Genomic DNA, 57,671 nt, shown 5'->3' on the forward strand with positions numbered 1-57,671 from the left:
ACCGGAGGGCTAAAGCTCTCTTTTGAGATAATTTGAAGGGAGTCTTTTTACCTTAATTACTTGTTTAACAAATTTTGAGGCACAGAAAGGGATTCTACAGGAAGTAGACAGAGTTTACTTTACACTTCCCTTCGGTCACTCTGTCTACACTTACTCCATTCAGGGCCAACAGCACCAATGACTCTGCTTTATCTATATTAGTGTCAATAATGCTGTCAAAATAGGTACAATTCAACTCAAAGGCTAAATGGTAAAGTTCTTTTAATAAATCTCGTTTGTCTTGTGGCTTACTTTTTTGAAAAATTGGCTTGTCGTTCAATACCAATAATAGCGAGTTAATAACATCGACCTTGATCTCTGTCTCATGCTTAAGGGTGTTCCATGCCTGGTCAGGCTCTTTGATATCAAATTTTCGAAACAATTCCAGCCGTTCATGTTCATTCAGCAGGTTGAGCACCTGGGCAATATTTGGAATATCTCTTCTAAACAAAGAGGATATTTTCTCAACCAATATGTCGAACGTACCTTTAGACATCAATCAATGCTTTGTTCCAGATGTTTTCACAAAACGTATCAATATCATTGTTAAATGACCAGATAATTCCCTTAATGGTCGAACCCTCGAAATTCTCCTTCCCAAACAGTTCATAATCGTTAATGTCACCATTAGCGATTATATCATTGTTATTACGAATTAAAAATGGGAAAAAGATAATGTTACTAAGAACAAACTCCCGGTCATCTTCGCTTATCAAAATATTCAACAAAAACTCGACTACCTTTGAGAATACTTTATCGTCTTTGTCTTTCAACTTATCACAATACCTTAGAACCTCCTTGGTCAGCCGCCTATTTTCAAGATCGTATGCTTTTTTAATGTCGCCCAACAATCGCGGTGACTCCGTACAAGGGATTTCGCTCTTTGAAGCTTTCACCTCACATACAACAAATTTCATGGCATCCCCATTAAATTGAATACCGGTTACATCTATACCTGGTGTGTGTTTTTCTATTTGCACAGGATCTACAAGTATTTTTTTATCCGCTTCCTCGTAAAAAACACAACTATAATTATCCTCAAGTAAAAGCTGAGAAAGAAATTCGGTAACAAATGACCTGCGGATAATGCCTTGATAGGATTTTTTTTGGGATCGCAAGTTTCTATGATGCTTGCCTTTAATTTTTCAAAAAATTCCGCATCAACATTTGGAACTTTGAGCATTTCGGCATATTTGTCCAAATCGTTAAAAACTTTTAATTTTCTTGATTTTGGATACCAGGTATTCCTCAAAATTGTTCCGATCATCTGTTTCCTCACTATCTACTTCATATACGGTTACCTCAAAGTCTTTGATCTTTTTTTGTAGTCTTTTATGAAATTCAGGCATCCGGTAGCTTGTTAAAATTTTCCGTAAAAAAACAGACCTCAAATTATGGTTATTATTATTGTTCCATAGTCAAATTTTTCAGCCTAACGTGTTGTCAGCCCTACTAAGCAACAGCTAAAAAATCCAGGCCAATAATAATCAATAGATAAATTTTTTCCTAAAATAATTATATGTCAAAAAAATTTCCGAAGAATACAATACTCAATGATACTGGAAAAAACTGTTAATCCGGGAAATGGTAATTTTCTTTTCTCCCTCCATTCATGCATAACTTTGTGCTTGACTAAAAGAACACAATCAGCGAGCAATTCATATGTAAGCGTATATCTAGCTCCCCTGCCTTTTGATCCAGGGGATCGACTGTAAGTCTTTAAGCGTTAAAAAAAATACCACCGCAAAATCATAACAGATACAAAGCAACTCTAAAGCGCATGTCCTGCGTTACACCACAAATGATCGCAACGCTTTGAGTGGATAATAGCAATAGACGCTGCGCCCGTGTTCTGATCATCCGCAAACTGCCGGAGAATGCCAGACGATGGCGTTTAGGAGTGGAATATAAAATGACTAAAAATGTAAGCTCGAAATAATAGGAAGAACCATAGGCCGGGGGACAGTTGATAGCTGGCCTGTCAGCTTAGCTTACCGAATGCTACTGCTTCTCACGTTACAATAGCCGTTCTAAAGGCTACACGAGCCAGAACTTCGTTCCTGTTTCCCCAGGGCTTCACCCTATTAAAGTGCCTGGGTAGGGTCAGATGGTGGAACATCTGGTTTCTTACAGGTATATAACCTGTGAAACATATATATAGGCGACTTCATGTCGCGAGTACGCTTGGTGGTGTGAGAGGTGCACTCCGTCAGTTACCGCTGGCGGAGCCATCTACTCGATTAGCGAGCTTTAGTATTCAATTTTGGCACTAATTAGGGCATTTACCTTATTCGGCCAGCTAGACGGTTGAAATTCGTTCTTAAGACTCACATTTTCCCATTTCCCATCAAAGTTACGTCTATAGGTAATAGCAGGTTGATCCTTGACAGCCGGAGTTAACGCAATGGACAAGTGGGAATCGAAGTTTGAAAAGTCCTTTAACATAATGCCTTCGTCTGATTTTGACCCCAAGAAATCAATACCGATAAAAACACCATTTGAAAGAAATGGAATTTTATATTCTTTTAAATCAACATTCAGTGTTTTCTGGTTTTCATTAACTTCAACTATCAGGTTCTGCTTCAATATGTCAGTACCTGGTAAACCCTCATTATTACACTCGTAAATTCTAACTCTAATTAAAGATTTCTGACGATTAGATTTAATACGTGGCTGCCCAAGTATGTAGGTGATTTCAGTAATGGTGCCAACAACATTATGTGGATTATTTATCTTAAGTGCATAGAAAGGCTTAAGTCCACTGTAATAACAACAGATTGAACCATTTCTTATTCCCATTACTTCCTTACTTCGTCTTGTTTTTTTTGAAGAAACTATAACTTCGTTCAACATGGTTATCTCTGGCTCAAGAAAGATGTTTTGAGATTTAAATAAGATTATTTCTTTGGTTTTAAATCCAATAGCAGAAATACTTATCTTAACTGTATCATATTTTTGATTTAGAACAAAAAAACCTGAATTGTTGGTGAAAGTACCACGAGGTGTTCCTGCAACTGCAACATGAGCATATGGAACTGGTGAGTTGTCTTGAGAATTTAACACATACCCTTTCAAATCAGAAACCTGCTGACCAATAACCACTCTTGGAAAAATTAGGATGACCATTCTAATAATGGTCATCCATGGAAACTTTATTAACATGCTACAGTTATATCTCTCTGTCTTTCACTTACGCCAATCCAAAAAATAGTTTTTCTCTCAGTGATTACTTGATGAATACAACCATCAGAATCTACATATGAATACCCATCACTTATAGTCTCCCAGCCCCAAAATGGTCGTGCATCGGCTGTTGTAACAACCCCAAATGTAAATTAAATGTTAGGCTGAGAGCCAAGATCATTAGATTCTTTTTCATTCTTTTTTTCTTTTAAAATTATCCTTAGTTAAAAAGCACTAAGGTTTGGGAACTATTCCCATCAACGATTATCAATTTCTGCATTTGCCTACTCATCCGGGTTCTTGTTTCTTCATGAGAATGACATTACCCTTTTAGGGTCTCCTTCTTTTTTTAAACCTTCGTTTTCTGCTAAATGCTCCATCAATGCTCGCTAACGACTAGCTATGATGAGTTGGGATTAAAATGCACTAAAATCGCGTCTCGCACATAGCCATGCCTTTTTTCAAATTTATTACTTATGGCGGACTTTCCAATCCCCACGAAAATATCCCGACCAATAAAACCCCATTCATTCATAGCATATGTTACCAGCTTTATTCCGTTATAGGTTTTACATATTCAAGAAGTGATGATCTTCCTTGCATATCTCTGACTGTGAGTTGTATTATCGTTCCATGCGCATCTTCTAAGTCAATGGGTTCATTTATCTTGAAAGTTGTTGGCTGTTGTTGACCTCCATTAATAGCAATGTTATCTGCATAGAGGTATGTTCTAAAGGATGTATCGAGAATTGGGTTTAATCGACCTGTTAGATCTGGTATGTGACAAGTGCTTTCACAAATTATAGAGCCAATATTTTCTGAAGAATGAACCTTAAGTTCTACGTCTTCACTAGGATCAATCTTCTCTACAACAAATGCGGGAAAGTTCGAATGTGCAAAATATAACTTGTAGTTCCGCCTAACATTTATAGTGAATTTAAATACGCCTTCATTTGTAGAAACTGGTCTGAGATAAGTGTTATTATCTGAGATTAGGAGAAGAGAAGAGCCAGCAATATTCTCATCATTTTCATCTGATAATCTCACTTGAAATGTTGAAGGCTCAACTTTAGGTACCTTGACTAGGGTTGATAGGCTTTTTCTAACATTTTCGCTGGGTATTGTCCGTCCACTTGCAACAAGTTTTTTAAATATTATTTCAGTAAAATCATTAGGTTCTTTATCTGTCAAGGAGATATATCCAATTGTTGGAAGTAATCCTGGTATCTCAGTTTCATCAAAACGAGCTGGCAAAATAAATTCCTGATATTCTTGGAACGCTCGGTTCTGCATTGCCTGCCGTTCATGATTAGTCCAAAGTTTCTTGTTGTAGTGTTCCGAAACAAACATTATGGTATATCTAGCTTTGTTTTGATAGATATCGCTCAGATAATCATACAAGTTTTTGCCCCAAAGGTTAGCTTCTTCAAACTTGTCATAGAAAACACTAACTCCTTTAGATTTTAAGATATTAGCAACGTCATCAACATACTGTCGGTCTTCGCCAGCAAAGGATAGTGCTATATCAAATTCTACTTGTCTCTCCATCAGGTTATTGCTGGTAACACCAGAATATGATGCATGAAGTGCATCATATATTCTTTATAACGTTTAATTTTTATCTCAAAATAGTAAATTTTCAAAATACATTGAAATTATTCATAGTTAAGGTATGAGCAGATCCCTAAAAATTTTACAAATTAGTTGCTTATCCCTCACCGCGAATACCTGATCACCTGGCTGATCAATTCTACCATCCTTTGCAAACCCTTAAAAATACGCAGATAATCCCCCACAATATGTTGCTTAAAAAATGCGTCGGGTTTGCGGCGGTAGCCGGCTTTGAAGGAGCTGGCATTTTGGTCTTTGAGGCCATTTAGCTCTTTGTCAATTTCAATGCGCTTGCCATCCCTGGAGGCTATCATGGCAAATCGGGAATTTTTGTCGTGCGGGTAGACCTTTTCTATCTCACTCGGTTCAACCGTGAAGTATTGCATCAAGGCTAGCATTTCCTTGAATAAATGCTCCTTATCGTATGCCGGGATTTCCTCATATTTGAAGGCATCTAATGCCCTGGTATGGGTAAAGTCATTTTCGTTTAGGAGATCGATTTTGCGGAGAAAGAGATCACACCGCAAAACTCTGGACATACGCTTGATGATAAAAAAATCAGGGTTGTCGATTTTTTTGAGCATCTGCGATTGCTAAGCAAATTATTTTTCTACTAATAAATTTAGTAAATAGAAAAGCTTATCCAGGTTTTGTTCGTCAGATGGACAGAAAAAACAGACAGAAGGTAGGCTCAGAACGATAGAAAGAACCACAGGTTGTTGATAGCTGGCCTGTCGGGGGACAGGCCAGGGGATGAGGGTCTTTTGCCTTTTCACAATAATTTATAAATACTTTTCAATCTTGGCAGACGCATGCTTTAACAATATCTGAAACCATAAATCCACCAATACTTCTGAACTTATTGGATTTTGCAGATCGTAATGAATTCTCTTCTCTCTATTTCTAAATAAAATGGGAATCTCGTTGTGTCTGATTTGTCCATAGGTAAATGGTTCAGCCCACCCTTTAATATAAGGTGCTCCACCTCCATTACAGAGGTCTCTTTACTACTACGAGTTTATTCGCCAACCATAGGATAGACTAATTCCCAAGCATTAATTGCAAGAATGACGCAGACTTCATAAGGATAAGGAAATACTGGTTTATTATGGACTTGACATAATTTTAGCTACTACACTCATTTATTCAAGGGAATATTTAATCATAAAGTCATTTGTAAAAATGTTAAATACTACTAAAAGTCATTTGTAAAAATGTATATTTGGAATGTATAATGAATGTTGATGAAAAGAAGCAGATTACAAAAGTTGTATTCCTGGAAAAATAAATCATACAGGAAACCACTTATTATTAGCGGTGCCCGCCAGGTGGGAAAAACCCGGATTATGCAGGAATTTGGTAAAACAGCCTTTGATAAGCTGGCTTATATCAATTTTGAAAGCTCAAAACGACTTCAAAACATGTTTGTTGACGACGTTAGTATTCCGAGAATTCTCACCGCATTACAGCTCGAAACAGGGGTAAAGATCGATAAGGACACGTTAATTGTTTTTGATGAAATTTAAGGGGTTATAAATTTTTAAGGAACTTTAATAACATTAGATAGGTCTTCGAAGGGACTATGCCAAGTATAATTATTACCTATTAGAAAGACAGACAGGTGTGCCTTGAAAATGAATATTTTGAGACCACTAATTATTTCAGCCGGATTATAAGCTATTTATCTGATTAAATCAAGAAGGGTTGCCCAATCGGCAACCCTTCTGAACCAGTAAAAGTGAACTAAATTTAAAAACCTGAGAATAGTGTTAGATAAGCTGTTCAGATTTTAGTGCGTTAACAATAAACGATTACGTTAACCCATTTGCAAATTTTGTATCAAACTTTTACGGTTCTAAAAAATACTGTTAGCATGTTTTAACCACTTGGCTTGTGATTCAATCCGGATTGACCACAATGGTGAGCGAATCAGTATACCCCACTTCTTTCACGCCATTGGAGACTATTAATGAAACCGCGAATTTACCTTCATTAGTAAAGGTATGAACCGGTTCTTTTTCAGTAGAGGGCATTGAACCATCACCAAAATCCCATAAGTAGCTGGTGCTATGAAGAGAGTAGTTGTAAAACTGTATGGGTTCATCCAAGAAGTAAATGTCGTCTTCATTACCCTGATGCACCTTAAAGAAGCTTCGCATGGCCAGTTCTTTTTCAAGATCATCATCACAAGCCTGATGCGTGCAAACCACTAAACCCAACCACAAAATTAAGCTATATTTAAATACTCTATTTTTCATTTTTCTAATGTTAAGCGTTCATTAATGTTTAGAATCCATACCCCTCATTCTGGATCAGGCTACCACCGGATAAATCGATTTCTGCCTGTGGAATAGGACGCACCAGGTGAAATTCCCTGAGGGTATTGTGGAATTTGACATCTTTATTATAGGCCATCGCCCTTTCGATTAACTTTCCGGTTCTTTTTAAATCATTCCATCTTTCTGTTTCCCCGGCCAATTCCCGGGCACTTTCTTCTAAAATAAAATCGATAGATAATTGATTGACATTGATCTCCATGGCTGATTTATGGGTTTCGGAAATGGCAGCCCGGCGACGCACGGTATTGATATATTCCAATGCTTTGGCTGTATTATTTGCCTTAAAATGGGCTTCGGCGCCAAGCAGATAAGTTCCGGCCAGCCGGAATACGTAAGTGTCACGGGTGCCGTCATTGTCGCCATAGGGCGTAAAATCGTCAAATTTCTTGAAAAAGGGATAGGCATTGTCATTGTATTCGTCCGGGTTTACCACAAGATAAGAAACGGCAGCTTTCTGATCATCGGTCCATGGCACTCTCGGATAATGGGTGATGGTATCGCCCGTAGAGACTTTTGTCCCGTCAACAATAGCAAAAAGGGTATAGTGAAATGACACCTCATTACGGGAGTCTTCCGCATCGAACTCATCAAACAGTGAAAAAAAATAAGGTGTCGGGTTGGTAAATCCGGCCGGCCTGGAGTAAACAGAAGCCACCCTGGCATACCCATCCATGCCATCCAGCGAGTATTTGGCAATCTGGTGTTTGTTATTTCCTTTTCCATTGGCTGCCACCTGATCTGTATATTGAATGGAGAAAATTATTTCATCATTCATTTGATTGTCGCTGTTAAATACTTCTTCATAGGTATCGAGGAGCCGGTATTGATTGGATTGAATGACAAAATCGGCGAGTTCTGCAGCCCTAATAAAATCTGATGGGCTTCCATAAGAAAGATACCCTCTGGTAAGATACACCTTGCACAACAAGTGTTGGGCCATGCCTTTGGTTGCCCTTCCGAACTGATTTCTGCTCACCGGTAAAATCTCAATGGATTCCTCGAGGTCGTCAATGATTTGTTGATAAATGACCTGGTCACTTTCACGCACATAATCAACCTTATCGGTCCTTACTTCTTCCAGCACCAGCGGCACATCCCCGAACTGCTGGATCAATTTAAAATACATGAGTGCACGAATGGTTTTTGCCTCCGCCACACTACCACTTCTTACCTCCTCCGAAAGGTCAATATCGGAAGATCTGGAAATCACCGTATTACAGTTTTGAATCACTTTATAATACGCCTCCCAGGCTATTTTAACCTGATTTTCCCGTACGGAGAGATTTTTGTACATGTTCAGGGGAAAAAATGAGGCAATAAAGATATCTGTTCCAAGAAAATCGGTAGGGTATGTTTTGTAGGCATCTCTTAGGTCCATATAAATGGAAGCAATGACCCGTTCAAAGCTATCTTCGTCAAGAAAGTAATTATTACTGTCGGTACCGGATAAGTTTTCTTCCTCCAGGAAGCTTTCGCATGAGAAAGCCGCACAAAGCAAGCATAATCCCATGAATATTTTAAAATTTTTTTTTGTTTTCATCATCAAAGCTTTTAAGAATCAAAATGTTACATCAACCCCTAACTGATAAGATCTTCTCATAAAACCATAGCCCCAGGTATTCCTGTGTGCATTTTCGGGATCCCAGCCTTCATATTCGGTAATCACAAAAGGATTATCTGCGGTGGCATATACCCTGAATTTGCTCATGCCCAGCTTTTCCAGCAATGATTTATGTAAATTGTAACCCAATGTAATGTACCCGATTTTTATAAAGTCAATGTCGGTTCTGTAATTGGTTAGGTTGTTAAAATCACCCCAGCCTGGTAAAGCATATTCGGCATCAGGGTTTTCCGGTGTCCAGTAATCGGCATTTAACCCGTTAAAGCGCGCCGGATAAGGTCCGTGAATCGCAGCGTCGAATACAAACTTATTATGAAATTCGCTACGGAGCATTTCTGTTTTTCTGGTATAGGCAAAAACCGACAAATCGAAATTCTTGTATTTGAACCTGTTTGTAATGCCACCATGCCACGCAGGGTCAGGAGATCCTAAAACCACGCGGTCATTGTCCACATCAATTTGTCCGTCCATATTCTGATCTACCACTTTTACCTGTCCCGGATTCTGATTATACTCTTTGGCTTCTGCTGCTTCCGATTCCTGCCATATTCCAGCCATTTCGTAATCATAGTAAACGGATACCGGTTGCCCGATAAACCATCTGTTACCGATGTCATCTTCTCCGTCACCAAACAATTCGAGCAGTTTGTTGCGGTTTCGCGAATAGGTAACTGTCGCAGACCAGGTAAAATTCTGGGTTTGCACCGGATACACATTCAAGCTTAGTTCTACTCCTTTGTTTTCCACTTTCCCTATGTTCGACCGGGCGTACTGAAAACCAGAGACTCTCGGTATTTGCCGATTTAAAATGACTCCTTCCACTTTTTTGTTATACATTTCAAAGCTACCGGAGATCCGGTTATTGAAAATACCGAAGTCGACCCCAAAGTTCACTTCCCTTCCAACCTCCCAGGTCAATTCACTGTTACTGATAGAAGCTATTTGTGACGTGGCAACTATCTCGTCACCAAAGGCAAAAACATTGTTATCGATCCTCGCCCCTGAACTGTAGGGAGAAACATTGTCATTGCCGGTTTCACCATAACTAATTCTTAGCTTAAAGTCAGACAGGAAAGGAAGGTTTTCTTTTACCACCTGTTCTTCACTGGCTCTCCAGGCAAAAGCCGCGGAGGGAAAAAAGTACCATTTATTGTCTTTTGCCAATTTTGATGAACCATCATAACGTCCGGAGGCAGTCAGTAAATATCTCCCTTTATAGTTGTATTGAATTCTGGTTGCATATGATGCCAAAGACTCCTGTCTGAATACAGATCTGATTTCCCGGTATTCCAGCCCGGTTCCTAAGTTATAAAATAAAGACCGGTCATCTTCAAAATTCCTGACCTGGGTTTTCCCTTCATCTTGCCTTCTGTACCATAGTGAAGCAATCAGGGTGGCAGATAAATTGTGATGTTCAGCAATTTGCGTATGATAATCAATCACATTATCAAAGGAATATTGTAAACGGTTAAAAGAATTATAGTAACCTCTTGTCCTGTCTGCCTGCCCTCTTGAACTTTTTGTATCGCGTCCTCTGTACTCTCCGTATCTGCTGAACTCTGTTTCAGGAGCAAAACTTACCTTATAACTTAAGCCTTTGAGCGGTGTTATTTGTAAATAAAGATTGCCAAAAGCCCTGGTCGCCCGTTTTTCCCGGGTTATATTGTCAGCTTCGAAAAGCGGATTAGAGATTTGCTGCTCTCTTTCCATGGGCCAAAATTTTAATTCACCATTTTCATCATAGGGATTGGCAGTTGGCCTGAGACGGTAGGCACTTCTCATCGCTTCATAGCTATCCTCATCTCTTATTGTATAGGATGAATAGATTTTAAAGCCTATTTTAAAAAGGTCATTGAGTCTTTTATCTACACTAGCTCTCAGGTTGTATCTTTCGTATTTTTCATCTCCGACAATCCCTTCATCCGATGTGTAAGCCCCGCCAAAACTATAATTCATGCCGTTATCACCTCCTGAAAAAGATAAGGAGTGGTTGGTCTGAAAACCATAATCGTCCACCAGTAAATCCACCCAGTCAGTAAAATTCCTGGCGCGGATGTTTTCCATTTCATCGGGCCCGAAAATCATATCCATGGTCCAATCTTCACGGCTCGATCCCCTGGCGGCATCAAAGGCAAATTGTATAAATTCCTCACCGTTCATCATGTCAGGTAGATTGGTGGCCTCACTTAAACTCGCAAACCCTTTGTATTCAATTTTTGCCCTCCCTGGCATCCCACTTTTGGTGGAAACAATCACTACGCCATTGGCACCCCTCGAGCCATAAATGGCAGTGGCCGATGCGTCTTTCAATACATCGATCTTTTCAATATCGGCCGGGTTCAAATCATCTATGTTATCAACAAAAATTCCATCGACCACAAACAAGGGCTGAGGTGCCGCCTGATTTTCGTCGTCAAAGTTATACACAGTATTCACCCCGCGGATTTGAATATCAACCCCTCCGCCCGGCTTATTGTTTGAGCGTATGATATCGACTCCTGCCATCTTGCCCTGCATCACTGCCATTGCAGCATAATTGGGTGTCTCTGCAATCATTTCAGCATCCATGGACTGAACAGCACCGGTTAAATCCGATTTTTTCGCAGTACCATACCCAATGACTACTACCTCTTCCAGGGAGGTAACGTCAGGCATCATTACCACATCGATTACGGACTTATTTCCTACCACAAGTTCTTCTGTCAGGTAACCCAGGAAACTAAATACTAAAATCGATTCCGAACCGGGCACTTCTATAACAAATCGTCCGTTTGAATCAGTAATGGTTCCAATAGTTGTTTCCTTGATCATTACAGCCACTCCGGGAAGTCCCTCACCGAGTTCATCTTTTACAACACCTGTTATACGTATCGAATTTTCATCACTTTGTGGGGGTTGAATATCCTGACCCTGACCCTTCAGGGAAAAGAAAGTCATTAAAACTACTAAGCCTATCAAAAAGTACCCCCTCAGGATGAGTAGTTTTTCCTTGTTAAACCTGTAATTTTTTCTCATAGTTTTGTATGTTAAAAGGTTAGAATTGAACCAGAAAAAAGGAGCGAAAACCGGTTGCTCCTTTGTTAAAATGATGTTCCATATGTGATTAATTTTAGGTGGATCATGGTATACCCGATCCTTACCGAAAGGGATATGAAATTAGACATCAAACCAAACTTAAAAGGCGGCTATTAAAAAAAAGTTAATTTTTGATTAATATGGGTTTGAGATTTTATTTAATTTGCAATTAACTGCCATTTTTTCAAATAAGTTTTAAAAAATGGCTTGAAAAAATACTTTATTCCCGATCCTGTCATTTATATAAATTTTATGTTGGTTGCTTTCCGTTATGACTTGAAAACAAAGGTTTTTACAAAAATAAATTGCTGGCAGAGGCCATAAATACTGTAAGGAACAAGTTTCTATCCGATGTGAAAATGAAAGTACTTCCACTGCTTATCATATGCGCAACATGTCACGCTCTCATAGCTCAGGAGACATCTCTTTCAGGGCTTTACTTTTATTCCCACGAGGTGGTGAAAGACAAACGAACCTCGCTGAATCTGACTGCAAACAAAGCTTTCGACTTCCGGGAGGGCTTTACATTAGAATTTGAGGCCAACTTTAGAAAAGGCGACGGTCACTATGGGTATGTATTCCGCATGTACGGTGACCAAAAAAACCATATAGACCTCGTTTCCAATCTTGCTTCCGAATCCATTAACTTCTGGTTGATACTGAAAGACCGTACGCTTATTTCGTACCGGTGGGAAGACATTCCGGACGGAGGATTTGATAAATGGATGAAGATTAAGTTCCACATTGACCCGCACGATTCAAGGATCTCCCTGTCTTTAAACAATAATAAAAAAGTGGTATCATTCGATAGTCCGCCGGATCTATCCGATCTCAACATCGTTTTTGGGGCTTGCAACGATGCCCCGTTCTTAAATTCGGATGTTTCACCGATGACCTTAAAAAACATCCGGCTGTATAACAGTAAAAAAAAGCTGTACCGGCATTGGAAATTATCCAAACATGGTCGGAAAAATGTATATGACGAGGTTGTTAATGCTCCCGCAGCAGTATTGAATCCATCCTGGCTGATTGACAGGCACATTCAGTGGAGTCACCGGCAAAAAATTCAATTTAAGAACCTGGCAGGCGTAACTCAAAATAAGGCTACAGGCCAGGTTTTCTTTGTCGGGGATCAGGCTGCGTACATCTATTCATCCGGTTCCGGTAAGTTTGATACCATTAAGTATTTAGATGGGGCACCCCTTTATTGTAAAAACAACCAGGTTTTTTATAACCACTATACAAATGAACTGTGGTCTTATGATTTTAATAAAGATTATATAAACAAATTTGATTTTGTAACCCGGAAGTGGTCCCAACCTGATGATGATTGCTTCGAGCCAGATTTTTGGCACCATATCAGATTTTTTTCACCACTGGATTCTTCCCTGATCACTTTTGGTGGATATGGCCATTACAAATACAAAAGCATATTAAATCGTTTTGATCCGCAAACAGGAGCGTGGAATAAGCTTGATCTAAGCAAAAAAATTCCCCCCAGATATCTCAGTAGTTCTGGCTTTCTTAACAGCAACGAAATTTTGATTTTCAGTGGATACGGAAGTAAATCGGGTAGACAAGAACTCTCACCGGAATATTACTATGATCTGTACGCGGTTGATCTTGAAGACCTGTCTGTCGACAGCCTCTGGTCTGCAGAGAATAACTCAGGCTTTGTTCCTTGTTGTAATCTGCTATTCGATCAGGCGTCCAGTAGTTTTCTCACTTTACTGTATAACAGCGCCCATTTTGAAACCTCTTTAAAGCTTGCGGTTTTCACGCTCGATTCCCCTGAAAAACAAATTTTAGCGGGTGCTATACCCTATCGATTTCTCGACACAAAATCCTGGTGTAATTTGTTTTTGAACAAAAAGGATTCCGAGTTATTGACGATTACTGTCCATGACTCAGAAATGAACATTTATGCGATGGCCTACCCGCCTTTATTGCCTGAACAGATTTATCAGAAAGAGGCCCGCTTCCATGGGCTGTCAAAGCTTTGGATTTATCTTTCTTATTTCTTACTCTTTATGGCCATAGTATTTGTTGTTTTCAGGGTTAGAAAAAATAAAGTAAATAATGCGCTGCCTGCCGAGCAGGCCCATCCTGTTTCTTATACCCCTGTGTCTTTTGGGCAACCGGTACCTAAGCAAAAAATTTCATCCATTTATTTATTCGGTGGTTTTCAGGCTTTTGATAAAACAGGCAAAGATATCACCGCCCATTTTACGCCTACTTTGAAAGAATTGTTTATGCTTATACTCTTGTATTCTTTGAAAAATGGAAAAGGTGTGTCTTTGCAAACGCTCAATGAAACACTGTGGTTCGATAAGCCGGAAGACAGCGCCAGAAATAATCGAAATGTCAACCTTAGTAAATTACGCTCCTTGCTTGATGAAGTAGGGCATATCGAATTATTTAAAGAAAGCATCTTTTGGAAAATTACACTGAGCGAAAAAGTGTATTGTGACTATATTGAAATGTTACACCTCCTGGAAAGATCTCAGTCGCAAGGCATATTGCATGAAAATGAAATCCACAGACTTCTGGCTGTTGCCTCTTCCGGCAAGTTGCTTCCCGATATTGAAAATACATGGCTGGATTCCTATAAAAGTGACTTTTCAAATTTACTGATTGATACTTTAACCTTGTTGGCAGAACAAATAAACGCACGTGAATTTGATCCTAATCTATCGTGTAAGATTGCCGAATGCATGCTTAAATATGATATAGTGAATGAAGAGGCTATTGCTATTAAATGCTCAGCCCTTTACAATTCGGGAAAAAAGGGGTTTGCCAAACAGGCCTATGATGCATTTTGCCGCGAATATAAGAATTTAATGGAGGTTGAATTTTCGATTTCTTTTAAGGAATTATTGAAAGGATGAAACTGAAGGCTGAAAGGTGAATTTTTTTATGACAGCCAACCGGGCCAAAACCTGGTTTTTCAATGCCATAAGAAAAGATTTTTGTCCGGCCATTTAGAACCGCTGGACACCTATATAACTGACCCTGGTAAAGTAAGACATCAAAGACCATTGGGAAAAACCCGAATTGGCCAACTGCGATTCCCCCAGGGAAAGGTTGTGATAGGTCACTGAATTGGCGGCGAGGTTTCTTGCATTTCCCGAGAACCATCGCACGGTGTTTTCATACAATTCGTATCCTCCCAAAACCGACAAGCTATGCTGCGATCCGAACTGTTTGCTATAGTTTAACATGGTAGTCAACTGCCAGTCAAACACATCATTATATCTTCGGATAGCACCTGTGGAAATATCCAGAAAGTCATTTTCAAACAAAGCAAATTCATTGGCGCTTTTGTTAAACCCTCCGATTACGTCAAATGACAGGTGGCCGGTGATATCATATTTGATATTGCTATTCAAAGACAGTGTTTGCCGGCGGTCATCCTGCATGCTTTCGGTCGCATACATGTAGGGGTTCTTCAGGAGCGATCCATAGGTGTCATCCCGGTTGTAGGTGCCATCGGGATTGAATATTGGCTCGGTGGGTGACCAGATGATGCTGTTCCAGATGGGAGCTTCCTTGCTTCCTCCGAAAGCCAGTTGTGCATTCTTTCGGTTGTCCTGCACAGCGTTTACGTTAAAATCGAGTGAAAGGCGGTCGCTGAGCTCGGTGTTGAAGTTGGCGCGCAGGGTGTATTTTTGTCTGCCGGTATTGATGAGTATCCCTTCCTCATCCAGCACGTTACCCGCTATGTAATAGCGTATATTTTTTGCGCCTCCCGAAATCGATACCTGGTGATTCCGGATCGACCCGGTTTGCATTATTTCATCCTGCCAGTCGGTTCCTGCCCCTTTGCCTGAAAGCTTCGATTTCATCTTCGCTAAAGACACTTTGGTCGAAGTAATCATTGATCCAGCCGGCATACTCGTCGGGATTCATGAGGTCGTACTCGTTTTCCAATTGCGTGAAACTGACATTGGAAAAAGCGTTGATCCTGGTTTCTCCTGCGGTGCCGCTTTTGGTGGTAATCAAAATCACGCCATTGGCCCCCCTGGAACCATAGATAGCCGTAGCAGAGGCATCTTTTAAGATGTCGATAGTTTCTATGTCGTTAACATTGACGTTGTTGAAGTCTGATACAAACCCATCTACCACATATAACGGTTCGTTGCCTCCTGAGATGGAGTTTGCCCCCCTTATCCTGATTTTAGGCGCTTGCCCGGGCGAACCCGATGTGTTGGAGATAACCACGCCAGGAACCCTTCCCTGCAAGACCTGGGCAAAGTTAAAAACAGGATGGCCCTCCAAATCTTCCGGTCCTACCGAGGCCTGGGCCCCTGTCAGGTCGCTCTTTTTTTGCATGCCATAGCCAATGACCACGAGATCATCAAGGGTGGTCACGTCGGGAAGCAGCGCTATGTCAATAACTGTGCGGCCTGCGATATCCACCTCTTCCGTCATGTAGCCAATATAAGAAAATACCAGGTTTGTGGCATCATCAGGCACATTCAGCCGGTAGTCGCCATCGGCATCGGTGGTGGTACCTATCGTGGTTCCTTTCACGAAAACATTGGTGCCAGGCAGCGGTTGGCCCTGTTCATCGCTTACTTTGCCCGAAATGGTCAGGTAAACATCATCGATTTCCAGGATTTTTGAGGTTCGTTTTTTCCGGCGCTCCCGGTCGGTCATCACCGAAATATTATTATTGATTTGCCTGAATTTCAGTCCGGCCTCCCGGGCAACATAGCGCAACACCGTTGCCATCGGCTGCTTTTCAAAATCCAGATCGATTTTGGTTTTTAGCCTGGACAAAGTTCTGTCATATCCGAAAATGAAATCTGTTTGTTTTTCCAGTTCCCGTATCACTTCAAGAGGGGTAGCTTGTTTGAGTTGCACTGACACAAGCACCTTTTCCAGGTGCTGCCCGCTTAAATGATAAGCCAGCAGCGTCTGCATGCTCACCAGGCTAAAAAGGAAAATATAACAGGCTTGCTTTGATGCTATCATTAATAGTTTAAGTACTTTAGAATTCATATTTTTGTAAGGCGTTTAGTTGATACATGTTCGATCAGTTAAGCGGGGCAGCCTGCTGTACCTGCTAAAGTCTTGCGGGCTGCCTACTTTGATTTTTCCTATCTCATAGGAAAAAACCCGGTGTGTGTTCAGTTTTTTCTCATAAGCCTCTTTTTATGGGTCACAGGTTCCTGTGATCAGAATTTTGTTTTTTCCCTGAAAACGGTAATCGATGTCTTTTTTGATAAATTTGATGCTTTCCAGAATATTGACGAGATTTTCGTTGTTGAACCTGTTGCTGATATAACAGGCTCCGCTTGCCTCGTTTTCAAAGACAATTTCCATGTTAAACCACCGCTCCAGTATTTTCATGGCTTCGCTGAGGGGTATATCATCAAAGATGATCGTTCCATCTTTCCAGGCCAGAAAATGTTCCAGTGAGACGGTATGTGTTGCCACACTGCCGGTTGAACGGTCGTAGACGGCCTGTTCGGAGGGGTGCAAGACGCCCGCTGAAGCATCTCGCAAAGTGGGGGCTTCTACCTGTACCTTACCTGTGGCAACGGTTACCTCTATATGCTCTTTTTCGGGATAGGCCCGGATGTTGAATGATGTTCCCAGCACAGTGGTGGTCAGATCGCCGGTTTCGATGATAAACGGCTTTGCAGGGTTGTGCCTTACTTCAAAAAATGCTTCTCCCGACAGGGAAACCTTTCTCACCTCTTCCTCAAACTTTTCGGGAAAAGTGAGGGTGCTTCCGGAGTTCAGCTTAATGGCAGAGCCATCACTGAGCACAATGTTTGTCTTCTGGCCAAAATCTGTGGATTTGGTGACATAGACCATTTCCCGGCCTGAAGAAAAATGGAGTAAGGCGAGGTAGCTCAACAATCCTATTCCCACAGCAATTGCCACTGATGCTGCCACTTTAAGCCAGGGACCCCGCTTTCCGGCTGCCTGCCGGTGCGCTTTTAATTCTTTTTGGCGGATATCTTTTTTGATATCGGACAGCAAAGTATTTTCATACTCATCAGGATTCTGCTCATCCCAAGTGATCCAATGACTTTTTTTTGTGTAGAAATCAAACAAGGCATCGAGCTGCTCCTTTTCCTGTTTTGAGCACTGATTTTTCAAATATTTAGCGAGCAGTTCTTTAAATTCCCGTTGGTCCATACTATGCCTTTTACATACATAGATGAACAACCCTGGCCTACCCCTGGCCGGTTTTCATTTTATTTTTAAAAAATGGTGAAAATTATTATCGCTAACAGGTCTGTCATGGAGAGGCGCAGGTATTTACAGGCATTGGTAATGTGATACTCCACCGTTTTTACCGAGATATTGAGCCTGGCGGCGACCTCCTGGTTTGAGAGGTTTTCGACCCTGCTGAGCCTGAAGACCTCCCTTGCTTTTCCGGGCATTCCGGTTAAGCCTTTTTCAAAGAGCGCCTGGGCCTCGTGGAAATTTACCTTCTCCTCGGTGTCATTGGCGGCGTTTAAATGGTTAAAGGTATTCAGTACTCTTTGTGCGAGTTTATTCCTGCGTTGAAGCTCAAAACATTTGTGTTTGGTCATCTGATACAAATAGGCAGGCGGATTTTTGACAGACAGCCTGTGGCGCTTCAGCCAGAGCTGGGTAAAAATTTCCTGGGTGGTATCCCTTGCCATTTCAGTGTTGTCAAGAATCGAAAGGGCCGACCGGAAAAGGGCGTTCCAGTGCCGTCTGAACAATTCGTCAAACGCAAATTCATTATTTTCCTTCACTAAAAGAAAAAGCTCTTCATCCTGCAGGCTCCTGAAATCGATGTTTTGCACGTTAAATGGCAATTGGTAAATCTTATTCCCAAAAATGAAAAACAGCAAAAGCAGATTCCAGCAATAAGCGTTAAGGAATTATTAATTTTTGGCTCAACAAATGTCAAGTCGGCCGGCCTCTGCCCATATAACGAACAGAGACCGGAGAATAGATCAATTACGAAAATATTAACCCGGTGAAGCGATAGCGACCATACCGGGTGGGTGCCCGACGTTTTAAAAGCTTTGTTTAGCCTATTTTTTTGTGGTTTTAAAGGAGTTAAATGACTTGTATGTTTTTCGTGATCTTAACTTATGGAAATATGTTGTCATGTATGCATCGAATACCCTAACCAGAAAAATAGGCCGCTCTCTACTCTGTCCCTGCAGGCGCTGCTGTTACCTCAAAGGCTCTGGGGAGAATAAATTTTCCATCTCCGGAATTTGCCCACGGGGTTGAAATGTGTACTTCTGTAAAATTTTGTGCATAATCCCCCACCGGGAAATCCTCAGGCACCCTGAGTGTGATAGATCCCGCCAGGAGGCCTTCTGTAACAGACACGATCACAAACGGGGGAAGCGCTGTTTTTTCGGCATTTGCAGGCGCTGCAGTGAACAATTGCACTTCTGTAATATCATCCCTTATGAATAGCCCACTGATTTCAAATTCCTCTCCTTGTGCTGCTGTTACCTTATCGGGCCACGAGAGTTCTGGCTGAGGGTGTTTGAGCCAGACACTATCGTCCCGGATAGTTCGCTCTCCGGTTATGAAGGTAGAACTGTAATACCCCCGTTCTAAATCTTCAGGAATTTTGAATTGTAACTGTGAAGGCGTGGTTGAAATTAACTCTAACCGCGTTTCCTTTTTCGTTTTCAGGTGAGTAACGTATATCCTATTTCTGGCAGTGTCTGTGATAAAAAAATCACCTCCTATGTGAAAGATGTTTACAAATCCGATACCTAAATCCTCAGCGCCTTCATATACCTCTATATACCTTATATCGTTTTCGCCCGAAAAAACTATTCCTCCCTTTAAATCGGTATCATAATAGGGTTTCGGCTGATTAAAGACTACTTTCAGAACGTATTGCCTTTCGCTTTGGTCCTCTGCGGTTACGGTGAAGTTAGTACCCGTGACGAAGGGTACAGTTTCGCCGGATGCCGGAGCCACGGAAGCGCCTTCCGGAACAAGGATGGTAGGTGATATGGTGGCTGGAGGTTGTTTAACCAAATAAGGCCAGTACACGATCAGGATATCCTCTTTGATGGCAGCTTTCAGCACTGATTCAGCGCCGAGTTCTTCCACCTGAAAGGCAATGATATGGTTAAGCCCGGAGATATCGACAGTAACGGTATCCCCCGGGATATCCACAAAGCGGTCTACGACTTCGTCTTCACAGGAGGTTATAAGCGCCGCTGCCGCGGTTAACAGGATTAAAGTAAGTAAAGATATGATTTTCCCGAAAGCGTTTTTTTCTATTTTCATTATGATTTATTTAGATTAGTTTTTGTTTCCAGGCAACAGGTTATGCTGTTACCCGATCTACTGGCATGGTTTGCCGCATTAGGATTCTTTGAAGTATACAGGATATTTCATGCGGGTTTTTAACGTGTAGGCGCGCATTTCCAGCCAATACAGCCCTTCCGGAAACTTTCCTTGTGGAGGTGGCAGGAAATGTAGCAGGTCGCTTTGGCCAGTTTGCTCAGCAGTGGTGCTTGGTTGAATTTCCCATTCGTTCTCGTTCGCATCAATTACAAACAGTTTAGTAATTGATATATTCGTGATAAAGTGCTCGCCTGTAATAACTAGGCTCTGAAAAGATGAGAACGAGATTATGGTCGTATCTTCACTAGTGGATAGTTCGTTCAGGATAATCTCCGGTTGCTGCACCACCGGGTTCAATGTGTATTGTATATCGGCTTCACCGGGTGCAGACACGGTATATATGAAAGGCTCTTCACCGAAGACCGGCACCAATTCTTCATCATCAGGCGATATAGAGGCGCCTTCAGGCAGAGTGATCGCGGGATCAATTACTTTCAGTGCGTAGTAGTGGGGGAGGTAAACCGTGATGGTGCGGGTGCTATTGTCGATGGCGCTGTAGATGGTTGTCGGTGAATTTTCTACTGTGTATTCCAAAATACGGGCATTAGGAAGTGAGGACACAATGACCGTATCTAAGACGTTTTCGCCTTTGCGTTCGATCAGGTTTTCGACCTCGTCCGAACAAGCTCCAAACAGGGATATTACAGTAATTAAAATGATATAAGTAAATAGTTTTTACTTCATTTTTTAATGGTATTAATAGATATTTTTCTTTTTTAATCAATGCTGTTTTTGCTCATTTAAACCAATACGCATAAAGCGCTGTTTACCCGATGTAAAAAAGTACCGGAAAGCGGTAAAGCATATCAGGATCTAATCTCAAATTCTGTACTTCCTGCTGGGACTAACACATATTCAAAGGTGAAATACATGTGCGGGGTATTGCGGAACCACTCTTCAGGGGTAAAGGCATCTTTGTAGCAACTGATCATTTTTATTTTGGCAAAGTTTCCTTTGGCGGTGCGTACTATTACAGTACGGGTATCCTGCAAGGCGTACGCTACATGACTTTTTTCATAACTGCCATCTCCCATGATGTCTCCCCCAAAATCGTATAAGTACCAGCCTGTTCCCGAACCAAAAGTACCAGCGTCATCGGTACCTATTTTATCACGCTCAGTCATGAATTGTTCCTGAGGGGGAATAGCTGTTACGTCGTCGAAATTTTTTGCCAGTATACAAATCCCGCCAATACCATTGGCACCGTGGCCATAGTTACCTTCATCATCACCATTGTTACCTGATAGAAAGCTGTTGTATATATGACCAAAGGCCAGGTCCCATTTATTGGATTGTCGATAAATATCTGCTCTCCAGGTAGAGTCTTCCAGACTAAAAAAAAGTGGCCTTCTGGGCTTAGCAGGACTGGCATCCGGGTCGTTGGTGGTGGCTTCTAAATTTTCGATACGTATCAGTTGGTAAAAAAGATCCCCTTCTTCATAGTCAGGTTCTTCCGGCCCCGGCTCTTCCGTATGGGGATCATCGGTTACAGGAACCGGATCATCTTCTTCGGAGCACCTGGCTATACCTGTAAAAGCGAAAAATGCGATCAGAAAATTGTATTTCCAGTTATAATGCATCTTTTTCATTATTGGCTGTATTAATTGTTAACTATTGAATGATGATATGGCCTGAGCATTTGATATTATTTTGTGTTTTTGGTCAAAAACCATTGAGAAACAGGCAAAGGGCTCATCCGCTGCCCGATTCCAGGATACGTATACCAGAAAGTGCAGTAAGTGTATTGAATACCGGTTCACCCTTGCGTTCATCAGATTTTCCACTTCATCTGTACAGGCTCCTAAAAAGATTACTAATAGTGATTGAAGCTATATAAGGCAATAGATTTTGCTTCATTACTAACCGTATTAATAAAAATTGATTTTCATGCACTTTAAAGCGCTGTTTACCTGGTACCAAAAACAGTTCCGGAAAGAGGTAAGGCATATCAGGATCTAATCTCAAACTCTGTACGGCCACCATTACGTATTCAAAGGAGAAAGGTGAAATACAGGCGTATTATCGCGTATAAATCTCATTTGGTTTATTACCTTATTCAATGGCCCTATTGAGGGGCTGTAACCGAAATAGGTGCAAAAGCAAAAGGAAAGATAACTTTTCTATCATCTGAGTTAGCCCAAGGAGTAGTAGCGTGGAGATCTCCAAAATGATCACCTACCGGAAAATCGTCAGGCACCCTGAGTGTAATGGATGTCAAAGTATAGTCGACTATCTCAAATGCAGGAGCCGGTTCCAGTATTGCGGTCTCTAAATTATAAATGAACATTTGCATTTTTTCTATATCCCTGATCCCTAATCCTTCCATTTGAAAAGTAGCCCCTTGTTCAACAGTTACCTGATCAACAAAGAATGCTGGTTGTCCATATTTGATCCAAACGCTGTCGTCTTTAATTGAATGGATACCCGATACAAGAGTGGTACTATAATATCCTTTTTCAATATCTGACGGAATTTTAACCCGTATTTCATCAATTCTAATTTTGGTTATTTCTAACTGAGTTTCTTTTTGGTTCTCCAGGTTTGTAATGTACATCTTTGTTTGTGTAGTATCGGGAATGAAGAAGTCACCGAGTAATAACAATATATTTTCCTGTCTGTCAAATATTTCAATAAATCTTAAGTCATTACTTTGAACAATATTTAATCCATACCAAGGCTCCGGTTGATACAAGACTACCTTTAGAATATATTGCCTTTCGCTTTCGTCTTCTGCTGTTACCTTGTAAGTTGTGCCTGTTTCGAATGGCACACTTTCTCCTGACGGAGGTTCAATGGAAGCGTTTTCCGGAATGATGATTGTGGGAGATATATTGGCAGGGACAGGCTTATAGGTAGGCCAGTATACAATCAGGCTGTCCTCCTTGATAGCGGCTTTCAGCACCGTATCCGCACTAAATTCTCCCACTTCAAAAGTAATAATCTGATTCAGACCAGATATGGTAATGGTATCTCCCGGGATATCGACAAAGCGATCGATCACTTCATCTTCACAGGAGGTAATAAATCCTACTGCTCCTAGGAGCAATAGGCTGGTGATCAGAGATATATGTCTTTTCCTGGCTTTGTTTGTCATTTTCATTTTCTACTTTTAGGTAAATTTTCTATGTTTCTAGCTCGTTTGCTGAATACTTTTTCAATTATTCATTTTGTTGTCTTAAGCCTGGGAAGGACATTCATCGAAAAACCCGGCTGCCTCCCTTGTATCAGGCAATATACTGGTATCTCAGATGTCTTTTACAAGGCTTTCCTGTAATCGAATATCACCTGAGAAGTAAAGAAATCCGGTTGCCCGTCTCCATTGGAGTCAGGCCCATCTATAGAATTTAAGGCGTCTACACGAATAGCGTATGCCTCTGTGGCTCCGGCAGGGTTTGTATTTGAACTACCTCTCCAAACCACAACAGCACGAATAACATTCGGAGTATTGGGGTCCAGAGCATAATTATAATAACCCACTCCAAAATCATTGGTCCCTCCACCAGGTCCAGGAACAAAGATTGATCCGTCAAGTCCCACAACGTTAGTAGGTGGTGTAGCAAACGCGCTGCTACCGCTCTGAGGTCCACATATCCCACTAGGAGATGTACCCGGATTACTAGCTTCAGTCGTGAATGTCATGGTTGACCAACTATTGTTATATTGTGACAGCGGAATCGTACCTATGAACCACCCACCGGTCAGTGGACGGATAAAGGAATTAAACTGCCCTTCAAATCCCAGGGTAGGTGCCGTACCACAAAGCTGGTAGGTTAACCTTCCTGCGGGGCAATACTGTCCTGCAGCTGGGCCAGCCAGCGGAATTGTTCCATTCAATGTTACATTATTATTGCCAGTACAACTGAGGGTACCGGTCGATTCTCCAATGACTTCCAGGTCAAAACTTCCATCTTCTATACTTGGAGAAGGGTTAATCTCTTCCCGCTCTTCACAGGAAGTAATAGCCATGAATCCAATCAGGAATAGCAAGGCCATCAACTTATTGAATATATTGATTTCTTTCATTTTTGTTGGTTTTAAATGTTTAATTAAGTTAGATTGATTTTGCCTTTAAGAAGGCAGTCCGGGTTATGTTTTGGTCTTTTTCATTTTACAGTAACTGGCTCATTCATGTACCTGAACTCCTGTTGCCTGTAAAGGATTAATTTCTTTTTAAGTATATAGGATATTTCATGCGTGTTGTCAAAGCATAGGCACGCATTTCAACCCAATAAATCCCTTCAGTGAAGTCACTTGTCGGTGCAGGGTAATTGATAAAATTGCTCCTCCAGATAAGTTCCTGACCAGCAGCAACTCCAAATGGCCATTCATTTTCATCCTCATCAATTAAATAAGTGCTGGTGATATTCAAATTCGGTATGAAATTCGCCCCTGTAATTGTTATACCGTTGGAACTTGGAAACAGGTAAACTGTTGTATCTTCGGCTGTAGATAATTCATCCATGATGATCTCAGGCTGTTGGATGATGGGAAGCACTGTGTAATGTGCATCTTCCCGATCTGGCGTTGATACTGTATATACGAAAGGCTCTTCACTAAAAACAGGCACCAACTCATCATCATCGGGAGATATGGTGGTGCCTTCAGGAAGGGATATCAATGGGTCTATAACTCTCAATAAGTAGTAATGAGGCAGGTATACCGTAATGGTCCGTTCGTTGTCATCGATGGAACTGTATATAACCTCAGGGGTATTTTCCACGCTGTATTCCAGGATACGTTTATTGGGAAGTACAGTAAGTGTATCAAACACCGGGTCAGCCTTGCGTTCGATCAGGTTTTCCACTTCATCTGTACAGGCTCCTAAAAAAGTCACCATTGTGAGTAAAGCTATGTAAGGCAATAGTTTTCGTTTCATTTTTAATTGTATTAATAAATATTGATCTTCCTATTCAATGTCGTTTTTGTGCATTTAAACCTGCACTTTAAAGAACTGTTTATCAGGTATCAAAAATGGTTCTGGAGAGTGGTAAGGCATTTTAGGATCTAATCTCAAATTTTGTACTGCCGGCGGGAACCAGCACATATTCAAAGGTGAAATACATGTGCGGTGTATCGCGGAACCACTCTTCGGGTGTAAAGGCATCTTTATAGCAACTGATCATTCTTATCTTGGCAAAGTTTCCCTTCGCTGTGCGTACTATTACCGTACGTGTATCCTGCAGGGCATAAGCCACATGTTGTTTTTCATAACTGCCATCCCCCATGATAGTGCCTCCGAAATCGTACAAGTACCAACCTATTCCATTTCCAAAATCTCCGGAATCATCGGTACCTATCTGATCTCTGACGGTGTTGAACTGTTCTGGCGGAGGAATGGCTGTTACATCGTCGAAATTTTGTTCCAGTATACAAATGCCTCCAATACCATTGGCACCATAGCCGTGGTTGTTTCTGTCATCACCGTTGTTACCAGAAAGGAAGCTGTTGTATAAATTACCAAAGGCGAGATCCCATCTATTGGTTTTTTGATACAGTTCAGGTACTAATGTCGAATCTTCCAGACTAAAAAAGAATGCCGGCCTGGGTGTAGTAGGGTTAGCATCCTGTTCTGAGGAACCATCAGTAGCTAAGTTTTCTATCCGTATCAGTTGGTAAAAAAGATCTCCCTCTTCCTCATCTGGTTCTTCTGCATCAGGCTCTTCAGTATTGGGATCTTCGATGGCTGGAAGCGGATCATCCTCTTCGGAGCATCCGGTTGTCACCATTAAGCCAAAAATGGCAATCACAAGAATGTATATCCAATTATAATTAGTTGCTTTCATTTCTTGTTTCATTTGTTGTCAGCTATTATTTCACCTGTTATCTGTTAATCATGGAGTATTTCATCTCTGTGGTCAAATACCTTCGCGAAACAAGCAAAAGTCTCATTGGCTGCCCGGATTACGGTGGCCTTTTGCGCTTCTCCGGTGACTTGTTCGTCCATGGCTTTTGTGAAAGCCGTCCACTTTTTTTCAGTATGCTCGCCGTAACCGGAAAAGAAAGAGACTCCCCTGGTGATACCTTGTTTTTCCAGTATTTTGACAATAATCTGTCCTCCCATAACAGAACCTTCCATCACATACAGGGCACCCAGGGCTTCAAGATGATTATGAATATCCGGAACAACGGTACCGGGCAGGCTGCCGTTTTCATAGCCAATGGTTTCCAGGTCTCTTTTAAGGTAGGTTGCATTGCGCCTTTCGTTATAATAAGGTATCGACGATTCGTCGATAAACGGGCCCAGGGCTTTTTCCAGGTGGCTGAAATAAGCATAGAAATAACTCAGGAAATCTGCATAATCCTGTTCGTTGCGAATGGCTTTTAGTTGGCGAATCACTTTTTTCTCCAGATCGAGGTGTGCTTTTTTTGTTGCCTTTTTAATGGTTATACTAATCATCGTTTTGTTATTCAGTGTTATAAAAATCTATTGTCGGGTTGCAAGGTTCCGGCTGCCGTCACTTTGCAGGTAGTATCGAAAAGTAAAGTAGGGCGCAGGCGTATTTACCGTCGGATTGTCAGGACTATCGAGGTACAGCGACTGCATTTCTATTTTTGCATAGCGGCCGTCTGCCGTCCGGACAACAATCGTAACCCCGGTAATGGCCGACATGACATGGCTGTCCAGGCTGTAGAAATACCAGCCTTTATCCCCGGGAGGAAAATCCTCCCATCCGGCCGCTGCTTGTTCTGCCATGAAAGCGTCAAATTCTTCGTTTGAGGGCGCCTGGTCTACCTCGTCAAACAAGGCGTCTATAACGATCATTTTGCCCAGACCCTGGCCACCAAAGCCGGGACTATCTTCCATACTGCCGTTATTAATAGTGATATAGGAGTTATAAATGCTAGTAAAAGCGATATCCCAGTCATTGCTTTTTTTCCTTTCATCCGGCAGCTCCTTCAGTATGTCTTCATCATCATAAGGATTGATGATCTTATGGTTTTCCAGATTAAAAAACACGGGTACATGTCCGGAACTAAAAGTGTTACCGACAGAACCGGGCAGGTTCCGGATGTGAATTACCCCGCTGGCTTCATCTATACTGGTATAGTCATCAATCGGTGTTAATTCTACCTCCCGGGGCTGTATATCTTCATCTTCTGAACAAGCTGTAAAAACTGTCATCCACACCGGCAGTAAAAGGATCAGGCCTAAATGCCGACAAGCACTGGTTGGCCGGTGGTTTTTTATCATCTTGGCTTCATTATTCATTTTATGGTTTTTATTCATTCTGACGATTGTTTAATACACCGAATCTCCAGGACAATGCCACCAGAAATTGTCTTCCGGGCAGGTTAGGGATCAGGTGATTGTTGTAATCGGTTATATTGTCACAGATTAACTGTACACTTAATTGTTTTTGGAAAAACTGCTTTTCCACAGTAGCGTTAAGTAATGTATAGCCTTCGACAAACAGGTCATACGGGTCGATGAAATTATTGGGGAAGTTGCGATCGCCCAGTCCGTACCTGCCACGGTAATTGGCCCTGAGGCTGGCACTCATCCATAAGGGTTTATATTCATAAAACAGCTTGGCGTTGGCCATGTGACGTGACCGGTTAGACAGGTTGAAGTAGTCTGAAGGTGTTGCGGTCCGGCTCCGGCCTTCCCGTGTGCGCACCTGCTTGTTTTCTGCTTTGATTTCATCGATAACTCCCTTGTCTTTGGCAAAAAGTAATTGGTACCCTGCTGAAAACCCCAGATCATCCGATAATTTCCAATGTATGTTGGTTTCCAATCCCTGGGTAAAAGCCTCTTCGATATTGCGGTAAGAAAATACCTGGGAGCCATTTTGTTTCATCGCCACCAATTCCTCAAAAATCATGTTGCGTATATTGTTATGAAAAACATTGGCTTCCAATGAAAATGCCGGAGAGGGCGTAAGTACAAAGCCGGCATTGAATGAAGCGGAATGTTCGGCCTCGAGATTGCCGATTTCTTCGGAGATAGGATATACAGCGTTAATTTCGCCTGCTTCCTGCATACGGTCCATTTCACTTTCAAACACAGCTGCCCCCAGCACAGTATAACCCGCCCCCGGATTGGTAAATGACAAGTACAATTGTTGAAAACTGGGTGCTTTGAAGCCGGTTCCTGCTGTGCCTTTTAGCGTAAGCCAATCATTGACCGTGTAGCGTATACCCATCCGGGGACTGATTTGCCAGCCGTAAATATTGTGAACATCATACCGCATTCCAGCCAGTAAGCCAAGCTTTTCTACAGGGGTGTAATCAGCTTGAAGGTAAGCAAAACCATTGTTCATTTGCCTTTGATCGCCATAGCGGGAGGCCTGAAGGATTTCACTGTTGCCACCGATACCTGTCGTTAATTTCAGGTTGGCGGCCATGTCATGATTGGCAAAGGACTCAAAACGGTGAAAGGATTGAACAAAGTTGTTTTGGTTGATGATTTCCCCGCTTGGGAAATCCACATTGGTTGTTGTAGCGTTGTACCGGGTGAAATAATATTGGGTATTCAGTGCTGTTTTTTTCCCAAGGGTGTTTTGTAACATGCCAGTGACTATCAGATCCCGTTCTATGTTGGTATCTTCGCGTTGTCCTAACCGGTCGAGGTCGTACCGGTTGCGCTGGTTGCGGGAAGCATAACGTACTGATGTTGTCAGGGAACCGGAAGTAAAGACATGATAGTTGAGTTTTCCCTGCAAAGAATAGCTATGAAAAGGAGGGAGGGTGTTGCCAGGAGTTGTGGGGTCGGCATCGAAGCCGTCAGTGCTGTAATAGTTGGCTGAGACAGATGCGGATACCTGGTTTCCTGGTAACGTCGTGCCACCGTCCAGGGTGGCATCCCATGTATTGTAGGTGCCATACCGTAGTGAAGCTATGCCTTTTGTTCCCCGGCTATGCTGTCCTTTGGTGACAATGTTCACAACTCCTGCCAGCGCATCACTGCCATACATAGCTGAGGAAGTACCTTTAATAATCTCAATCCTCTCGATATTGGCCACTGTAATACGTGAGAGATCCAGTATTCCCACTGCGTTTCGACCAATTAGTGGCTGACCATCAATCATTATCATGGTGTATGAGGCATCAAATCCCTGTACTTGCAAACCAAGTGCATTGGAGGCCCCGCTAGGGTCGGTCGTAAGTGCCAGCCCTGTTTGCTCCTGTAGTACTTCATTTAACCTTCGGCTGCCCATCATTTCCAACTGCTTTCCTTCAATGAGCATCACAGGCATTGGTAGATCCTTAATAGGTACACTGGTCCTTGTAGCAGTGGAAACAACCGCTCTGTCAGCGGTAACCACCACTTCTTTCATTTTCAGAGCACTTTCCCGCAGTGCAATGGAAATCATCAGTGTTTGGCCCGGCACAACTTTAATGACCTTACTGGCAGTTTCATACCCTATGGCAGATACGATAAGGGTCCATGTTCCTGCAGCAGGTATCTTCATTTCAAAAGTTCCGTCTTCGTCGGTGGCTGTTCCATGGCCTGCTTCTTCCAGTTTTACGGTGGCATAGGGAATTGGACGCTTATCTTGCGCCACCATCACTGTTCCTTTTACTTGTCCCCCGGCAGCCAGGAGCAAAACCCTGCTTCCGGCTACGGAGATACTGCTCAATTTGCTTCCCAGCAGGTCTGAAAGTACATGTTTCAACGGGATTTTATTGTAGTCGACGGTTACTTTACGGTTACTGTCGAGCAATGTATTGCTATAAGAAAATGAACAACCGGCTTGAATGGCAATGGCGTTTAACACCTCATTGATTGGAAGGTTTTCAACCCGGATGGTGATCCTTTTATCGAGGATATCGCTTGTATTTCCCCACACTGCATGGCCTGTGAGAACCTGCAGTGCCATGGCAAGCAGACAAATTCCAATTAAAACTTTTAAACCTTTAAAAGGTAAAAATTTCATACTTTTGAACGATGGTTAGTTAATTCGGTAATACGAGTTATCAATCTCAGCCCAGTGTGAAGTTTGCGAGACCGAAACACCGGGTGCTTTTGTTCTGGCATCCGTGCCACAGTATCATGTGGCACAATCTGCCGTTTTATGACGAATAGTTACTTTGCTTTTTCATATCAATCTTTTTCATCTATTAATTTTATGTATGTAGCCCGACTGCCGAAACGACAACATTCAGTGCCAACGAGATGATAGTCCTTGCGTGTTTGTTGTTTCATGTCAATAAATAGTTAATTTGTTTTCGTTCAGGTCATAGTCAAATTGCATTACCTTGCTCATGTCTTTTATCAGACTCGATAATGTCACACTTTCATAACTTCCCGTAAAGCGATTGACTTTTTGCCTGTTACTTTTGATTTCTACCTCCACATTGAACCATCTTTCCAGGGTTATAGCTATTTCTTCTAATGATTGATCATTAAAAACCAACCTGTTGTCTTTCCACGCCATAAACAATGCTGCTGCAGTGCTATTTCGGGATAGTGTCTGCTTCATGGAAGAGTAGGTACCTAATTGGTTTCTCATAAGAATGAGAGATTCCCCTTTTTTTGTCGATAACCGTACTTTACCCTCCGAAACAGCCACTGTTGTGGTAGTTTCATTGGCATAAGCACGGACATTGAAAGTTGTACCCAAAACACAAATATTGGTGTGTGAAGTAATCACCTTAAAAGGTCTTGAACTATCGGGAACCACCTCGAGATATGCTTCACCACTAAGGTAAATGACACGGGCTGTATCACTAAACTGCGCAGGCACACTGAGTTCACTATCGACATTAAGATAAATTATAGTCCCGTCTTCCAGTATCATACGCTTCTTTTCTCCCCTTAGCGCTTTTGTCACATGGTAGGAAGTATTGGATGGCCTGTCACCATGGCTCTTGACAGCCTGGAATCGATACACATAGTAGATCGTTGCAAAAGCCAGGATTGCAGATACCGCAATTCTTAAAGGAGAAAGCCAAAATCGTTTTGACCCCACTTTTGTCGACTTAGGCTCAACTTGTTGCCATATATCTGTTTTTAGTGACCTTTTGTCAATTCCCTTAAATACGTCATCAACGGAGTAGTCCCTTTCATTTGAATAAAGCCATGCTACCACCTGCCGTTTTTCTGCCTCGGTACATTGGCCATTGAAGTATTTTTTTAAAAGTTCCGGGGTAATATCCTCCATATATATATGCGTGTTTGTATATATAATAACATAAGGAGATCATAACCCTAGTCGCGAAGGCAAAATTTCTTTTTTTATTTTCAAGAATGCAAATGAAGTTCTTTAGCCAGATAACTTCTGGCATTTCTGATGTGGTATTCTACGGTTTTAATAGAAATATCCAACTTCTCTGCGATTTGTTTGTGACTCAGGTTGCCTTCCCTGCTAAGGTGAAATACGGTCTTACATTGGAGAGGTAACCGGTCAATGGCACCATTTAATTGTTCTTTCAATTCGCCGTAATATATTCTATTCTCCGTAGTGTTTTCAGATTCGAGGAAGTTTTGGGAAAAGCGGTCAAAATGCTTTTTGTTAATCTTTTGATTGCGGTAAAAATTATAGACCTGGAATTTTGCTGCCCGTGCCAGATAATGTTTCAATGGTCGAGAAGCCTTTAATTTGGTACGGCGTTCCCAAAGTGATTTGAATATGTCCTGGGTAAGTTCTTTGGCATCTTCATGGGACAGAAGACCTTTATAACATATTGAAAAAACATATTCCCAGTAGCGGTCAAATATAATTTTAAAGGCTTTTTCACTGCCCTTACGCAAGTGCCTGACCAGCGTTTCGTCACTATCTGCATTTGTAAATAACAAAACTGAATTTATTAGTTGGGTTGTGAAACATATATTCTAAAACTTTCCTCTCACCGATCTTTTCTCATTTTAAGTTACCCTGAACTGATTACGAAGAAAATCAAACCATACCCCTGTCATTCATGCTTTCCTAACAAGCCATTTTCTTAATCTCAAAGAATTCTTTCATGCTCAGAGCTATTTAGAATTGATCTAAATAATGCAAAGGTATGATCAATAATTTTTGAATCAATCCCCAGCAATAGGTAATTTAGTTGACTAATAGTAGTGATTATTTCATGGGCTAATCCGACCTGAAAATGACTGGCAGTTTGTAAATATCTGTGAAACAATCATAAAGATCCTTATTTTTGATTTTGTGAATTATTTGCTGAAAACACAAAAAATTAACGAATGGTAGTCCGCAAATTATTTTTTCAATGGCGATATGCTAACCTGTTTTTAAGCATCTGTACATCAACGGCAAAGTGACCGAATGGTGACATTTTTAGCTGATCAATGACAAGAAATAAAAATATGCCTGATTGCACCGACAAGATAAAAAGCCTGTTTTCCAATAGAAAGCTGGTGATTGCGACAAAGCATGAAAAGGAAAAAGCCATCGCACCTTTGGTGGAATCGGCCCTTGGTGTAAAGTGTTTTGTTCCTGAAAACTTTGACACCGATGTTTTAGGCACCTTTACCGGCGAAACGGAGCGGAAAGACGACCCCTTTACCACATTGAGAAATAAATGTCAAATGGCCATGTCATTAACCAATTGCGACCTGGCCATAGCCAGTGAGGGCTCCTTTGGCATGCACCCGGCTATTTTTTTTGTACATGCCGATGATGAGATCCTTATGCTGTTGGACAAAAAAAATGACCTGGAAATTGCCGCCCGGGAGCTAAGTGTTGAAACCAACTATAATGGGGCGGAAGTAAAGTCTGAGGAAGAACTTCTGAAATTTGCCGAAAAGGCAGGTTTCCCTTCTCATGGTTTGGTCCTTCGCATGGAAAAAGAGCATGTGGAAGACATACACAAAGGGATAACGGACTGGGATAGTTTGAAGAAGATCTACGAACAACTTATATCAAAATATGGCAGGGCTTATTTGGAAACAGACATGCGCGCGATGTATAACCCAACCAGGATGGCGGTAATTGAAACAGCAGCCAGGAAATTGGTGAATAAAATCAATTCCTGTTGCCCGCAGTGTGGTACACCGGGTTTTGCAGTCACCGGCACCAAACCCGGATTGCCATGTGGATTTTGCGGGTTGCCTACACAATTGCCCCTGGCCCATGTGTGGTCTTGCGTTAAATGCCAGTTCACCAAAGAAGAAAACGCCCCCAACCAAAAACAAGAAGCAGATCCGCAATATTGTGACCGGTGTAATCCGTGACTAAAAGACCACTTCAACCATGAAAATTTTTAAAACCGGAGACCGATTTAAAACCTTTAAGCAACTTTAAAAGAAAATGTTTTATATCTTTGTCACCAACTCTGAAAACACAAAAGATTACCCGGAGAGGTGTAATCATACGTTTCAGTGGTTTTTTTAAATACGCATCGGGGTGCTTTTTCCCTGAAGGAAAAGGCTGAGATAATACCCGGAAACCTGATCTGGATAATACCAGCGAAGGGAATGTGGCAGTTTTAAGGTTCTAAGTCTGCAAAGCCGCATATTCTAAGATCAGGGTATGCGGTTTTTTTGTTAAACTGATAGTAACATGGCTTTTGAACTGATCACCCCGGAATTAAAAGAATGGCAAAACCGTAAAGAATGGTTTTTCCAAAGACAATATACCGACACTTACGAGCTTTGGTATGAAGGCCGCTATAAACGCGCTGAAATATGGCAGAAGAAGGTAATAGCCGACCTGATCGGAAGCGATAAAAATATTCAGACACTGCTGGAATTCGGTTGTGGTACCACCCGTTTTACCCGGTGGTGGAAGGAGATAGGTATTGAGGCCACAGGGGGTGATATTTCCCCTTTTATGCTGGCACAGGGTGCGCATTTTTTTGATGGGGATTTGGTTATGGGTGATTCTCATCACATGCCTTTCAAAGATAATACTTTTGATGCCGTAGCTTTCATTACCACTTTTGAATACTATCGCGATCCGGTAAAAGTGATCCGGGAAGCTGCCCGGGTGGGGAGACATGGAATCGTGTTTGGCATGATGAACCGTAACTCCCCTAAATTGATACGCAGAAGGGCCCAGCAGCTTTTTGGGAAAAACCCATTTTACATTTCCGCAAGATTTTATACGCCTGCTAAACTTACAGGTCTCATTGAAAAGGCATTAGCCGGAGAAAAATATATGATCAAGTGGACATGCACCGGTCTGCCCAAGTGGTTTCCTGTTCAGGAATGGCACCTTCCTTATGGTGATTTTTTTGGATTGTATGTAAAAAAAATAGATAGCTACTGACATGGCATCGTTTCCGGAAGCAGGTAAAGTAGATGACGAATTCTTTAAGACCCTGATATATCCTGGCCTGGGGGCGAACAGGCAAGAAGTAAAGGTAGGCCCTGAATATGGCGTGGATGTATCTGTTGTGAAATTACCCAATGGGTTGGCTATGGCCATGACAAGCGATCCGCTTTCGCTGATCCCCACGCTGGGATTGCGGGAGTCGGCATGGCTGTCGGTACAATTGATGGCCAATGATATGGCGACCACCGGTTTTGCCGCCAGATATGCGCAGTTTGTCCTCAACCTGCCCCCCTGGTTGAAGGTGAGGGATTTTGAAATATACTGGCAATATATTCATGCGTTTTGTGAAGCATCGGGAATAGCCATTACCGGTGGTCATACAGGGCAGATAGAAGGGCAGCAATCCACCATAGCCGGTGGTGGTACCATGATTACGGTAGCCCCATTTGATGAAATACTTACCAGCAAAGGGGCCAATCCCGGCGATGTGCTCATTGTGACCAAGGAATCAGCCATTATATCTTCATCTATACTGGCCCTGAGCTTTCCCAAAACAGTAAAGGATGCTTGTGGAGCAGAGGTCTATCAGGCTGCCTGTGACCTGTTTTATGAGACTACCTCAGTGGAGGAAAGTCTGGCGGCGGTGGAAATTGGCCGGCACCGACAGGGTGTTACAGCCATTCATGATGTAACAGAAGGGGGAGTATTGGGGGCCATTCACGAGCTTTCATCAGCCTCGGCATGTGGCGTGGAAGTGGAGGTGGAAAAAATTCCTGTGGGCCACGCACAACAACAAGTGTGCGGTTACTTTGGCATTGACCCGCTCTTTAGCGTAGGGGCAGGGGCATTGATCATTACAGCCCATCCCGGAAAAGCAGCCAGTATCGTTACCCATCTCCAAACCAAAGGAATGAAGGCGGCGATCATCGGCAGGATGATGGAAAAGGACTATGGACAGTATTTGTTGCAAGGCTCATCCGGAAAGCCATTGAAACATCCAGGTACTGATCCATACTGGAAAGCGTTTTTCCTTGCTTTTAAAAAAGGATTGAAATAAGAAAGTTATGAATTAAAAGTATCATGATAAAATATGAGTTGAAAGGGCTTTATCTTGTGGTGGATCCGTGCATACCCGGCATATTGCCAAAGCTGGAACAGGCCATTAAGGGAGGGGTCGACATGGTGCAAATCTGGAATCACTGGCTGCCAGGGCATCAAAAGGAGGCGTTTATTCATACAGTGTGTGACATGGCACACCAGCATAACATTCCGGTATTAATTCACGAAGCCTGGGAATGGCTCAGCCGCACCCCCATAGATGGTGTGCACTTCGACCAAATCCCTGCTAATTGGCAGACGGTCAAAAAAGAAATCGATACATCACTGATAACCGGTTTAACCTGTGGTAATGATCTGGAAAAAGTCCGGCTGGCCGCAGAACAGCAATTTAGTTACATTTCCTTTTGCGCCCTGTTTCCTTCCGAATCAGCGGGAAGTTGTGAAATTGTTCTGCCTGAGACTATTCTCAAAGCCAGGCAGATCACTTCTATACCGATTTTTGCTTCCGGAGGTATCGACCATGGGAATCTGGACAAGGTTCTTCCGTTAGGTGTTGACGGGGTAGCGGTTATTTCAGGTATTCTTAAAGCACGTAACCCGTCTATCGCGGCTTACCAGTATCGACAGGTGTTGGCAGGGTTTGAAAATCAGTGAAAGCGTTATAACTATTGGAGCAAATGGGGACATTTTGGTGCCTTTTTTACCACTGATTTACAATAAAAGAAATTTATTTTGACAGTATATGAATCGGAAAATGAGTTTAGAATATGAAAGCATCATTGATTAACAAACTGGCATGTCCTTTTGACAAGCAGGAATTACAAATACAGGTATATAAAAATGGCCCTGAGAAAAGTATCATCGAGGGCATTCTAACATGCCGCACCTGTAAAAGGTACTATCCTATCGTGCATGGTATCCCCATCATGTCACCCGACGAATACCGGGAACAGGCGTTGGAACAACCCTTATTGCAAAGGTGGAAATACCAACTGGAAGGCAAATTTACTATAACGGATGATTTCAGAATGCTCCCCGAAAGTACAGGGTAGTAACCGCTGTTTTACCTATCCTTCCCCGAGATGTTTCTTATAGAATTTCCATACCTCACGGGCTACATCTCTTCCTAACTCCAGGCCTGCAATGTTATCAGACTGAATATGGTAACCTCCCAGAACCCGTGAGATACCCGCCATATCGGCAGTCTCTGTAAATGTGGGGAATTCAAGTATGACCTTTTCTCCAAGGTTTTCCGGTTCTGTAAGAGCACCGGCCACCAGTTCCACTTTTACTCCAAATTCGTCGTTACCTGTAAAAAGCCTGAGTGCCTCACCACAGGCACCACTTACGCAACTATGCCCTGATACATAGCTGGGAAAAGGGGGGCAAAGAAACGTTTCAGGGGAATAAGGTCTCCATTGTTGCCCTTTCATCGCTATCATTCCCTTTCCTGGCCCTCCCCAGGCCTCGATCACCTGGTCTTCAAAGTATTGATGAACCAATGCATAGGGCCTTGCATAATCATAATACATTTTTGAATCCCATGAGGCGATAAAAGCATCCATGGCGGTAACCTGATTAAAAAAGTACATCTTTACGTCCTGATCCAGTGTATGATGGTCCCTTATTGAGACATCCTGGGCAAATTTCAACCAGTGCCCGGCTTGTTGCACCGACTGGGGACCGTCCCGCATAAACTCCACCAGGGCCTTTTGTTTATCAGTTAAGGTGGCTTGCAGCGCTATTACTTCTTCCACCTCTTGCTGAAGTTGCTCCGAACCAATCATAGGCGGTGGTCCGGGCCTGAACTGATCGGCCGATTTTAAGGCTACCGGTTTCACTTTGTCCCAGAAAGGCGTCAGGCATCCCGGGGCAAATTTACCGCCCTCACCATCTGAAAAATACTTAGGTTGCCACCGGTTCGGATCTATGTTTTTATCTGCCGAGTTGACGGGCTCGTAGCCTACGTAATTGAAATAGGGTTGTTCGTTAGAACCAGCTTCTTCCCCATACTGATTGGCCCCGTCGCCCTTTCTTGCCGCTATTACGTCCCTGGCGGCGAGGTTGCCAATGCCTTCCGGCGTATTCGGATCCAATGATGTATTGGCCGGATCAAACCCCAATTCCACCATAAATCTTTCAAAAGATGCTTTGTCAGAATAGTAATATTCATTCAGGGCCCGGAATGCCGCATAGCTGATGGCAATTTCTTTATTTTTTACCGTATGTTCACTTTCCGGCCTTCTGGCTACGGTGGTCAGATAAACAGGGATCGCTTTTTTATCGTACCTGGACCAGGCATCAAAAACAGCAACGAAAATCAACCCCAGGTAACGGGAGGTGACAGTGGGTCTTGGCGTAAACCTTTCGGTATCATTGGCGGTGGCTTCAAGGGCCATTTTCCCCCATTTGTACGCTATATTAGCAGCCCCCTTTGGTTGTCCCGGTGAGAGGAAATTGCGCTCATTATGTTGGTTTTTCTCATTTTTACAGCCTATTGCCAGGAACATACCTATAATCAGGGGTACTAATATTCTATTCATTTTCTACTAACATTATGGAAATGGTACAAAAATTTTTATTAAACTAAGGAAAATCAAATGTTTATTCTAATGATACAAGTCATCTTTTTATTCAACTGCACATGCGCTAAAAATGCCTTTACAGCTCTTTACAGCTTATTAGGTTTCAGACAACCAACTTATATCTGACTTTATAAAACACATTATCCTATGCTACACAAATCAGGTTTTTAGCCTGTTCAGGGTCGCTGCGATATCTCAGTAACTCATCTCGTCCATCTTCACTTTACCCTTGAAGGTCCAGAAAACAAATCCGGTATAGATGGCAACGAGCGGAGCCCCAATGGCAGCTATGGTAAGCATGATACCCAATGATTTCATTGACGAGCTGGCATTGTATATGGTCAGGCTGTTAGCCGGATCGGATGTCGAAATGATAATGGTGGGATACAACTCGAAAGCCACAATGATAAGGAGCATGGCTACAGTAATTGATGAGAAAACAAATGCATACCAGTACTTCCGTTTGGTCAGGAGCCTGGGAATATTGGCCATACTCAGGAAGGCTATGAGGGGAATAATGAAAAACACGGGATTTTCCTTAAAACGGTCGGACAGATGCGGAAAATAAATCAGTGTAAATATGGTAGTGATGCCGAAACTTACCAGAAAGAATATGATGGCCCTTTTTGCCTGCACGATCATACGGGCAAATAACCTGCCTTCGGTTTTCATTATCAGGTAAATGGCGCCATGCATCATGAACAACGCAAGCGTTGAAATGCCCACCATGATCGCGTAGGGGTTGATAAAACCCAGCCAGTTACCATCAAATTCCTTGTCCGGGCCGATGGCCATTCCTTGAAGAACATTTCCCAGCACAATTCCCAGAAGCATTGCCAGCATGGTGCTGGATACACAGTATGATATGTCCCATAGCTTTCTCCACCATTTCATGGGTTCTTTGCTTCTAAATTCTATCGAGACGGCCCTGAAGATGAGACATGCCAGAAACAACATAAATGGAATGTACATAGCCGAAAAAACAGATGCATAAACCACAGGAAATCCAGCGAACAAGGACCCTCCGCCAATCACCAGCCACACTTCGTTGCCGTCCCAGACAGGACCGACAGCATTCAGGGCTATTCTCCGGCTTTCTTCTTTTTTAAAAAACAAATGCCAAGCCCCCGCTCCAAGATCAAAGCCATCCAGTATAGCGTATCCTGTGAAAACCGCTCCTAAAACCAGGTACCACCAGGTAGGATAATCAATTCCCAAAAATGTATCCATGCTTTTTGTCTTTAGGGTTGAATGACTTTGGCTATTTCTTTTTGCAATGGCCGTTGATCTATCATGGCTCCTTCTCCGGGACCATGTTTGATCTTCTTGTTCAGCAGGTAAATGAACAAGGCCAGCAACAAGGTATAAATGACAGCGAATAGTATCAATGAAAACAACACCTGATTGGCAGTTACCACTTTAGAAAGTGCATCAGATGTCCGTAACAAGCCGTATACGACCCATGGTTGCCGTCCCATCTCCGCGGCATACCACCCCACCTGGTTGGCAATTTGGGGAAGTATAACGGCAAATACAAAAACCCAGAGCAGCCACTTTTGATCGAACAGCTTACCGCGCCACCATTGAAAGCTGGCATATAAGGTGAGTACTATTAATGCCATACCAATGGCAACCATGATGTGATAAAACTGAAATATGGCATTTAAAGCAGTGGGTCTTTCATCCTCCGGAAATGCATTCAGGCCAGTAACCGGGGTTTCCGGATCGTAGTGAAGCAGGAAAGACAGGCCGCCTGGAATCTTAATTCCGGTTACCTCCTGGTTTTTTTTATCTACCCAGCCAAAGAGATACATATCCGCTACCGCCAGACTGTCGAAATGCCCTTCAAGTGCAGCTAGTTTGGCCGGTTGGTTCTCAGCGACTCCTTCTGCCGACCTGTGCCCGGTAAATAATTGAGAAAGCGAAGAAAGGGTGGCTACCACCAGAGCAATGCTGAAGGCCTTTTTAGATACCTCGATGTGCCTTCCTTTCAACAGGTAATAAGCATGTACACTTAATATCAGAAATGCTCCGGCCAGAAAAGCCCCAATCCAGACATGGGTGAGCCTGTCCATGCTGGAAGGATTAAATACCATGGCCCAGAAATCAGTGATCTCAGCCCTTGACTCCATCCCTTCGCCTACAATATGATAGCCGGCAGGTGTTTGTTGCCACGAATTAGCCACGACAATCCAAACAGCGGAAAACATAGAGCCTAACCAAACGCCCAAGGTGGCGATGAAATGCACTTTAGGGCTAACCCTGTTCCATCCGAAAAGCAGGATACCCAGAAAACCGCTTTCCAAAGCAAAAGCAAAGATACCTTCTGCCGCCAGGGCACTGCCGAAAATATCTCCTACATACCTGGAATAAGTGGCCCAGTTGGTGCCAAACTCGAATTCCATAACAATGCCTGTGGCAACCCCAATGCCGAAAGTGAGGGCAAAAATTTTGGTCCAAAACCTGGCCAATCGTTCGTAATCGGGATCCTTGGTGCGCAAAAACATGCCTTCCATGAAGACCATCACTAATCCCAGTCCTATACTAAGTGGCGGGTAGATATAGTGAAATGCAACGGTAAACGCAAACTGTATGCGTGCCAATATTTCTACTTCCATTTTTCGCTGTCAGATTATAAGATTTTTCTATAAATTTCTATCTCCCAATCTCACTGCAATAGTACCATTTTTATTCCTATTCTATGTAACAAATGTTACCGAAAATGATAGAGAGAATAAGTTAATTGCACCATAATTTAAAACAAAACAATCTTGATAAAAATGGAAACAGCAGAGATGAATGTAACACAAATGCCGAAGATCGGTGATCCGGCACCTGACTTTGAAGCCATGACCACCAAAGGACCGGTCAAATTCAGTGAATTTGCCAAAGAAAAATGGATTATAATGTTTTCACATCCGGCGGATTTTACGCCGGTTTGCACCACTGAAATGAGTGGGTTTGCCCAGAGAAAGTCTGAATTTGAGGCGTTGAATACGGAGCTGATAGGATTGAGTATCGATAGCATTCATGCCCATTTGGGATGGGTAAACAATGTGAGAAAGAATACGGGGATATATTTTGATTTCCCCATCATTGCGGATTTGGATATGAAAGTATCCAAGTTATATGGCATGCTACAACCTAATGAAAGTGAAACGGCTGCCGTAAGAGCGGTATTTTTTATCGATCCATCTAAAAAGATAAGGCTGATCATGTATTATCCGTTGAATGTCGGCAGGAACATGGATGAGATACTGAGGGCTTTGGAAGCACTCCAAACCTCAGATGAACATGGAGTAGCTATGCCGCTGGACTGGAAGAAAGGGGACAAGGTAATTGTACCTCCTCCGAAAACGCTGGACGAAATGGAGGAAAGGCTGGCTGACGACTCTATTGAGCGAGTGGACTTTTATCTGGCTAAAAAGGAGATTTGAGTTGTATGGGATAGTGGATAGTAGATGGACCATCTGTGAGATGGTCCTCTTTTTACTTTTTCAAATTCTGAATATTTCATTTAAATTTTCTTTTTTTTAATCATTTAATATTTTATATCTGTTCATCTTATTCCCGGTCGTCCCTGACAATGTCAAACTTCCGGGTTTCGTTTTTTATAGGAATTCAGTCTTACCTTTCCGAAGGCTTTACATCTCTCACTGCTCACAATACAGTGCTTTCTTATACTTATAATTGGGGGAAATTTATTCTTACTTCAATCAAAGTTGAAGCGTGCCAGTTTTTTTACAACCGAATGAACTCAATAAAAAAATAGTGTTTTGAGTGATTAAAAAACCCGGTTATATTTGACAGCAATAATATCGGGATTATTTGGATTAATGGCAACAGTTAATGAATGAATCAAAACGATCTTTTAACAGCTATTTGACGAATTGGATGAAAGTTATGGTATGACTTTGTATCATGCTATGACCTGCTCAGAAAAAAATCCTTTTCTCCAAACAAAAAATTCCTTTAGCACAAGATCAACCCTTAATTCTATCGTATAGGTACTCAAAAGCCTGTAATGAAATCAAAAGCCTAAAACAAATGGAATTCGAAAAAGTAAAAATACCAGCCACTGATGGCTATGAACTTTCAGCTCACGTTTTTGAAAGTCCGGCGGAAACCAAGGGTAGTGTGGTCATAGGGTCGGCCACAGGCGCTAACAAAGGTTATTATAAAAGCATTGCCAAATATCTGAAGGAAAACGGTTATCATACGGTCACGTTTGACTAAAGGGGCATAGGGGAGTCACTGCATGGTGATATCAAGGCCTTTAAAGGGAGTATGCTTGACTGGGGCTCAAAGGATCTGGCTGGCGTCCTGCGATGGGTCGAAAAGGGGCGATGTGCCCGAATGGTTCGAACAGTGAGGGCAACAGATTGAGCAACAGCAACAATAAGAGCCCAGGCTACCGTTACTGTTGCCTCCACTATTGCTTATTTTTCCTGTATAGTAGGAAGGAAAGGAAATCCAAAAACATAAATATCCTACCCTCTTCGACGGGTTCATGTAGCCGGCCGGAGATAAAGCTAAGCAATATTGGAACGGGGAGGCAACAAGTATCGGGACAAGGATCCGGGATCGAAATACGGGTGGTAGTTATTGTGAGTTTGTTCATAATTTATCGTATATTTTGGGGATATTTAGGAGGGCATACAGGTCTGGTTTGTAGATTAACCTTAAATTTTACATATGAAAAGAAGAAACTTTACAAAACGTGCATCAGCTATAATGGCTGGGGGCTTATTAGCAGGTCCTTCATTGATGGGGGACTCCCGATATAAACGCTACATATCTCCCAATGATAAATTGCAAATAGGTGTAATAGGATGTAAAGGGATGGGTTGGTCAAATACCAGGTCGATGCTTAAGATGGACGACATCGACCTGGTAGCTATCAGTGATGTGGATAAGAATGTCATTAAGGAGCGTGTAGAGCATTACAAAGAGTTCAGGGAAAACAAACCTGAGATCTATGAAGACTACCGGAATTTGTTAAGTAATCCGGATATTGATGCGGTAATCATCGGCAGTCCTGACCATTGGCATTGCAAGATGATGGTCGATGCCGTACAAAGCGGCAAACATGTGTACGTTGAAAAACCCCTTGCCAATTCTATTGAAGAATGCAAGATCATGGTTGAGGCAGCTCAAAAAACGGGAAAGGTAGTACAGGTGGGGCAATGGCAACGCAGCGGTGTCCATTACAAAAAAGCACTGGAAATAGTTCAGTACGGCGTACTTGGTAAAATAAGGTTGGTGAAAGTATGGGCTTATCAGGGGTGGATGAAACCTGTACCTGTATTACCCGATTCACCGGTGCCCGAAGGTGTGAATTATGATTTCTGGTTAGGCCCTGCCCCTAAAAGAGCTTTCAATCAAAATCGTTTTCATTTTAATTTTCGCTGGTTCTGGGATTACGCAGGGGGACTGATGACTGATTGGGGTGTCCATGAAATCGACATCGCGTTATGGGTAATGAAGGCTGTTTCACCTGTTTCAGTCATGGCTACGGGCGGTAAGCTCGCCTATCCGGATGATGCCTCTGAAACTCCGGACACTTTGCAGGCTTTATTCCAGTACAATGACTTTAACATGTTGTGGGAACATGCGACGGGTATTGATAATGGCCCCTATGGAAGAAGAGAAGGCATTGCCTTTATAGGGAACAACGGCACACTGGTGGTTAACCGAGGTGGTTATGAGGTATTGGTTGAAAAGAAAGCCAGAGTTTATGGTAAAACCGAGGAAGGTAAAATGGCGCCAATCGAGGCCTTTGAAAGGCCCAAAGGTGCTAATTATCTGGATTACCATACGCAAAACTTTGTTGCTGCGATAAAAGCAAACGATCCTTCGATACTGAATACCCCAATAGCATCCGGTAGTCTGGCGGCCATCAATGCCCAGATGGGAAACATCGCCTATAAAACCGGCAGAAAGGTTTATTGGGACGAGGCCAATGGCAAATTCAAGAAAGATAAAAGTGCCAGTGCAATGGTGGGTGTCAAATATAATAATGGTTGGGAGCTTCCGCGTATTTGATTGGATGAATAACGTTATCTTGCATGTAAGGGAACAACTTCTGGGATAAAATTTCTAATAATTGTGATAATTTTCTATAATTGCATCCGCAGAAAAATCTTTCGTTAACTTTTTTAATTTCTGAGACTGTAAATGGATATTAAGATCGATAATTTAACTAAGAACTACGGTCCCCAAAAAGCAGTTGACAATATTTCCTTTGAGGTTAAAACTGGTGAAATCCTCGGTTTCCTCGGACCAAACGGTGCCGGAAAAACCACCACTATGAAGATGATTACCAATTACATTGCCGTAGATAATGGGGATATTACAATCGGAGGGGATTCGGTAAGATCAAACGGAGAAAGGTTGAGAAGACATATCGGCTATTTACCGGAACATAATCCTCTGTATTTGGATATGGCTGTTTTAGATTACCTGGAGTTTTCCGCCGCCCTGCAGGGTGTTCCGGCACACCAGATTCCTGGCAGAGTGAAGGAAATGGTAAAACTATGTGGTTTAAATGCTGAAAAACACAAAAAAATTGCCGAATTATCAAAAGGCTTCCGGCAAAGGGTAGGGCTGGCCCAGGCGATGATACACAACCCTGAAATCCTTATCCTTGACGAACCTACTACCGGCCTGGACCCCAACCAGATTGTCGAGATACGGAAACTGATCCGGGAGATTGGCAAACAAAAAACTGTTATTTTAAGTACACACATTCTGCCTGAGGTAGAGGCGACCTGTGACAGGATTTTAATCATTAACAATGGCAAAATCGTAGCAGACGGCACCGCCGACCATTTGAGGAAACAGGCGCAGGGCCAGGAATTGCTTGTAACCACCATAGAAGACGGGGACTCGGAAGTTATTGAAAAAGCATTGAAGATCCTGCCTTCTGTGGCTGCGGTGGAACGTTTGGAAGATAACCGTTTTGAAGTGCAGAGCAAAACCGAAATGTCGGCTAAAAGGGAAGTTTTCAATCTGTGTGTAAAAAACAATTGGGTTATCACAGAGCTAACCCCGGAGGAAACAAAGCTTGAAGACATCTTCCGGGATTTGACTACGAAATAGATTTTTGATTACAGGTTAAATTTTTATCCTTTCCTATTCAATCCCTTAAAACAAAATCAGATTAATCATGAAATCAATTTGGATCATTACCAAGAGAGAACTACAATCTTTTTTTGATTCGTTAATCGCGTACATTATATTAATCTTGTTTCTAGGCTTTAGCGGTTTTTTTACCTGGCTATATGGAACAGACATTTTTTTGGTTGGCCAGGCCAGCCTGCAAAGTTTTTTTAACATAGCTTTCTGGACACTTTTCTTTTTTATACCAGCCATCACCATGCGGATGCTGGCAGAGGAAAAAAAGACCGGAACCATCGAACTGTTACTCACCAAAGCGGTGTCAGACCGGCAGGTGATACTAGGCAAGTTTTTGGCGTGCTTGTTATTGGTAGTCATCGCACTGGCTTTTACTTTACCCTATTATTTTACCGTTGCCAGCATTGGGAATATCGACCATGGCGCTGTTTGGTGTGGCTACCTCGGGCTTTTGCTGATGAGTGCTGCGTACGTGAGTATCGGGCTGTTTACCAGTAGTATCACTAACAATCAGATTGTCGCGTTCCTGCTGGCCTTATTCATCGGACTATTCCTTCACCTCATCTTCAACGTTTTGGCAGGCAACTTTACAGGCTTCCTGGGACAGTTGTTTTATACATTGAGCTTGTCGGTTCATTTCGACTCCTTGTCCAGGGGTGTGATAGATACCAAAGATCTTGTCTATTTCGCCAGTATTGTGGTTATTGGCATTCTACTGGCAGAATTGAATCTGGCTAAACGAAATTTAACCAACAGTTAATTATGAGAACCAAAAAGTCATACTATAACTCTGTTATCTTAGTTATCGGGATACTTTTACTAATTAATATTTTGTCCAACGACTATTTTGTACGTCTGGATTTTACCGAAAATAAAAGATATACCCTTAGCCAGGCAACGGAAGATATCGTCGAAGACCTGCTGGAGCCGGTAACGGTGAAAGCCTATTTTTCAGAAAACCTGCCCCCTAACATAGCACAAACCAGGCTTGATTTTAAGGATTTGTTGCTGGAATATGCCAATATTTCCGGTGGCAACCTGGTCTACGAGTTCATTAACCCTAATGAAACACCTGAAAAAGAGCAGGAAGCCGCTCAGTCGGGGATTAATCCGGTGATGATCAACGTCAGGGAGAAGGACCAGATGAAACAACAAAAAGCGTTTATGGGCGCGGTCATAGAAATGGGTGAACAACAAGATGTTATCCCTTTTATGCAGCCCGGAGAAGCCATGGAATATGCGCTTACCTCCAGCATTAAAAAACTTTCTATCACCGACAAACCTTCCATAGGTTTAATCCAGGGACACGGTGAACCGTCTGTTTTTGATATGCAACAGGCAGGGCAGGAACTAAGCATACTCTATAATTTTGAAGACTTTACCTTAACGGATACAACAGATATCCCCGCCAACTTCAAAGCCGTAGCCCTGGTTGCTCCCAAAGACACTATACCTCCGGCACACCTGGCAAAGATCGATGATTATCTGGCCAACGGAGGTAAAGTGCTGGTAGCTCTTAATAAGGTAGACGGTAATCTGCAAAACGCCTTTGGGTCGGCAGTTTATACCGGATTGACGGCCTGGTTGCAGGGAAAAGGTATCACTGTGGAAAATCAGTTTGTTATTGATGCCAGTTGTGCTTCCATAGGTGTTCAACAACAACAAGGTCCGTTTAGGTTCCAGACGCAGATACAGTTCCCGTACTTACCGGTTATCAGTAATTTTTCGGACCACCCTATCACCAAGGGACTGGAAACAGTTATTTTGCCTTTTGCCAGTCCACTTACATTTTCAGGTGATTCGACAGTAAATTTTGTTCCATTGGCGTTCACATCCGATCAGTCGGGCACCAGTCCGGTACCCACTTATTTTGACATTCAAAAAGAATGGACGGAGTCAGACTTTCCGCAACAGCGGCTGATAGTTGCGGCAGCTTTGGAAGAAGTGGGTATGCCCAAATTAGTAGTGATCGGAGATGGAGATTTTGCCGTCAACACTCGTGAAGGAGGCCAGCCACAAGCCGTTCAACCAGATAATGCCAGTCTTTTTGCCAATAGTATTGACTGGTTGTCTGATGACACAGGACTCATAGACCTTCGTACCAAGGGAGTTACCTCGCGGCCCATTGACCAATTGGAGGAGGGGACACAGACAACGCTTAAATATGCGAATTTTCTTCTTCCGATATTGGCTGTTATCATCTATGGCATCGTCAGGTTTCAAAGACAGCGAAGTTTAAGAATTAAAAGAATGGAAATAAGTTATGAGTAAAATAAACAATAAAATATTGCTTGGTATACTGGTAGTATTACTCCTGGTATTTTTGGGTAAGCGTTTTTTAGGGAGTAGTGGAGAGCGAAATTTCAGGGCAACCCTGGTAGCCATAGATACTTCACAAGTAACCAAAATCGTTATTCAGCCGCGGGCTTCTACCGGTAATAACATTACTTTTACCAAAACCGGAACCAGTTGGGAGGTGGCCAGGGCTGATATAAAAGATGAGGCCGATCTCAATAACGTTAAAAATATGCTGGCCAATATGGTAAACATAAGCCCCAAAAGGCTGGTGGCAAAATCAGAGGATAAATGGACCCAATACGAGGTAAATGACTCACTGGGAACCAAAGTAATGGCCTATGCAGGAGATAAAGTATTAACGGACTTTATTTTGGGAAAATTCAATTTTCAACAGGCGTCCCGGTCGATGTCCAACTTTGTCCGCCTGAGCGACGAGGAGGATGTTTATTCAGTGGAAGGCTTCCTTTCTTCCTCTTTTAACCAGGAGTTTAATAATTTCCGTGACAGAACATTTGTGAAGGTGACTAAAGAAAATATCACCTCTGTTCGTTTCGAATACCCCGGCGATAGCAGTTTTGTGCTCAACCTTGTAGCTTCCAAATGGGAAATTGACGGGCTTCAGGCCGATTCAACAGCCGTGGAAAGCTATTTATCCGGGTTGCGGAATTTAACAAAAAATGAGTTTGCCGATGATTTCACCCCGCAGGGAAAAGTGGCTACCTATCGATTGTCCATAGCCGGTAATAACATGCAACCCATTACCGTTTCAGCCTTTCAGGAAGGCGAAGGCCATATATTAAACGCTACCCTGAATGAAGGCGCCTATTTCCGGGAAGGAAGTCTGAATATTTATGATAAACTGTTTGTCAGTAAAACAAGCCTTCTTCCGGCCGGTGATCAGTAGTATTGCAAAATACCTGAGTACCCCTGCAGCATTGTCCGAATTAAAACCGGCGTGATTTACAGCGTCAAACAGGTAGGTTTGCTTATTGCATAGTTTTACCTACCTTTGCGGCTAATTTAAAAAGCAGATGCAAACATTTGAGGAGTTGGGATTGTCGGGTGAGTTGATAGAGAGCCTTTCGAAGTCTTCCATCCTAAAACCTACAGAAATACAACGTTTGGTTATACCTGTTTTATTACAGAAGCAAACGGATTTAATAGGATTAGCGCAAACAGGTACCGGCAAAACCGCAGCATTTGGCCTTCCGATGCTGGATTTGATTTTTACCGATGAACCTTTTACCCAAGGTGTTATACTGGCACCTACACGGGAACTGGCGCAGCAAATAGCCAGGAGCTTAAAAGATTTTGCTGCTTTGCGAAAAGATATTAATATCGAGGTGGTATACGGGGGTGCGCCCATCGTCAATCAAATCAAATCCATCAAGAAAACACCACCACATATTTTGGTTGCTACGCCGGGCAGGTTAAGAGACCTGTTAAAAAGGAAAGTGGTCCTTTTAGAAGCTGTACAAACATTCGTTTTGGATGAAGCAGACGAAATGCTCAACATGGGCTTCAAGGAAGAAATCTACGAGATATTGTCATACTCCGATCAGGAACGAAACATTTGGTTGTTTTCAGCCACCATGGCTGCTGATATCAGGGCTATCATTAAGGATTTCATGCACGAGCCGGTAGAGTTCTCTGTAAATTCCTCCCAAAAAATTAACCAGGACATCGACCATCAGGTGTGTGTCGTAAAATCAGTCGATAAACAAGCTGCGCTGGAGCGCTTTATTGATTTACTGCCCAACCTGTATGGAGTGGTGTTCTGCCGTACCAAAAGGGATACACAAAAACTGGCTGACAGCCTGAACAAATCCGGATACCGGGCCGACGCCCTGCATGGCGACCTGAATCAGAATCAGAGAGATACGGTCATGAAAAAGTTCCGTAACCGCCAAACCAGCTTACTCATTGCGACCGACGTGGCGGCCAGGGGCATTGATGTAGAGGACCTGACCCATGTATTTCACTTTGCGCTTCCCGATGACATGGCTTTTTACACCCATCGGAGTGGCCGCACAGCCAGGGCTGGCAAAAAGGGTTTGTCATTGTCTATTATGACTGCCGCAGAGGAAAGAAAACTAAGGGTATATGCAAAAAAGCTGAAATTTGATCTCAATAAAATCGAGGTACCGAGCCTGTCAGAGGTCAAGAAACAAAGGGTATTGGCGTGGCATGACAAATTAGAGAAAACAGAAACCTCACCGGCACTGGATGATCAGCTAAAAGCGTTATCTGTTCAGATTATGAATCAAATGGGCCCTGAGGTATTTCTGGAGAAAGTAGTAAGTCTCGAGCTCAATAAACTCAGCAACCTGGAGGAAAAATCATTTGGAACCGCTAGTACCCATAGAACCGGCAAATCCAACAAGAAAAATAAGTTTGACAAAAAAAGTGATGCCGGTGATTTAAATGGCTATCGGTTTTTTGTCAACATAGGCAAAATGGACCAAGCCAATAAAGCTGAGCTTTTGGAATTTCTTTGTGACGTAGGCAAGGTGGAAAAACGCCACATTACCAATATTGCCATGGAAAAACGCTGTTCATACTTTGATGTGGACCCATCAAAAGCCAGCACTTTCGCACAAAGGTTTAAGAATTTGCAAATTGACGGCAGAGAACTCAGAGTGAACCGGGATCAACAGAAAGACCAGAAACGAAAACGCAAAAAATGAGCTCTGCCGGTTGGTTTTCATTGATTAAAGTAATTCTGAAACATGGCCATTTTGCTATTCCAGCTTACGATTACCAAAAGGCAAGGCAGAAAGAACTGGAAAAACCGGACTCATATACCCCTGTCGGTGCCATTCGGAAAGAAGCCGGTTTTAGACATAGCAATCAATTTTGTCTTTACCATCCTAGGACCTTTAACGGCATTTGCCAGCTACTACAAAACTCAGAGGATTTTGAGAACTTTGGCTATCCTGTCGACCTTTAAACCAAATCGATAAAGATGTCTGTTGCGCCTGTAAGATACCCAACCGATGGTAGATTTTTGATTCATAATCCCTAATTTTACTTTTCGAAACCCATGTGAATTTAGCACCTTCTTTTATGCCAAAATATCGCCTTTTAACCTTAGAGGAGTTGCAGGAACTGGAAAAGGAATTTGTAGAATACCTGGTTTTGAATGGTATCACTGCCGATGATTGGGAAAAGATTAAAAAGGAAAACCCTTCCAGTGCCCGGCACATCATTGAATTGTTCAGCGATGTGGTTTTTGAAAGTATTATGAGGAAAGTTAAATACCTTGAGCTAAGAACTGCCCATGAGGTGAAAGTTTTTCAGTGCCTGGAAAGTAAATTGGTGTTGGTGGCTATGCAATCGACTGTTGATCCGGATATCGATTTTACGAATACAGCGTATATCAAAAATGCCATGAATAACCCCCCTCCGGGGCTAAAGGTTTACACCTCCGAAAAAACCTATGGCAAAGTCAGGGAAATTGAGATTTTTGAAATGATCAGGGCCGGGGCCCTGATTACCGGGGATCAGTTATTTAAATCACTCTGTCTGGCGTTACCATCCCAATAACAAGCCACTATCCACCCAAACCGGTTTGATTTTAAATGGGACTCCGTTACCTTTAATAAGGCTTTAGAGTGATAATGCCACAATTGGTAACAGTCAGTAAATGGTGTAAGTTCACGCAGTTCAGCCAAAGACCTCTTTCAGAATCCTGTCCTTCAAATTTTTGCTGAATGGTATGTTTGAATTATTGATAATTAGTGTATTGCCTTGAAGTGATTCAACCTTTAATTTATTGATAATGTAGGATTTGTGTACACGCATAAACCTTGAATCCGGTAATGTTTTTTCCAGCCTTTTTAATGAATTCAGGCTGATGATCTTTCCCTGTACGGTGTAAAATGTCACATACTCCCGAAGCCCCTGAATGAAATAAATATCTTCCAGTAAAACCCGGTAAATCTTTCTGTCGGCTTTTACTACTATATGATCTGAGGCATCGTATTGAGCTGATTTTTCATTGATGGCAGCTTTACTTTTCAATGCCAGTAGTCCCCTGGCTTTGGCAACGGATTGATAAAACCGGTCGAATTGAATAGGTTTCAATAAATAATCGACAACATCCAGTTTATAGCCTTCCAGGGCATAATCCGCGTAAGCGGTCGTAAGTATAATCATAGGCCTGGTTTTGAGGGCGTTAATAAACTCCAGCCCTGTTAACTCGGGCATTTGGATATCGAGGAAAATCAGATCCACGGCCTGATCATGTAAAAAATCGAGGGCTTTAATGGGGTTGGCAAAAGTGCCAAGTAATTTTAAATGAGCCAACTGCCCTATATATTCTTTCATCAGAATCCGGGCCGGGTATTCATCATCTATTACTACGCAGTTGATTGTCATCAGGTATGAACGATTAGATGAACATGAAATGATTTTTCCTCTTCTTCAGGGAATTTAAGTCATCTGTTGGGAACTAATTAGTGCTTAAATACATTGCATTAAAGTCAATGGCTTATGATAATGAAAGGATTATATTTAATTGGTTAACAAAAGCGGGCTTCAGGGTTCCGCTTTTGTATTTTGGCACTTTGGCAGCCATTGAAATGGTTGGGCCGGTTAATGGGCTTCAGGTAACACATAGTTGAAGTTTCTGGCCCCCTGACCAATAAATGGAAGAATACTGGCAACATCAGCCTCACTCAGGTTTTCCTTCCATCTTCCCACTTTTTTGGCATGGTCTTTCCGGGAGTAAGGCTTTGAGCATTCGGCTTCTACAAATTTTTCATTATTTTCGTCCTGGATCCGGTTTGCCCATTGCATTACAGGAGCCTTATATTGCTGAAAATCAATGTTTGCCAGCTTACAGACGCTTTTGGCAGTGGCTAATGGATCGTATACCATATCTTCAAAAGTATTGATGATAACCCTGTCCATAACCTGCTCATAGCCATTGGTGTTAATGAAATTCCAGTGGTAGGCACATTTTTCCAGCAATGGCCTCGACATCCGCGCTTTCCAGTCCCCGGGCCTTGGGTGATGGCCCCAGTTGTTGGCAATGCCAACACGCAATGAACTGATAGCATCGAGCGGATGCCTTACCTGCCAGAAGAGCAGATGGTTTTCGGGAAATAGCTGATAAAATTTTTTCAGATCGAAAGAAAGTCCGTCAAAAAAATCATTTTCATCATCCTGCACCGGCACCTTTATGGCAACTGGTGTGGAATAATCGATGGTTTCTAAAGCAGAAAACCGTGGCTCACTATAATAGGTATAGTGGGGGAGGTAATCAAAAAACTCCCCAAATATGGAGGTGCCACTACGCCCACACCCCAGAATACATATATGCTTACTCAAAATGGCAGTTTAAAGGTTTTATATAAAATATAAAGATAAAAAATTATTTTCAGCCAAAAAATAAGCATCCGTGAGTGCCACGGATGCTATTTCACGAAATACAAAACCAAAATGCATTTGCATTTCCAAACCTGGATTGCGAATACTTAAAAAACGGAAATTTTTTCCGGCAAGTTCTCACAAAATCATAACATTTATGTCGACAGGCGACAAATGGTATAAAGTTCAGATCTTTTTAGCTTTATTAGGAGCCATAGCATGGCCCCAAGCCCTACGATGACTGAGAGGGTTTTGTAATAGTGCAAAATCCATGTATTAATAATCCGTCCCCGGTATATTAAGTCTTCATTAATATTTTTCACCGTGGGTTGATGCTAAAATAATTATTGGGGATATTTAACTATACAAAGCGCTTGTTTTAAATAAACTTTATGTTATGATGTACCTGCTTAGATTTTGTATGGTTTTTACAATTTTAGGAACCATGAACGGGCCGGAAAAGCCCGCCGATCCCTCAATGCAGGCTATGAATGAACTGGTAATTGCATTTGGTTCCTGTAACCATGAATATGAGGAACAACCCATGTGGGCAGCCATGTTGAAACAGGAGCCTGATTTATGGATATGGCTTGGGGACAATATCTACGGTGATACCGATAATATGGATACCCTGAAATATAAATACCAGCAACAACTCTCCAATCCGGGTTATAAACATTTCAGAAATAGTGTGGAGATCATAGGTATTTGGGATGACCATGATTACGGTATAAATGATGGTGGGGCAGGTTACCGGCAAAAAACCGAAAGCCAGCAACATTTCCTGGATTTTATCGGTGAGCCTGACCATACGCTGAGAAGGAAACAGGCTGGCATTTATACGTCCTACATGAAGGAGGTTGGCGATTTGCAGGTGAAGATTATTTTGCTGGATACCAGGTATCACCGTGATACATTGTTTAAGAAAAAACGCGCTTACCTGCCCAATGAAGAAGGGGACATCCTTGGCGGGCAGCAATGGCAATGGCTGGAAAAGCAATTGAAAACCAGTAAGGCAGATGTTAATATCATTGCCAGCAGCATTCAGGTAATTCCGGAGCAACACGCCTATGAAAAATGGGCTAATTTCCCTAATGCCCGGCAAAGGTTATTTAATTTGGTGGCAGAAAGCAAAGCCCGAGGCGTATTGTTTCTGAGTGGTGACCGCCACATTGCTGAATTTTCTAAAATCGAACTCTCCTCACCCAATTACCCCTTATACGACCTTACATCGAGTGGCCTGACTCATACCTGGCGCCGTGCATCCAGGGAACGAAATAAGTACAGAACCGGACCCTTGCTCGTCGAGCTCAACTATGGTCTGCTGCATATCCGGAAGGTACAGGGCAAAACAACCGTTGAAGCCTCTGTAAGGGGGTTAAACGATAATCTTTATTTCAAAGAATTGATTTCGTTCCCAACGCCTTAATTAACTCCGGTTTACCCCATTGGTATAGGGGGCAGCAATTGACTGTTTCCTAATGTCCGTAAAATTCAATATTTTTATCTTTTTGCCGGAGAGGCTGGGAATGCCATCTTCCGAAAGATTAAAAATATATAACCTCCAAAAAACGTTGGATTATGTCCATTCAATCGATACAAGACTTAGAAGGTATGACCCTTGCCGGTAAGGTGGTTGGGGAAACATTGAATAAAATGTTGACCTTTGCCAAACCCGGGATGTCTACTAAAACCCTTGACGACTTTGGCTACGAAATCCTGAAGTCCTACGGGGCCAATCCGGCTCCCCAAAAAGAATATGGTTTTCCGGGATGGAATTGCATTAGCGTTAATCATGAGGTGGCTCATGGAATACCCTCGAACCGCGTCATACTTCAGGAGGGAGACCTTGTGAATGTGGATGTCTCGGCAGAGGTAAACGGCTATTATGGAGATAATGGCGCATCCTTTGTGTTGGGCAGGGACACCAGGCAATTAACCCCCCTCGTCAACTCTTCCAAGGAAATACTTTACACGGCTATCAGCAAAATAAGGGGCGGCGTCAAAATCGCAGCCATTGGTGCCCTCATTGAAAATGAAGCCAAGAAGAGAGGCTTCACCACCATTAAAAACCTGGTTGGCCATGGTATCGGTATGACATTACACGATCATCCCCACGAGATTCCCTGCTTCGCAGACCGCACCAACAAATACAGATTCAGAAAAGATACTGTTATCGCCCTTGAAACCTTTATTTCCACCAAAGCCCGGATGGTCAGGCAGGCCAGTGACGGGTGGACCTTCAAAACCCCCGATGGGAGCTTCGTGGCACAGCATGAACATACGCTGATTGTTACGGACAAAGACCCCGTCATACTCACCGCAAATAATGGAGTTTGAGTGTGGGTGTGGGTTTGAGTTTGAGGGGGGTGGTGGAAGGTGTCTTTTATTTGTGGAGATAGGTGGGTGGTTTTAGTCGTTGGGCCGGGGTTTTAGCTTTTCAGGTACGAAATTCATGCTGATGGAGTTTACACAATGACGGAGGTTTTTAGGGGTCAGGTATTCGCCTTTGAAAACGTGTCCGAGATGGGCGTCGCAATTAGCGCAAAGGATTTCCGTACGCTGCCCGTCGGCATCAGGCGCACGCCGTACAGCACCCTCAATTTCACCATCAAAGCTTGGCCAGCCACAGTGGGAAGGAAATTTGTGCTCGGAATAATAAAGGGGTGCATTGCAGCGCTTGCATGTATAGGTGCCACCCGGTTCAAAATGTTTTTCATATTTACCGGTGAATGCCCTTTCGGTACCTTTATGAATGAGTACCCTTTCTTCTTCGGGGGTTAAATGATTAAATGCTTGTTTTGTTTTCATTGTGTTGTAAATTATGTTCCAGTCATAGTATGACTTGGAGTCATACTATGACTTTCACGGGAATATTGTATTCCTATCAATGTAATACTATCCTACTTTCTTCCGGAATACTTTGAACCGGACAGGCATATTGAAATCTTACTTAATAATCACACCACTCGCTACAAAAGCAATTTCTCTTTTGGGGCTCGTGATGGCATCAATTTCCTCCTGGGTTTTCCCGGCATCTTTGGCATAATGTTTTAAAGTCTCTACGTCTGTCTCGATCTGTTTTGCGTATCCTTCTATAATGGTCTCTTTTCCTTCCATACCCTCTTTGGGGACAAAAAATCCATAATCTTTAAAAGTCACCCTTATTTCGCTGTCATCGGCCAAATTCACTTTCATCCAGCAACCTTTCACCTGGCAGGTAGCGCGTATTTTGCTGGAAAATTTCACCTTGACCGAATCTTTACCTTCCAACGCAGCCAATAACTCTTCGGCTTGTACAGCTCCTTCCCCGGTGATTTTTTCACCGTAGAAATTCATACCGCTGGCTTCGGCAACCGGCTCTTCGGCAGGTTCTGTACCGGCTCCTTCCCCGGTTTTCTGTGTTTGCTGTTGACAGGCGACCATAACAGCAAAGCACGCCAGCAATTGCATAATATCTTTCATCGGGTTTTTCATAAGTGTTCTGTTTTAGTGTAAAGTATTTTGAGAAGTATTTTAGGCACAAATTTAATCAAACCCTCACATAATTTATAAAAATCAAACCGTAGTCATGATTATTCAATGCAAAAACTCAATCAAACAAAGCGGCGAAGTCGCTATATCCTGTCTCATTGAGTGCTTCTTTAGGAATAAACCTGAGCGCTGCCGAGTTAATACAATAACGTAATCCAGTCGGTTTTGGGCCATCGGGAAATACGTGACCCAAATGACTGTCGCCATATTTACTTCTCACCTCGGTCCGGGCGTAACCCAGATGATAATCGGTTCTTTCTGTAATATATTGCCCATCGATAGGCTGCGTAAAGCTGGGCCAGCCAGTGCCTGAACGGTACTTGTCTTTTGAACTGAACAAGGGTTCACCGGAAACAATATCCACATAAATCCCCTCTTTTTTATGATCCCAGAATTCGTTGGAGAACGGACGTTCGGTCGCTTCATTTTGAGTTACATCATATTGCAATGCCGTAAGCCGTTTTTTAAGCTCCTCCTCCGTAGGTTTGCCGTAGACTTTTGAAGACTTTGGTTTACCTGATGCTTTTACCTTGTATTCCAGATCGTCACCCCAAACTTTTTTGATGAACTGGTCCCTTCCGGAACCGCGTCGGTAACGTTGGTAATTGTCAGGGCTTTTTAAATAATAATCCTGGTGGTATTCTTCTGCATCATAAAATTCCGTAAACGGAGTGATGGCAGTAACTATGGGTTTATCAAACCTGCCCGATCCTGCCAGTTTGCTTTTTGAAGCCTCGGCCCGGGCTTTCTGATCCTGATCATGGTAAAAGATTTCCGACCGGTACTGCGAACCTCTGTCCACAAACTGACCGCCCGCATCGGTGGGATTGATCTGTCTCCAAAAAAACTCCAACAAATCATTATAAGATATTTTTTTGGGATCATAAAATATTTGCACTGCTTCGGTATGACCAGTACTTCCCGAAGAAACCTCCCGGTAAGTCGGGTTTGGCTTTTTGCCCCCTGCATACCCGGAAATAACGGCGGAGACTCCCGGTAATTTTTCGAAAGGTTTCTCCATACACCAAAAGCAACCCCCTGCAAAAGTGGCAATTTTTTGATCTTTGTCCTGTAAAATAACTGTGCCGGCTGTTTCCGTCTTTTGCGGTTCATCTTTAGCCACAGAAACCATGTAGACCAAACCCACCAGCAACAAGGCACTTCCTGTTAAAATTAATTGCTTTTTCATCATATTTAACTTCATGTTTTTTGGTCAATACGGGTTAATAAAGTTAATAAATGTTAAATGATAATCAATCAGCCTTTTATGTAA

The 57,671-nt window shown here is 42.5% G+C and carries 52 protein-coding genes and 1 riboswitch; of the genes, 19 read left to right on the forward strand and 33 right to left on the reverse strand.

The features are described from left to right. Window positions 1–94 precede the first annotated feature (94 nt). From AC04NP_RS24195 to AC04NP_RS24220, 6 genes are all read right to left on the reverse strand, one after another. The gene (locus AC04NP_RS24195; protein WP_482862584.1) at window positions 95–535 is read right to left on the reverse strand and encodes a hypothetical protein; all 441 of its coding nucleotides are present in this window, start codon (window positions 533–535) and stop codon (window positions 95–97) included. Continuing rightward, window positions 528–1,157, reverse strand: a complete 630-nt coding sequence (locus AC04NP_RS24200; RefSeq protein WP_482862586.1) for a hypothetical protein — start codon at window positions 1,155–1,157, stop codon at window positions 528–530. The genes AC04NP_RS24195 and AC04NP_RS24200 overlap by 8 nt, the downstream gene beginning before the upstream one ends. 87 nt (window positions 1,158–1,244) lie before the next feature. Continuing rightward, window positions 1,245–1,388: a hypothetical protein gene (locus tag AC04NP_RS24205; RefSeq protein WP_482862587.1), complete on the reverse strand. Its 144-nt coding sequence runs from the start codon at window positions 1,386–1,388 to the stop codon at window positions 1,245–1,247. A 901-nt stretch (window positions 1,389–2,289) separates the two neighbouring features. Then, the gene (locus AC04NP_RS24210) at window positions 2,290–3,180 is read right to left on the reverse strand and encodes a carboxypeptidase-like regulatory domain-containing protein (protein ID WP_482862588.1); all 891 of its coding nucleotides are present in this window, start codon (window positions 3,178–3,180) and stop codon (window positions 2,290–2,292) included. Between the two features lie 594 nt (window positions 3,181–3,774). Beyond that, window positions 3,775–4,770: a toll/interleukin-1 receptor domain-containing protein gene (locus AC04NP_RS24215; protein ID WP_482862589.1), complete on the reverse strand. Its 996-nt coding sequence runs from the start codon at window positions 4,768–4,770 to the stop codon at window positions 3,775–3,777. A 167-nt stretch (window positions 4,771–4,937) separates the two neighbouring features. Beyond that, window positions 4,938–5,417: a hypothetical protein gene (locus tag AC04NP_RS24220; protein WP_482862590.1), complete on the reverse strand. Its 480-nt coding sequence runs from the start codon at window positions 5,415–5,417 to the stop codon at window positions 4,938–4,940. Window positions 5,418–6,077: 660 nt separating this feature from the next. On the opposite strand from AC04NP_RS24220, the gene AC04NP_RS24225 reads away from it, so the two are divergent. Continuing rightward, window positions 6,078–6,359, forward strand: a complete 282-nt coding sequence (locus AC04NP_RS24225) for an AAA family ATPase (RefSeq protein WP_482862591.1) — start codon at window positions 6,078–6,080, stop codon at window positions 6,357–6,359. A 372-nt stretch (window positions 6,360–6,731) separates the two neighbouring features. On the opposite strand, the gene AC04NP_RS24230 is transcribed toward AC04NP_RS24225, so the two are convergent. From AC04NP_RS24230 to AC04NP_RS24240, 3 genes are read right to left on the reverse strand one after another with little or no spacing between them, the layout of a single operon-like run. Continuing rightward, the gene (locus AC04NP_RS24230) at window positions 6,732–7,091 is read right to left on the reverse strand and encodes a PKD domain-containing protein (RefSeq protein ID WP_482862593.1); all 360 of its coding nucleotides are present in this window, start codon (window positions 7,089–7,091) and stop codon (window positions 6,732–6,734) included. A gap of 28 nt (window positions 7,092–7,119) precedes the next feature. After that, window positions 7,120–8,715 (reverse strand): RagB/SusD family nutrient uptake outer membrane protein, encoded by a 1,596-nt coding sequence (locus tag AC04NP_RS24235; RefSeq protein WP_482862594.1) that lies wholly within the window; start codon window positions 8,713–8,715, stop codon window positions 7,120–7,122. 15 nt (window positions 8,716–8,730) lie between these two features. Further along, a complete protein-coding gene (locus tag AC04NP_RS24240; protein ID WP_482862595.1) occupies window positions 8,731–11,808 on the reverse strand; it encodes a SusC/RagA family TonB-linked outer membrane protein in 3,078 nt (1,025 codons plus the stop codon). Between the two features lie 419 nt (window positions 11,809–12,227). Between AC04NP_RS24240 and AC04NP_RS24245 the strand changes: the two genes are divergently transcribed. Next, window positions 12,228–14,756 (forward strand): AfsR/SARP family transcriptional regulator, encoded by a 2,529-nt coding sequence (locus AC04NP_RS24245; protein ID WP_482862596.1) that lies wholly within the window; start codon window positions 12,228–12,230, stop codon window positions 14,754–14,756. A gap of 93 nt (window positions 14,757–14,849) precedes the next feature. Here AC04NP_RS24245 and AC04NP_RS24250 read toward each other — a convergent pair whose 3' ends face one another. The 16 genes from AC04NP_RS24250 to AC04NP_RS24325 all read right to left on the reverse strand — a co-directional run bounded on the left by AC04NP_RS24250 (window position 14,850) and on the right by AC04NP_RS24325 (window position 31,987). Further along, complete coding sequence (locus AC04NP_RS24250; protein WP_482862597.1) at window positions 14,850–15,713, reverse strand: hypothetical protein; 864 nt, start codon at window positions 15,711–15,713, stop codon at window positions 14,850–14,852. Next, complete coding sequence (locus tag AC04NP_RS24255) at window positions 15,664–16,872, reverse strand: carboxypeptidase-like regulatory domain-containing protein (RefSeq protein WP_482862598.1); 1,209 nt, start codon at window positions 16,870–16,872, stop codon at window positions 15,664–15,666. The genes AC04NP_RS24250 and AC04NP_RS24255 overlap by 50 nt, the downstream gene beginning before the upstream one ends. A gap of 153 nt (window positions 16,873–17,025) precedes the next feature. Further along, window positions 17,026–18,021, reverse strand: coding sequence for a FecR family protein (locus tag AC04NP_RS24260; RefSeq protein ID WP_482862599.1), 996 nt, complete (start codon window positions 18,019–18,021; stop codon window positions 17,026–17,028). 65 nt (window positions 18,022–18,086) lie between these two features. Further along, a complete protein-coding gene (locus tag AC04NP_RS24265; protein WP_482862600.1) occupies window positions 18,087–18,674 on the reverse strand; it encodes an RNA polymerase sigma-70 factor in 588 nt (195 codons plus the stop codon). Window positions 18,675–19,014: 340 nt separating this feature from the next. Continuing rightward, window positions 19,015–20,127 (reverse strand): hypothetical protein, encoded by a 1,113-nt coding sequence (locus AC04NP_RS24270; protein WP_482862602.1) that lies wholly within the window; start codon window positions 20,125–20,127, stop codon window positions 19,015–19,017. A gap of 78 nt (window positions 20,128–20,205) precedes the next feature. After that, window positions 20,206–20,781 (reverse strand): hypothetical protein, encoded by a 576-nt coding sequence (locus AC04NP_RS24275; protein WP_482862603.1) that lies wholly within the window; start codon window positions 20,779–20,781, stop codon window positions 20,206–20,208. 272 nt (window positions 20,782–21,053) lie between these two features. Then, on the reverse strand, window positions 21,054–21,836 hold the full coding sequence (locus AC04NP_RS24280; RefSeq protein WP_482862604.1) for an HmuY family protein: 783 nt from the start codon (window positions 21,834–21,836) through the stop codon (window positions 21,054–21,056). 476 nt (window positions 21,837–22,312) lie between these two features. Beyond that, the gene (locus AC04NP_RS24285; protein ID WP_482862605.1) at window positions 22,313–23,347 is read right to left on the reverse strand and encodes a hypothetical protein; all 1,035 of its coding nucleotides are present in this window, start codon (window positions 23,345–23,347) and stop codon (window positions 22,313–22,315) included. 155 nt (window positions 23,348–23,502) lie between these two features. Next, window positions 23,503–24,270 (reverse strand): hypothetical protein, encoded by a 768-nt coding sequence (locus AC04NP_RS24290; protein WP_482862606.1) that lies wholly within the window; start codon window positions 24,268–24,270, stop codon window positions 23,503–23,505. A 136-nt stretch (window positions 24,271–24,406) separates the two neighbouring features. Next, window positions 24,407–25,123, reverse strand: a complete 717-nt coding sequence (locus tag AC04NP_RS24295; RefSeq protein WP_482862607.1) for a hypothetical protein — start codon at window positions 25,121–25,123, stop codon at window positions 24,407–24,409. A 121-nt stretch (window positions 25,124–25,244) separates the two neighbouring features. Next, window positions 25,245–26,030: an HmuY family protein gene (locus AC04NP_RS24300; RefSeq protein WP_482862608.1), complete on the reverse strand. Its 786-nt coding sequence runs from the start codon at window positions 26,028–26,030 to the stop codon at window positions 25,245–25,247. Between the two features lie 44 nt (window positions 26,031–26,074). Next, window positions 26,075–26,644: a biliverdin-producing heme oxygenase gene (locus tag AC04NP_RS24305; protein WP_482862610.1), complete on the reverse strand. Its 570-nt coding sequence runs from the start codon at window positions 26,642–26,644 to the stop codon at window positions 26,075–26,077. A 27-nt stretch (window positions 26,645–26,671) separates the two neighbouring features. Continuing rightward, window positions 26,672–27,475 carry an HmuY family protein gene (locus tag AC04NP_RS24310; protein WP_482862611.1) on the reverse strand — a complete coding sequence of 268 codons (804 nt, stop codon included), beginning with the start codon at window positions 27,473–27,475 and terminating at the stop codon, window positions 26,672–26,674. After that, on the reverse strand, window positions 27,468–30,125 hold the full coding sequence (locus AC04NP_RS24315; protein WP_482862612.1) for a TonB-dependent receptor: 2,658 nt from the start codon (window positions 30,123–30,125) through the stop codon (window positions 27,468–27,470). Before AC04NP_RS24315 ends, AC04NP_RS24310 begins: the two co-directional genes overlap by 8 nt. A gap of 270 nt (window positions 30,126–30,395) precedes the next feature. Then, window positions 30,396–31,352, reverse strand: coding sequence for a FecR family protein (locus AC04NP_RS24320; RefSeq protein ID WP_482862613.1), 957 nt, complete (start codon window positions 31,350–31,352; stop codon window positions 30,396–30,398). A gap of 80 nt (window positions 31,353–31,432) precedes the next feature. After that, window positions 31,433–31,987 (reverse strand): RNA polymerase sigma factor, encoded by a 555-nt coding sequence (locus AC04NP_RS24325; protein ID WP_482862614.1) that lies wholly within the window; start codon window positions 31,985–31,987, stop codon window positions 31,433–31,435. Between the two features lie 516 nt (window positions 31,988–32,503). Here AC04NP_RS24325 and AC04NP_RS24330 point away from each other — a divergent pair. From AC04NP_RS24330 to AC04NP_RS24350, 5 genes are all read left to right on the forward strand, one after another. Then, window positions 32,504–33,370: a DUF6671 family protein gene (locus AC04NP_RS24330; RefSeq protein ID WP_482862615.1), complete on the forward strand. Its 867-nt coding sequence runs from the start codon at window positions 32,504–32,506 to the stop codon at window positions 33,368–33,370. Between the two features lie 158 nt (window positions 33,371–33,528). Then, a riboswitch (TPP riboswitch) is annotated at window positions 33,529–33,630 on the forward strand. A 68-nt stretch (window positions 33,631–33,698) separates the two neighbouring features. Beyond that, window positions 33,699–34,406: a class I SAM-dependent methyltransferase gene (locus AC04NP_RS24335; protein WP_482862616.1), complete on the forward strand. Its 708-nt coding sequence runs from the start codon at window positions 33,699–33,701 to the stop codon at window positions 34,404–34,406. Between the two features lies 1 nt (window position 34,407). Continuing rightward, on the forward strand, window positions 34,408–35,469 hold the full coding sequence (locus AC04NP_RS24340; RefSeq protein WP_482862617.1) for an AIR synthase-related protein: 1,062 nt from the start codon (window positions 34,408–34,410) through the stop codon (window positions 35,467–35,469). Window positions 35,470–35,492: 23 nt separating this feature from the next. After that, a complete protein-coding gene (locus tag AC04NP_RS24345) occupies window positions 35,493–36,125 on the forward strand; it encodes a thiamine phosphate synthase (RefSeq protein WP_482862618.1) in 633 nt (210 codons plus the stop codon). A gap of 113 nt (window positions 36,126–36,238) precedes the next feature. Beyond that, on the forward strand, window positions 36,239–36,523 hold the full coding sequence (locus AC04NP_RS24350; protein ID WP_482862619.1) for a Trm112 family protein: 285 nt from the start codon (window positions 36,239–36,241) through the stop codon (window positions 36,521–36,523). 15 nt (window positions 36,524–36,538) lie between these two features. Here AC04NP_RS24350 and AC04NP_RS24355 read toward each other — a convergent pair whose 3' ends face one another. From AC04NP_RS24355 to AC04NP_RS24365, 3 genes are all read right to left on the reverse strand, one after another. Further along, window positions 36,539–38,014 carry a vanadium-dependent haloperoxidase gene (locus AC04NP_RS24355; protein ID WP_482862620.1) on the reverse strand — a complete coding sequence of 492 codons (1,476 nt, stop codon included), beginning with the start codon at window positions 38,012–38,014 and terminating at the stop codon, window positions 36,539–36,541. A gap of 237 nt (window positions 38,015–38,251) precedes the next feature. After that, complete coding sequence (gene cydB / locus AC04NP_RS24360; protein WP_482862621.1) at window positions 38,252–39,286, reverse strand: cytochrome d ubiquinol oxidase subunit II; 1,035 nt, start codon at window positions 39,284–39,286, stop codon at window positions 38,252–38,254. Between the two features lie 11 nt (window positions 39,287–39,297). Next, the gene (locus tag AC04NP_RS24365) at window positions 39,298–40,674 is read right to left on the reverse strand and encodes a cytochrome ubiquinol oxidase subunit I (RefSeq protein WP_482862622.1); all 1,377 of its coding nucleotides are present in this window, start codon (window positions 40,672–40,674) and stop codon (window positions 39,298–39,300) included. A 162-nt stretch (window positions 40,675–40,836) separates the two neighbouring features. Between AC04NP_RS24365 and AC04NP_RS24370 the strand changes: the two genes are divergently transcribed. The 10 genes from AC04NP_RS24370 (at window position 40,837) to AC04NP_RS24415 (ending at window position 51,037) form a co-directional block, all read left to right on the forward strand. Then, window positions 40,837–41,493, forward strand: coding sequence for a peroxiredoxin (locus tag AC04NP_RS24370; RefSeq protein ID WP_482862623.1), 657 nt, complete (start codon window positions 40,837–40,839; stop codon window positions 41,491–41,493). A 610-nt stretch (window positions 41,494–42,103) separates the two neighbouring features. Continuing rightward, a complete protein-coding gene (locus tag AC04NP_RS24375; RefSeq protein WP_482862624.1) occupies window positions 42,104–42,292 on the forward strand; it encodes a hypothetical protein in 189 nt (62 codons plus the stop codon). A 459-nt stretch (window positions 42,293–42,751) separates the two neighbouring features. Then, window positions 42,752–44,101, forward strand: a complete 1,350-nt coding sequence (locus AC04NP_RS24380; RefSeq protein WP_482862625.1) for a Gfo/Idh/MocA family protein — start codon at window positions 42,752–42,754, stop codon at window positions 44,099–44,101. Between the two features lie 132 nt (window positions 44,102–44,233). After that, complete coding sequence (locus tag AC04NP_RS24385) at window positions 44,234–45,157, forward strand: ATP-binding cassette domain-containing protein (protein WP_482862626.1); 924 nt, start codon at window positions 44,234–44,236, stop codon at window positions 45,155–45,157. A 67-nt stretch (window positions 45,158–45,224) separates the two neighbouring features. After that, window positions 45,225–45,953 carry an ABC transporter permease gene (locus tag AC04NP_RS24390; protein ID WP_482862628.1) on the forward strand — a complete coding sequence of 243 codons (729 nt, stop codon included), beginning with the start codon at window positions 45,225–45,227 and terminating at the stop codon, window positions 45,951–45,953. A 2-nt stretch (window positions 45,954–45,955) separates the two neighbouring features. Further along, window positions 45,956–47,464, forward strand: a complete 1,509-nt coding sequence (locus AC04NP_RS24395) for a GldG family protein (protein WP_482862629.1) — start codon at window positions 45,956–45,958, stop codon at window positions 47,462–47,464. Beyond that, the gene (locus AC04NP_RS24400) at window positions 47,457–48,395 is read left to right on the forward strand and encodes a DUF4340 domain-containing protein (RefSeq protein ID WP_482862631.1); all 939 of its coding nucleotides are present in this window, start codon (window positions 47,457–47,459) and stop codon (window positions 48,393–48,395) included. Before AC04NP_RS24395 ends, AC04NP_RS24400 begins: the two co-directional genes overlap by 8 nt. A 127-nt stretch (window positions 48,396–48,522) precedes the next feature. Then, window positions 48,523–50,178, forward strand: coding sequence for a DEAD/DEAH box helicase (locus AC04NP_RS24405; RefSeq protein ID WP_482862632.1), 1,656 nt, complete (start codon window positions 48,523–48,525; stop codon window positions 50,176–50,178). After that, the gene (locus AC04NP_RS24410; protein ID WP_482862634.1) at window positions 50,175–50,441 is read left to right on the forward strand and encodes a hypothetical protein; all 267 of its coding nucleotides are present in this window, start codon (window positions 50,175–50,177) and stop codon (window positions 50,439–50,441) included. The genes AC04NP_RS24405 and AC04NP_RS24410 overlap by 4 nt, the downstream gene beginning before the upstream one ends. Window positions 50,442–50,557: 116 nt before the next feature. Beyond that, a complete protein-coding gene (locus AC04NP_RS24415; protein WP_482862635.1) occupies window positions 50,558–51,037 on the forward strand; it encodes a DUF6495 family protein in 480 nt (159 codons plus the stop codon). Between the two features lie 120 nt (window positions 51,038–51,157). Here AC04NP_RS24415 and AC04NP_RS24420 read toward each other — a convergent pair whose 3' ends face one another. After that, on the reverse strand, window positions 51,158–51,871 hold the full coding sequence (locus tag AC04NP_RS24420) for a LytR/AlgR family response regulator transcription factor (protein ID WP_482862636.1): 714 nt from the start codon (window positions 51,869–51,871) through the stop codon (window positions 51,158–51,160). Window positions 51,872–52,087: 216 nt separating this feature from the next. Then, on the reverse strand, window positions 52,088–52,825 hold the full coding sequence (locus AC04NP_RS24425; RefSeq protein WP_482862638.1) for a hypothetical protein: 738 nt from the start codon (window positions 52,823–52,825) through the stop codon (window positions 52,088–52,090). A 436-nt stretch (window positions 52,826–53,261) separates the two neighbouring features. On the opposite strand from AC04NP_RS24425, the gene AC04NP_RS24430 reads away from it, so the two are divergent. Together AC04NP_RS24430 and map are read left to right on the forward strand one after the other, a co-directional pair. Then, on the forward strand, window positions 53,262–54,293 hold the full coding sequence (locus AC04NP_RS24430; protein ID WP_482862639.1) for an alkaline phosphatase D family protein: 1,032 nt from the start codon (window positions 53,262–53,264) through the stop codon (window positions 54,291–54,293). A 152-nt stretch (window positions 54,294–54,445) separates the two neighbouring features. Next, complete coding sequence (gene map, locus AC04NP_RS24435; RefSeq protein WP_482862640.1) at window positions 54,446–55,204, forward strand: type I methionyl aminopeptidase; 759 nt, start codon at window positions 54,446–54,448, stop codon at window positions 55,202–55,204. 72 nt (window positions 55,205–55,276) lie between these two features. Here map and AC04NP_RS24440 read toward each other — a convergent pair whose 3' ends face one another. The 3 genes from AC04NP_RS24440 to msrA form a co-directional block, all read right to left on the reverse strand. Further along, complete coding sequence (locus tag AC04NP_RS24440; protein ID WP_482862641.1) at window positions 55,277–55,675, reverse strand: methionine-R-sulfoxide reductase; 399 nt, start codon at window positions 55,673–55,675, stop codon at window positions 55,277–55,279. Between the two features lie 138 nt (window positions 55,676–55,813). Beyond that, window positions 55,814–56,341, reverse strand: a complete 528-nt coding sequence (locus tag AC04NP_RS24445) for a DUF4920 domain-containing protein (RefSeq protein ID WP_482862642.1) — start codon at window positions 56,339–56,341, stop codon at window positions 55,814–55,816. Window positions 56,342–56,456: 115 nt separating this feature from the next. Beyond that, window positions 56,457–57,602: a peptide-methionine (S)-S-oxide reductase MsrA gene (gene msrA / locus AC04NP_RS24450; RefSeq protein WP_482862643.1), complete on the reverse strand. Its 1,146-nt coding sequence runs from the start codon at window positions 57,600–57,602 to the stop codon at window positions 56,457–56,459. Window positions 57,603–57,671 lie beyond the last annotated feature (69 nt).

The sequence above is a fragment of the Agaribacillus sp. DX54 genome (assembly GCF_056858335.1).

Coding starts and splice junctions, on each gene's coding strand:
- AC04NP_RS24195 (WP_482862584.1), bottom strand. CDS start 535: ATGTCTAAAGGTACGTTCGACATATTGGTTGAGAAAATATCCTCTTTG.
- AC04NP_RS24205 (WP_482862587.1), bottom strand. CDS start 1,388: ATGCCTGAATTTCATAAAAGACTACAAAAAAAGATCAAAGACTTTGAG.
- AC04NP_RS24210 (WP_482862588.1), bottom strand. CDS start 3,180: ATGACCATTATTAGAATGGTCATCCTAATTTTTCCAAGAGTGGTTATT.
- AC04NP_RS24215 (WP_482862589.1), bottom strand. CDS start 4,770: ATGGAGAGACAAGTAGAATTTGATATAGCACTATCCTTTGCTGGCGAA.
- AC04NP_RS24220 (WP_482862590.1), bottom strand. CDS start 5,417: ATGCTCAAAAAAATCGACAACCCTGATTTTTTTATCATCAAGCGTATG.
- AC04NP_RS24225 (WP_482862591.1), top strand. CDS start 6,078: ATGAAAAGAAGCAGATTACAAAAGTTGTATTCCTGGAAAAATAAATCA.
- AC04NP_RS24230 (WP_482862593.1), bottom strand. CDS start 7,091: ATGAAAAATAGAGTATTTAAATATAGCTTAATTTTGTGGTTGGGTTTA.
- AC04NP_RS24235 (WP_482862594.1), bottom strand. CDS start 8,715: ATGATGAAAACAAAAAAAAATTTTAAAATATTCATGGGATTATGCTTG.
- AC04NP_RS24240 (WP_482862595.1), bottom strand. CDS start 11,808: ATGAGAAAAAATTACAGGTTTAACAAGGAAAAACTACTCATCCTGAGG.
- AC04NP_RS24245 (WP_482862596.1), top strand. CDS start 12,228: ATGAAAGTACTTCCACTGCTTATCATATGCGCAACATGTCACGCTCTC.
- AC04NP_RS24250 (WP_482862597.1), bottom strand. CDS start 15,713: ATGAAATCGAAGCTTTCAGGCAAAGGGGCAGGAACCGACTGGCAGGAT.
- AC04NP_RS24255 (WP_482862598.1), bottom strand. CDS start 16,872: ATGAATTCTAAAGTACTTAAACTATTAATGATAGCATCAAAGCAAGCC.
- AC04NP_RS24260 (WP_482862599.1), bottom strand. CDS start 18,021: ATGGACCAACGGGAATTTAAAGAACTGCTCGCTAAATATTTGAAAAAT.
- AC04NP_RS24270 (WP_482862602.1), bottom strand. CDS start 20,127: ATGAAAATAGAAAAAAACGCTTTCGGGAAAATCATATCTTTACTTACT.
- AC04NP_RS24280 (WP_482862604.1), bottom strand. CDS start 21,836: ATGAAAAAGATGCATTATAACTGGAAATACAATTTTCTGATCGCATTT.
- AC04NP_RS24285 (WP_482862605.1), bottom strand. CDS start 23,347: ATGAAAATGACAAACAAAGCCAGGAAAAGACATATATCTCTGATCACC.
- AC04NP_RS24290 (WP_482862606.1), bottom strand. CDS start 24,270: ATGAAAGAAATCAATATATTCAATAAGTTGATGGCCTTGCTATTCCTG.
- AC04NP_RS24295 (WP_482862607.1), bottom strand. CDS start 25,123: ATGAAACGAAAACTATTGCCTTACATAGCTTTACTCACAATGGTGACT.
- AC04NP_RS24300 (WP_482862608.1), bottom strand. CDS start 26,030: ATGAAAGCAACTAATTATAATTGGATATACATTCTTGTGATTGCCATT.
- AC04NP_RS24305 (WP_482862610.1), bottom strand. CDS start 26,644: ATGATTAGTATAACCATTAAAAAGGCAACAAAAAAAGCACACCTCGAT.
- AC04NP_RS24310 (WP_482862611.1), bottom strand. CDS start 27,475: ATGAATAAAAACCATAAAATGAATAATGAAGCCAAGATGATAAAAAAC.
- AC04NP_RS24315 (WP_482862612.1), bottom strand. CDS start 30,125: ATGAAATTTTTACCTTTTAAAGGTTTAAAAGTTTTAATTGGAATTTGT.
- AC04NP_RS24320 (WP_482862613.1), bottom strand. CDS start 31,352: ATGGAGGATATTACCCCGGAACTTTTAAAAAAATACTTCAATGGCCAA.
- AC04NP_RS24330 (WP_482862615.1), top strand. CDS start 32,504: ATGCCTGATTGCACCGACAAGATAAAAAGCCTGTTTTCCAATAGAAAG.
- AC04NP_RS24335 (WP_482862616.1), top strand. CDS start 33,699: ATGGCTTTTGAACTGATCACCCCGGAATTAAAAGAATGGCAAAACCGT.
- AC04NP_RS24340 (WP_482862617.1), top strand. CDS start 34,408: ATGGCATCGTTTCCGGAAGCAGGTAAAGTAGATGACGAATTCTTTAAG.
- AC04NP_RS24345 (WP_482862618.1), top strand. CDS start 35,493: ATGATAAAATATGAGTTGAAAGGGCTTTATCTTGTGGTGGATCCGTGC.
- AC04NP_RS24350 (WP_482862619.1), top strand. CDS start 36,239: ATGAAAGCATCATTGATTAACAAACTGGCATGTCCTTTTGACAAGCAG.
- AC04NP_RS24355 (WP_482862620.1), bottom strand. CDS start 38,014: ATGAATAGAATATTAGTACCCCTGATTATAGGTATGTTCCTGGCAATA.
- cydB (WP_482862621.1), bottom strand. CDS start 39,286: ATGGATACATTTTTGGGAATTGATTATCCTACCTGGTGGTACCTGGTT.
- AC04NP_RS24365 (WP_482862622.1), bottom strand. CDS start 40,674: ATGGAAGTAGAAATATTGGCACGCATACAGTTTGCGTTTACCGTTGCA.
- AC04NP_RS24370 (WP_482862623.1), top strand. CDS start 40,837: ATGGAAACAGCAGAGATGAATGTAACACAAATGCCGAAGATCGGTGAT.
- AC04NP_RS24375 (WP_482862624.1), top strand. CDS start 42,104: ATGGAATTCGAAAAAGTAAAAATACCAGCCACTGATGGCTATGAACTT.
- AC04NP_RS24380 (WP_482862625.1), top strand. CDS start 42,752: ATGAAAAGAAGAAACTTTACAAAACGTGCATCAGCTATAATGGCTGGG.
- AC04NP_RS24385 (WP_482862626.1), top strand. CDS start 44,234: ATGGATATTAAGATCGATAATTTAACTAAGAACTACGGTCCCCAAAAA.
- AC04NP_RS24390 (WP_482862628.1), top strand. CDS start 45,225: ATGAAATCAATTTGGATCATTACCAAGAGAGAACTACAATCTTTTTTT.
- AC04NP_RS24395 (WP_482862629.1), top strand. CDS start 45,956: ATGAGAACCAAAAAGTCATACTATAACTCTGTTATCTTAGTTATCGGG.
- AC04NP_RS24400 (WP_482862631.1), top strand. CDS start 47,457: ATGAGTAAAATAAACAATAAAATATTGCTTGGTATACTGGTAGTATTA.
- AC04NP_RS24405 (WP_482862632.1), top strand. CDS start 48,523: ATGCAAACATTTGAGGAGTTGGGATTGTCGGGTGAGTTGATAGAGAGC.
- AC04NP_RS24410 (WP_482862634.1), top strand. CDS start 50,175: ATGAGCTCTGCCGGTTGGTTTTCATTGATTAAAGTAATTCTGAAACAT.
- AC04NP_RS24415 (WP_482862635.1), top strand. CDS start 50,558: ATGCCAAAATATCGCCTTTTAACCTTAGAGGAGTTGCAGGAACTGGAA.
- AC04NP_RS24420 (WP_482862636.1), bottom strand. CDS start 51,871: ATGACAATCAACTGCGTAGTAATAGATGATGAATACCCGGCCCGGATT.
- AC04NP_RS24430 (WP_482862639.1), top strand. CDS start 53,262: ATGATGTACCTGCTTAGATTTTGTATGGTTTTTACAATTTTAGGAACC.
- map (WP_482862640.1), top strand. CDS start 54,446: ATGTCCATTCAATCGATACAAGACTTAGAAGGTATGACCCTTGCCGGT.
- AC04NP_RS24440 (WP_482862641.1), bottom strand. CDS start 55,675: ATGAAAACAAAACAAGCATTTAATCATTTAACCCCCGAAGAAGAAAGG.
- AC04NP_RS24445 (WP_482862642.1), bottom strand. CDS start 56,341: ATGAAAAACCCGATGAAAGATATTATGCAATTGCTGGCGTGCTTTGCT.
- msrA (WP_482862643.1), bottom strand. CDS start 57,602: ATGAAGTTAAATATGATGAAAAAGCAATTAATTTTAACAGGAAGTGCC.